This is a genomic window from Enterococcus sp. C76 (genome assembly GCF_040886985.1).
Lineage (GTDB): Bacteria > Bacillota > Bacilli > Lactobacillales > Enterococcaceae > Enterococcus_B > Enterococcus_B lactis.
This window is the reverse complement of record NZ_JBFOEY010000003.1, coordinates 115,344-173,014: the sequence shown is the minus strand read 5'-3', so window position 1 is coordinate 173,014 and position 57,671 is coordinate 115,344. Positions and strand designations below refer to the sequence as shown.

General features: G+C 37.9%; 61 protein-coding genes (1 of these 61 only partly in view). 7 read left to right on the top strand and 54 right to left on the bottom strand.

Annotation, left to right across the window (positions count from 1 at the left end; genetic code table 11):
- The 3 genes in view from AB3I00_RS05545 to AB3I00_RS05535 are tightly spaced (at most 6 nt apart) and all read right to left on the bottom strand, a layout consistent with a single transcriptional unit that may run on beyond the window.
- Positions 1 to 958, bottom strand: partial view of a LacI family DNA-binding transcriptional regulator gene (locus tag AB3I00_RS05545; protein ID WP_104764737.1) — the 5' portion only. Its footprint begins 14 nt before the window's first position; 958 of the gene's 972 nt are visible here — the first part of the coding sequence; it begins with the start codon at positions 956 to 958; the stop codon falls past the left edge of the window.
- A gap of 6 nt (positions 959 to 964) precedes the next feature.
- A complete protein-coding gene (locus tag AB3I00_RS05540) occupies positions 965 to 3,265 on the bottom strand; it encodes a glycoside hydrolase family 3 N-terminal domain-containing protein (RefSeq protein WP_368024884.1) in 2,301 nt (766 codons plus the stop codon).
- A 1-nt stretch (position 3,266) separates the two neighbouring features.
- On the bottom strand, positions 3,267 to 4,592 hold the full coding sequence (locus tag AB3I00_RS05535; protein ID WP_024636198.1) for a PTS sugar transporter subunit IIC: 1,326 nt from the start codon (positions 4,590 to 4,592) through the stop codon (positions 3,267 to 3,269).
- A 229-nt stretch (positions 4,593 to 4,821) separates the two neighbouring features.
- Between AB3I00_RS05535 and AB3I00_RS05530 the strand changes: the two genes are divergently transcribed.
- Entirely contained in the window at positions 4,822 to 5,247 is a 426-nt protein-coding gene (locus AB3I00_RS05530) for a hypothetical protein (RefSeq protein ID WP_024634946.1), read from the top strand.
- A gap of 497 nt (positions 5,248 to 5,744) precedes the next feature.
- Here the strand turns inward: AB3I00_RS05530 and AB3I00_RS05525 are convergent, their stop codons facing one another.
- The 10 genes from AB3I00_RS05525 to AB3I00_RS05480 all read right to left on the bottom strand — a co-directional run bounded on the left by AB3I00_RS05525 (position 5,745) and on the right by AB3I00_RS05480 (position 13,066).
- Positions 5,745 to 6,446, bottom strand: coding sequence for a deoxynucleoside kinase (locus tag AB3I00_RS05525; protein ID WP_002293604.1), 702 nt, complete (start codon positions 6,444 to 6,446; stop codon positions 5,745 to 5,747).
- A gap of 15 nt (positions 6,447 to 6,461) precedes the next feature.
- On the bottom strand, positions 6,462 to 6,902 hold the full coding sequence (locus tag AB3I00_RS05520) for a nucleoside 2-deoxyribosyltransferase (RefSeq protein ID WP_002308312.1): 441 nt from the start codon (positions 6,900 to 6,902) through the stop codon (positions 6,462 to 6,464).
- A complete protein-coding gene (locus tag AB3I00_RS05515; RefSeq protein WP_002293608.1) occupies positions 6,902 to 7,477 on the bottom strand; it encodes a TIGR00730 family Rossman fold protein in 576 nt (191 codons plus the stop codon). Before AB3I00_RS05515 ends, AB3I00_RS05520 begins: the two co-directional genes overlap by 1 nt.
- Before the next feature lie 410 nt (positions 7,478 to 7,887).
- Entirely contained in the window at positions 7,888 to 8,394 is a 507-nt protein-coding gene (locus AB3I00_RS05510) for a D-lyxose/D-mannose family sugar isomerase (protein ID WP_002308311.1), read from the bottom strand.
- Positions 8,395 to 8,404: 10 nt separating this feature from the next.
- Positions 8,405 to 9,502, bottom strand: a complete 1,098-nt coding sequence (locus tag AB3I00_RS05505) for a PTS fructose transporter subunit IIC (RefSeq protein ID WP_024634943.1) — start codon at positions 9,500 to 9,502, stop codon at positions 8,405 to 8,407.
- Position 9,503: 1 nt separating this feature from the next.
- The gene (locus AB3I00_RS05500) at positions 9,504 to 9,830 is read right to left on the bottom strand and encodes a PTS fructose transporter subunit IIB (protein WP_002312117.1); all 327 of its coding nucleotides are present in this window, start codon (positions 9,828 to 9,830) and stop codon (positions 9,504 to 9,506) included.
- Positions 9,831 to 9,843: 13 nt separating this feature from the next.
- Positions 9,844 to 10,713, bottom strand: coding sequence for a ketose-bisphosphate aldolase (locus AB3I00_RS05495; RefSeq protein WP_368024883.1), 870 nt, complete (start codon positions 10,711 to 10,713; stop codon positions 9,844 to 9,846).
- 15 nt (positions 10,714 to 10,728) lie between these two features.
- Positions 10,729 to 11,178 carry a PTS sugar transporter subunit IIA gene (locus AB3I00_RS05490; protein WP_024634941.1) on the bottom strand — a complete coding sequence of 150 codons (450 nt, stop codon included), beginning with the start codon at positions 11,176 to 11,178 and terminating at the stop codon, positions 10,729 to 10,731.
- 93 nt (positions 11,179 to 11,271) lie between these two features.
- Entirely contained in the window at positions 11,272 to 11,424 is a 153-nt protein-coding gene (locus tag AB3I00_RS05485; RefSeq protein WP_080263436.1) for a CAT RNA binding domain-containing protein, read from the bottom strand.
- A gap of 796 nt (positions 11,425 to 12,220) precedes the next feature.
- A complete protein-coding gene (locus AB3I00_RS05480) occupies positions 12,221 to 13,066 on the bottom strand; it encodes an acyltransferase domain-containing protein (RefSeq protein ID WP_368024881.1) in 846 nt (281 codons plus the stop codon).
- Between the two features lie 443 nt (positions 13,067 to 13,509).
- On the opposite strand from AB3I00_RS05480, the gene AB3I00_RS05475 reads away from it, so the two are divergent.
- Complete coding sequence (locus AB3I00_RS05475) at positions 13,510 to 14,250, top strand: hypothetical protein (protein WP_368024879.1); 741 nt, start codon at positions 13,510 to 13,512, stop codon at positions 14,248 to 14,250.
- 300 nt (positions 14,251 to 14,550) lie between these two features.
- On the opposite strand, the gene AB3I00_RS05470 is transcribed toward AB3I00_RS05475, so the two are convergent.
- The 4 genes from AB3I00_RS05470 to AB3I00_RS05455 all read right to left on the bottom strand — a co-directional run bounded on the left by AB3I00_RS05470 (position 14,551) and on the right by AB3I00_RS05455 (position 16,358).
- Complete coding sequence (locus AB3I00_RS05470; RefSeq protein WP_368024963.1) at positions 14,551 to 15,513, bottom strand: zinc-binding dehydrogenase; 963 nt, start codon at positions 15,511 to 15,513, stop codon at positions 14,551 to 14,553.
- Between the two features lie 269 nt (positions 15,514 to 15,782).
- The gene (locus AB3I00_RS05465; protein WP_202765045.1) at positions 15,783 to 15,944 is read right to left on the bottom strand and encodes a type II toxin-antitoxin system RelE/ParE family toxin; all 162 of its coding nucleotides are present in this window, start codon (positions 15,942 to 15,944) and stop codon (positions 15,783 to 15,785) included.
- Positions 15,945 to 16,030: 86 nt separating this feature from the next.
- The gene (locus tag AB3I00_RS05460) at positions 16,031 to 16,162 is read right to left on the bottom strand and encodes a hypothetical protein (RefSeq protein ID WP_260319876.1); all 132 of its coding nucleotides are present in this window, start codon (positions 16,160 to 16,162) and stop codon (positions 16,031 to 16,033) included.
- A gap of 16 nt (positions 16,163 to 16,178) precedes the next feature.
- Positions 16,179 to 16,358, bottom strand: coding sequence for a hypothetical protein (locus AB3I00_RS05455; RefSeq protein WP_002312114.1), 180 nt, complete (start codon positions 16,356 to 16,358; stop codon positions 16,179 to 16,181).
- Between the two features lie 314 nt (positions 16,359 to 16,672).
- Here AB3I00_RS05455 and AB3I00_RS05450 point away from each other — a divergent pair, with 314 nt between their 5' ends.
- A complete protein-coding gene (locus AB3I00_RS05450; protein ID WP_070770425.1) occupies positions 16,673 to 17,122 on the top strand; it encodes a helix-turn-helix transcriptional regulator in 450 nt (149 codons plus the stop codon).
- 55 nt (positions 17,123 to 17,177) lie between these two features.
- On the opposite strand, the gene AB3I00_RS05445 is transcribed toward AB3I00_RS05450, so the two are convergent.
- The 13 genes from AB3I00_RS05445 to AB3I00_RS05385 form a co-directional block, all read right to left on the bottom strand.
- Positions 17,178 to 18,191, bottom strand: coding sequence for a sugar kinase (locus tag AB3I00_RS05445; RefSeq protein ID WP_368024877.1), 1,014 nt, complete (start codon positions 18,189 to 18,191; stop codon positions 17,178 to 17,180).
- Positions 18,192 to 18,201: 10 nt separating this feature from the next.
- Positions 18,202 to 18,942, bottom strand: coding sequence for a KDGP aldolase family protein (locus AB3I00_RS05440; RefSeq protein WP_002323613.1), 741 nt, complete (start codon positions 18,940 to 18,942; stop codon positions 18,202 to 18,204).
- 13 nt (positions 18,943 to 18,955) lie between these two features.
- Positions 18,956 to 20,053 carry a DgaE family pyridoxal phosphate-dependent ammonia lyase gene (locus tag AB3I00_RS05435; protein ID WP_104764127.1) on the bottom strand — a complete coding sequence of 366 codons (1,098 nt, stop codon included), beginning with the start codon at positions 20,051 to 20,053 and terminating at the stop codon, positions 18,956 to 18,958.
- Positions 20,037 to 21,149 carry an amidohydrolase/deacetylase family metallohydrolase gene (locus AB3I00_RS05430; RefSeq protein ID WP_368024875.1) on the bottom strand — a complete coding sequence of 371 codons (1,113 nt, stop codon included), beginning with the start codon at positions 21,147 to 21,149 and terminating at the stop codon, positions 20,037 to 20,039. Before AB3I00_RS05430 ends, AB3I00_RS05435 begins: the two co-directional genes overlap by 17 nt.
- Positions 21,150 to 21,157: 8 nt before the next feature.
- Positions 21,158 to 22,246, bottom strand: coding sequence for a DUF871 domain-containing protein (locus AB3I00_RS05425; RefSeq protein WP_368024873.1), 1,089 nt, complete (start codon positions 22,244 to 22,246; stop codon positions 21,158 to 21,160).
- A 25-nt stretch (positions 22,247 to 22,271) separates the two neighbouring features.
- Positions 22,272 to 23,612 (bottom strand): PTS sugar transporter subunit IIC, encoded by a 1,341-nt coding sequence (locus AB3I00_RS05420; protein ID WP_002308290.1) that lies wholly within the window; start codon positions 23,610 to 23,612, stop codon positions 22,272 to 22,274.
- A gap of 295 nt (positions 23,613 to 23,907) precedes the next feature.
- The gene (locus AB3I00_RS05415; protein ID WP_104764129.1) at positions 23,908 to 24,609 is read right to left on the bottom strand and encodes a GntR family transcriptional regulator; all 702 of its coding nucleotides are present in this window, start codon (positions 24,607 to 24,609) and stop codon (positions 23,908 to 23,910) included.
- Positions 24,610 to 24,716: 107 nt separating this feature from the next.
- Entirely contained in the window at positions 24,717 to 26,159 is a 1,443-nt protein-coding gene (locus AB3I00_RS05410; protein ID WP_104764130.1) for a glycoside hydrolase family 1 protein, read from the bottom strand.
- A 13-nt stretch (positions 26,160 to 26,172) separates the two neighbouring features.
- Positions 26,173 to 28,038: a beta-glucoside-specific PTS transporter subunit IIABC gene (locus AB3I00_RS05405; RefSeq protein ID WP_024636118.1), complete on the bottom strand. Its 1,866-nt coding sequence runs from the start codon at positions 28,036 to 28,038 to the stop codon at positions 26,173 to 26,175.
- 121 nt (positions 28,039 to 28,159) lie between these two features.
- Positions 28,160 to 29,011 (bottom strand): BglG family transcription antiterminator LicT, encoded by an 852-nt coding sequence (gene licT / locus AB3I00_RS05400; RefSeq protein WP_002291144.1) that lies wholly within the window; start codon positions 29,009 to 29,011, stop codon positions 28,160 to 28,162.
- Between the two features lie 308 nt (positions 29,012 to 29,319).
- Positions 29,320 to 30,033 carry a class A sortase gene (locus AB3I00_RS05395; protein WP_038398462.1) on the bottom strand — a complete coding sequence of 238 codons (714 nt, stop codon included), beginning with the start codon at positions 30,031 to 30,033 and terminating at the stop codon, positions 29,320 to 29,322.
- A 67-nt stretch (positions 30,034 to 30,100) separates the two neighbouring features.
- Positions 30,101 to 30,427: a nucleotide pyrophosphohydrolase gene (locus AB3I00_RS05390; protein ID WP_002291148.1), complete on the bottom strand. Its 327-nt coding sequence runs from the start codon at positions 30,425 to 30,427 to the stop codon at positions 30,101 to 30,103.
- 122 nt (positions 30,428 to 30,549) lie between these two features.
- Positions 30,550 to 30,921, bottom strand: coding sequence for a helix-turn-helix domain-containing protein (locus AB3I00_RS05385; RefSeq protein WP_070770432.1), 372 nt, complete (start codon positions 30,919 to 30,921; stop codon positions 30,550 to 30,552).
- A 274-nt stretch (positions 30,922 to 31,195) separates the two neighbouring features.
- Between AB3I00_RS05385 and AB3I00_RS05380 the strand changes: the two genes are divergently transcribed.
- Complete coding sequence (locus AB3I00_RS05380) at positions 31,196 to 32,380, top strand: MFS transporter (protein WP_104764134.1); 1,185 nt, start codon at positions 31,196 to 31,198, stop codon at positions 32,378 to 32,380.
- Positions 32,381 to 32,432: 52 nt separating this feature from the next.
- Here the strand turns inward: AB3I00_RS05380 and AB3I00_RS05375 are convergent, their stop codons facing one another.
- From AB3I00_RS05375 to AB3I00_RS05355, 5 genes are all read right to left on the bottom strand, one after another.
- The gene (locus AB3I00_RS05375) at positions 32,433 to 32,795 is read right to left on the bottom strand and encodes a DUF1048 domain-containing protein (RefSeq protein WP_002339072.1); all 363 of its coding nucleotides are present in this window, start codon (positions 32,793 to 32,795) and stop codon (positions 32,433 to 32,435) included.
- A complete protein-coding gene (locus tag AB3I00_RS05370) occupies positions 32,785 to 33,120 on the bottom strand; it encodes a PadR family transcriptional regulator (RefSeq protein ID WP_002308273.1) in 336 nt (111 codons plus the stop codon). The genes AB3I00_RS05375 and AB3I00_RS05370 overlap by 11 nt, the downstream gene beginning before the upstream one ends.
- Before the next feature lie 74 nt (positions 33,121 to 33,194).
- Complete coding sequence (locus AB3I00_RS05365; RefSeq protein ID WP_104764135.1) at positions 33,195 to 33,950, bottom strand: ABC transporter permease; 756 nt, start codon at positions 33,948 to 33,950, stop codon at positions 33,195 to 33,197.
- Positions 33,947 to 34,873 carry an ATP-binding cassette domain-containing protein gene (locus tag AB3I00_RS05360; RefSeq protein WP_070770436.1) on the bottom strand — a complete coding sequence of 309 codons (927 nt, stop codon included), beginning with the start codon at positions 34,871 to 34,873 and terminating at the stop codon, positions 33,947 to 33,949. Before AB3I00_RS05360 ends, AB3I00_RS05365 begins: the two co-directional genes overlap by 4 nt.
- A gap of 228 nt (positions 34,874 to 35,101) precedes the next feature.
- Positions 35,102 to 36,355: a GHKL domain-containing protein gene (locus tag AB3I00_RS05355; RefSeq protein WP_104764136.1), complete on the bottom strand. Its 1,254-nt coding sequence runs from the start codon at positions 36,353 to 36,355 to the stop codon at positions 35,102 to 35,104.
- 60 nt (positions 36,356 to 36,415) lie between these two features.
- On the opposite strand from AB3I00_RS05355, the gene AB3I00_RS05350 reads away from it, so the two are divergent.
- On the top strand, positions 36,416 to 37,156 hold the full coding sequence (locus tag AB3I00_RS05350; protein WP_070770438.1) for a LytTR family DNA-binding domain-containing protein: 741 nt from the start codon (positions 36,416 to 36,418) through the stop codon (positions 37,154 to 37,156).
- 85 nt (positions 37,157 to 37,241) lie between these two features.
- Here AB3I00_RS05350 and AB3I00_RS05345 read toward each other — a convergent pair whose 3' ends face one another.
- From AB3I00_RS05345 to AB3I00_RS05325, 5 genes are all read right to left on the bottom strand, one after another.
- A complete protein-coding gene (locus AB3I00_RS05345) occupies positions 37,242 to 38,000 on the bottom strand; it encodes a WxL domain-containing protein (protein WP_010724408.1) in 759 nt (252 codons plus the stop codon).
- On the bottom strand, positions 37,997 to 39,025 hold the full coding sequence (locus AB3I00_RS05340; RefSeq protein ID WP_368024868.1) for a DUF916 and DUF3324 domain-containing protein: 1,029 nt from the start codon (positions 39,023 to 39,025) through the stop codon (positions 37,997 to 37,999). The genes AB3I00_RS05345 and AB3I00_RS05340 overlap by 4 nt, the downstream gene beginning before the upstream one ends.
- Positions 39,026 to 39,044: 19 nt before the next feature.
- The gene (locus tag AB3I00_RS05335; protein ID WP_368024866.1) at positions 39,045 to 42,212 is read right to left on the bottom strand and encodes an Ig-like domain-containing protein; all 3,168 of its coding nucleotides are present in this window, start codon (positions 42,210 to 42,212) and stop codon (positions 39,045 to 39,047) included.
- Between the two features lie 223 nt (positions 42,213 to 42,435).
- On the bottom strand, positions 42,436 to 43,320 hold the full coding sequence (locus AB3I00_RS05330) for a diacylglycerol kinase family protein (protein ID WP_002340946.1): 885 nt from the start codon (positions 43,318 to 43,320) through the stop codon (positions 42,436 to 42,438).
- A gap of 96 nt (positions 43,321 to 43,416) precedes the next feature.
- Positions 43,417 to 45,510, bottom strand: coding sequence for a VWA domain-containing protein (locus AB3I00_RS05325; protein WP_368024864.1), 2,094 nt, complete (start codon positions 45,508 to 45,510; stop codon positions 43,417 to 43,419).
- Between the two features lie 159 nt (positions 45,511 to 45,669).
- On the opposite strand from AB3I00_RS05325, the gene AB3I00_RS05320 reads away from it, so the two are divergent.
- Complete coding sequence (locus tag AB3I00_RS05320) at positions 45,670 to 47,184, top strand: helix-turn-helix domain-containing protein (RefSeq protein ID WP_368024863.1); 1,515 nt, start codon at positions 45,670 to 45,672, stop codon at positions 47,182 to 47,184.
- 67 nt (positions 47,185 to 47,251) lie between these two features.
- Here the strand turns inward: AB3I00_RS05320 and AB3I00_RS05315 are convergent, their stop codons facing one another.
- The 4 genes from AB3I00_RS05315 to AB3I00_RS05300 all read right to left on the bottom strand — a co-directional run bounded on the left by AB3I00_RS05315 (position 47,252) and on the right by AB3I00_RS05300 (position 51,905).
- Positions 47,252 to 47,620, bottom strand: coding sequence for a hypothetical protein (locus AB3I00_RS05315; protein ID WP_070770442.1), 369 nt, complete (start codon positions 47,618 to 47,620; stop codon positions 47,252 to 47,254).
- Between the two features lie 315 nt (positions 47,621 to 47,935).
- Positions 47,936 to 48,847, bottom strand: coding sequence for a peptidylprolyl isomerase (locus tag AB3I00_RS05310; protein WP_024634852.1), 912 nt, complete (start codon positions 48,845 to 48,847; stop codon positions 47,936 to 47,938).
- A gap of 379 nt (positions 48,848 to 49,226) precedes the next feature.
- Positions 49,227 to 49,865, bottom strand: coding sequence for an ABC transporter ATP-binding protein (locus tag AB3I00_RS05305; protein WP_368024862.1), 639 nt, complete (start codon positions 49,863 to 49,865; stop codon positions 49,227 to 49,229).
- 3 nt (positions 49,866 to 49,868) lie between these two features.
- Entirely contained in the window at positions 49,869 to 51,905 is a 2,037-nt protein-coding gene (locus AB3I00_RS05300; protein WP_368024861.1) for a DUF1430 domain-containing protein, read from the bottom strand.
- Between the two features lie 126 nt (positions 51,906 to 52,031).
- Here AB3I00_RS05300 and AB3I00_RS05295 point away from each other — a divergent pair, with 126 nt between their 5' ends.
- The gene (locus AB3I00_RS05295; RefSeq protein ID WP_368024860.1) at positions 52,032 to 52,697 is read left to right on the top strand and encodes a helix-turn-helix domain-containing protein; all 666 of its coding nucleotides are present in this window, start codon (positions 52,032 to 52,034) and stop codon (positions 52,695 to 52,697) included.
- 171 nt (positions 52,698 to 52,868) lie between these two features.
- Here AB3I00_RS05295 and AB3I00_RS05290 read toward each other — a convergent pair whose 3' ends face one another.
- The 10 genes from AB3I00_RS05290 to AB3I00_RS05245 are packed head-to-tail and all read right to left on the bottom strand — an operon-like array spanning position 52,869 to position 57,131.
- Positions 52,869 to 53,174, bottom strand: coding sequence for a hypothetical protein (locus AB3I00_RS05290; RefSeq protein ID WP_086310461.1), 306 nt, complete (start codon positions 53,172 to 53,174; stop codon positions 52,869 to 52,871).
- On the bottom strand, positions 53,167 to 53,532 hold the full coding sequence (locus tag AB3I00_RS05285) for a hypothetical protein (protein ID WP_010732001.1): 366 nt from the start codon (positions 53,530 to 53,532) through the stop codon (positions 53,167 to 53,169). The genes AB3I00_RS05290 and AB3I00_RS05285 overlap by 8 nt, the downstream gene beginning before the upstream one ends.
- 10 nt (positions 53,533 to 53,542) lie before the next feature.
- Positions 53,543 to 54,787 (bottom strand): hypothetical protein, encoded by a 1,245-nt coding sequence (locus AB3I00_RS05280; RefSeq protein WP_086285791.1) that lies wholly within the window; start codon positions 54,785 to 54,787, stop codon positions 53,543 to 53,545.
- Positions 54,784 to 55,197, bottom strand: coding sequence for a DUF1310 family protein (locus AB3I00_RS05275; RefSeq protein WP_368024859.1), 414 nt, complete (start codon positions 55,195 to 55,197; stop codon positions 54,784 to 54,786). The genes AB3I00_RS05280 and AB3I00_RS05275 overlap by 4 nt, the downstream gene beginning before the upstream one ends.
- Positions 55,198 to 55,220: 23 nt before the next feature.
- A complete protein-coding gene (locus tag AB3I00_RS05270; protein WP_123838152.1) occupies positions 55,221 to 55,430 on the bottom strand; it encodes a hypothetical protein in 210 nt (69 codons plus the stop codon).
- Positions 55,423 to 55,827: a DUF1310 family protein gene (locus AB3I00_RS05265; RefSeq protein ID WP_368024858.1), complete on the bottom strand. Its 405-nt coding sequence runs from the start codon at positions 55,825 to 55,827 to the stop codon at positions 55,423 to 55,425. Before AB3I00_RS05265 ends, AB3I00_RS05270 begins: the two co-directional genes overlap by 8 nt.
- Positions 55,828 to 55,850: 23 nt before the next feature.
- Entirely contained in the window at positions 55,851 to 56,072 is a 222-nt protein-coding gene (locus tag AB3I00_RS05260; protein ID WP_104764366.1) for a hypothetical protein, read from the bottom strand.
- Entirely contained in the window at positions 56,065 to 56,475 is a 411-nt protein-coding gene (locus tag AB3I00_RS05255) for a DUF1310 family protein (RefSeq protein ID WP_368024857.1), read from the bottom strand. Before AB3I00_RS05255 ends, AB3I00_RS05260 begins: the two co-directional genes overlap by 8 nt.
- Before the next feature lie 24 nt (positions 56,476 to 56,499).
- A complete protein-coding gene (locus AB3I00_RS05250; protein WP_368024855.1) occupies positions 56,500 to 56,721 on the bottom strand; it encodes a hypothetical protein in 222 nt (73 codons plus the stop codon).
- On the bottom strand, positions 56,718 to 57,131 hold the full coding sequence (locus AB3I00_RS05245; RefSeq protein ID WP_368024854.1) for a DUF1310 family protein: 414 nt from the start codon (positions 57,129 to 57,131) through the stop codon (positions 56,718 to 56,720). Before AB3I00_RS05245 ends, AB3I00_RS05250 begins: the two co-directional genes overlap by 4 nt.
- Between the last annotated feature and the right edge of the window lie 540 nt (positions 57,132 to 57,671).

Genomic DNA, 57,671 nt, shown 5'->3' with positions numbered 1-57,671 from the left:
GTATGATATTTTCCATCACAATCACTTTTTCATTTTCTTCCTCTTCTTTTTTGATTCGTTTCAACAGCTGTTCTGCTGCTCGTTCCCCGATTTTATCTGTTGGTGGCGTGATCGTGATTTTCGGAAGGATACTCAGATCGTTTTTATCTAAATAATCATAGTGACTGAACGCAATATCCTTCCCGATTCTGACACCTTCTTGATTGAAACATTCGATGGCACCAATCGACATATTGTAATTGCTGACAAAAATAGCAGTTGCCCCTTTTTCTAATAATGCTTTTGCCCCGTAATAGCCGCTTTTTCTAGAATAGTCTCCTGTAAAGATCTCTAAATGGATAGACGGATCCTTTTGTACCGCTTCTTTGGCTCCAGCTAAACGTTCTCTTGCTACGTAATCTGTTTGAGCGGCAGCAATAAATCCTATTGTTTTATGTCCTTGTCTGCCATGATGAGCAATCACTTTTGCTACACTTTCTCGATCATTCACTACTATTGTATCAATACCTGCTGGCGCATCCGGACAATTCAGTGCGACAACTGGGATACTCATTTTTGTCAGCATTTCAAATCCAGACCACTCTTCTTCTGATAAGAAGACGATCAACCCATCGATTGCATGCTTCATCAGGTATTCGATTTTTTGATCGATTTTTTCTGGCTGATCGGCAAACCCGCTTAATAATAAGCTATACCCATTTTCTTCAGCTACTCTTTCGATCCCTGAAACAACCTCCGAACCAAAACGGCTAGATATCCCGTTTATCAAAAGTCCAATAGAGAAACTTCGATTATTCTTCAATCCTTTAGCAATGATGTTTTCTTTATAGTCCAACGCTGAAATCGCTTCTGCTATTTTTTCCATATTCTTTTCCTTCAGCTGCTGACCGTTTAAATAGCGGGAAACTGTTCCCACTGAAACACCAGCCATCTTAGCCACGTCACGGATCGATGCCATACATTTTCACTCCTGCCAGTTACATTTGATTTCTTTTTCTTGTTGTTCGACCATGATGACCGCTTTCTTTGCATAATGCCGCTTGTCATCAATGTCCATATAACTAAAGTCTTCAGAAGTGAGTTCAAAAACAAGCAGTCTTTCCTCTTGAGACTGCAATTCATCTTTACGAAAAGCTTTCAATAATTTCGTTCTTTGGATGACAGCGCCGTCAATTAATCGGAAATAGACAAGAGTACTTGTTTTACCTGAAACACTTCCTGTATTTTTAACTTTAATTGATATTATTACTTTGTCAATATCCGTTTTGACTTCCATCTGACTGTATTCAAATGTTGTATAGCTTAGACCATGTCCAAAAGGATAAAATGGACTGCCGCTTAAATCATAATAATTCTCTTGTTTAGAAGCAGCACGCTGATAGTAATAAACAGGTAGTTGCTGACTATTTCTAGGATAAGACAAACTCAATCGTCCGCTTGGGTTATTTCTTCCAGAAATCATCTGCGCAATGGCTTTTCCACCCTCCTGTCCAGGAAACCATGCTGTTGCAATGGCATTCGTAAATGACTCGATTTTCATCAAATCGTAGGGTCTTCCTTGCACAAGTATCGTGATGATTGGCTTGCCTAGTTGATACAATTGTTCAATCAGTTGTTCTTGGTATCCACCTAAAGAAAGAGAAGCAACATCTACATTTTCTCCAGAATCCATGTTGATCCCTTTCGATGAAACTGCCCCGTTACGAAGAAATTCCATATCAAAGTTCCGCGCACTTGATCCACCTAGAACTGCAATGATTACATCTGAGTTTTGAGCAAGGGTCACCGCTTCTAATAATTTTTCTTCCTGATCCTCCTGATTTCTTACTTCACATCCTTGTGCATAAGAAACCGTTGATTGGGGAAACTCTGTTTTTATCTCTTGTACTATCGTTTTTTTCAAACGGTCTTCTGTTTGTGGTGCAGAGTAGTCTCCCAACAAGTGGTAAACATCGTGAGCATTTGGTCCTATAACAGCAATGTTTTTTACTTGTTGATCCAACGGCAATATACCGTCATTTTTTAGTAAAGTGATACTTTCTTTTGCTGTCTCTAAATTTAAGTGCTCTGATTCCTCCATGAGATGATCCCAATACTCCTTTGGATCGTTTGCAAATGGTTGTTCAAACAAACCTAATAAAAATTTGACAGATAAAACTCGGCGAACTGCTTGATCTAGTAGCTTTTCATCTACGACTTGATCATCAATGGCTTCTGCAATCTTGGTATAGGTCTCGTCCCACAAACTGAGATCGATTCCTGCCGCTAATGCATATGCTGCAGCAGTCTTTTTATCTGTAAAAACATCGGATAAACGATCCAAAGCAACACCGTCTGCCATAACGATCCCTTGATAACCGATCTCTTTTCTTAATGTTTGCTCAAAAAGCGCTCGATTGATATGACAAGGTACCCCGTCGATATCATTATAAGCAGCCATGACACCTACTGCATTTCTTGTACTCTTCAATAATGGCCCGTAAATATCGGAGAACTCTCTGCGTCCAATCGTCACTGTGCCTGAATTATGACCGCCTAAAGCTTCTCCTTGTGCGATACAGTGCTTTAACACAACACCGATCTGATCCTTCTTCTTATTGATTTCCTCTACTGTCTGATCAAGAAAAGAAACTTTTTCTGAAATAATCTCTCCTTGGAACCCTCGAACGACCGCTTCAGAAAAACGAGCTGAGAGAATCGGATCTTCCCCAAAGCACTCTTCTGTCCTTCCCCAACGAGGATCTTTTGCCAGATCCAAAGTCGACACCAGCGCTAAATGAACACCTTTAGCAGCCAGTTCTTTTGCCATCAATCGGCTCGTTTGTTCTAATAACGCTACATTGAAGGTATTTCCACGGCCGATATTCGTTGGATAAGAAATCCCATCCAAACCTTGATGACCATGTGGACATTCTTCTACAAGCAAAACTGGAATTTTCCATCGCGAATGCTTTAGTACATATTCTTGGACTAGGTTAGCCACCTTCCAGCTTTCTTTTGCAAGAATCCCATTCTTATAATCTGTTTTAGACCACGGATCAGAGCGAAACAGACCGTATAAGGCACCCAGACCGCCTCCCCATTTAACATGTTCTTTTAACTTTTCTGTTAATTCGATCTTGTCTCCGTTTTTTTCATAACATTCCCAACCATACAAATGCTGGTTTACCTGTCCTACTTTTTCAGCAATATTCATCCGCGAAAGTAAATCTTCTACTCTTTGGCGGATGGTCAACTTTGGGTTTTGATACGGGTAATCGTACACCTTAATATCCTCCTTCTGCCAATTTTGCCTTATTAGCGGCTAACACAAATGGCAGGAATAAAAATACATCTAGAACGATAAGTATTACTGTTAAGACTGCTGCTCGTATATCGCCTCCTGTAGCAATAAAAGATTGTATAACCGGCGGAGTGATCCAAGGTGCAGCAGCAACTGTTTTACTGATGATTCCAAGACTTGTGGCTGCGTAGGCAATAATCAAGTTAATAGATGGTATAATAGCGCAAGGAACCATATATATTGGATTCATGACTACTGGTAATCCAAACATAATTGGTTCCGTAATATTAAATAAACAAGTAGTCAGACCAAATTTAGCGATCGATCGCTGTTCTTGACGTTTAGAAGCCCACAAGATAGCAATAACTAACGGTAAAATACACCCGCCACCTCCGATCAATCCAAATGCATTGGTAAAGGGTTCCGTAATAATATTAGGAATTTCTTTTCCTACTGAAAAAGCATCCATGTTTTCCTGAATAGACTGTAACAAAGGTGCTTGCCGTATAGGAGCCAAAATACTCGAACCATGCATACCAAACACCCATAAGAAATCAGAGAAAAACTGTAAAAATAAGATGCCTGGGACGGATAAAACAAAAGCTTTCAATGGTGTCTGAATCGCTAATTCAATTAATTGCGGAACATTCAAACCAGTCGTATGGTTTAAAGTAAAAACGACAACTGAAAAAAATAAAATGACAACTATTTCTGGTACTAAAGAATTAAATGACGTAGCTACTGCCGGTGGAACTCCTTCTGGCATCCTGATTTTAAAACTCTTCATTTTCGCTAATTTGATAAATAATTCTGTACTGACAAGGGCAGCAATCATCGCCGTTGCTAAGCCAGACGAAGAAGTCAGACTTTGTAAGAAAACCCCTGTAGCTTCTGCTGTATTTCCGTCCATCAAAGTGACTGTACTTGATAAAGGCATCAAAATAAACATTACGGCTGTACTTAGAATTCCTGCATGAACAGGACTAAATGATGGATCATCAATCACGCCTGTTTGGATATAGTGGGTTGCCAAATTCCAGCCGATATTGTAACACACGATAATAGCTAAAATACTCATCGTACCATTATTCACGATTGAAGCAAGTTCAGCCAATGGACTTAGATCAAGTATTCTTTGGACTGTTGCATTTGAAAAAATCAGAGCATTCAGCAAAACCATGACAGAAGCAGCCATTACTAACGGCATAGTAACGATAAAACTGTCTCGAATGGCCAGCAAGTGTCGCTGGCTACTCATCTTAGATACGATTGGTAGCATTTTTTCAGATAGTCTGTCTACGACTTTCATTATTTCATCTCCTAGATTCTAAAATTGAACCGGTTCATTTTTAATATAGCACTTTTCTAAAAGATTGCAACACATTTTTTAAACCGCTTTCTAAAGGTGGTGGATTTTTTATGACTTTTGAAAATTTATTCTATTTAATGGTATTTTGTGAATTTTTTCTCTTCCATCCGTTTGAAGTTTTACTTTCCAATGGTATAATTTCTTTATCCTATCAAATGGGGGAAGTATTTTGAAGAAATTAATCGTACTATTTATTTTGTCTGCGGGACTTTTGACATTGACTGGCTGTGATTTGTTTGGCGGCTCTGACCAATCCTCGGACGAAACAACCGATTCTTCTGTCTTAAAAGCGGAAAAAGCAGATATCACCAACAGTGTATATACGCTAAAAGTACGTAAAGATATGGATTTATCCGCGGGACAGTTGACATTTACAGATAAAAAAATGGAATGGACACGCACGTATCAGACACAAGGAGCTGATTCTTCTGAATCATCTGAAGAAAAAACAGTGCTGACAGATATCAAGATCACTACCAAAGATGACGAATATATTATTTCAGGAAAAGAAAATAAAAAAGAAGCAACAGTCACATTTACCAAAATCGGTAATTACCGTTTGAAGGATGAGGATGGCAACATCTACAGTCTATAGTGCCATCTGTTGGATCTTCTTTTGTTTCTCCCCTTCTTTTCTGCTATAGTAAAGAAGCAAGATGACTGTAAAGGAGACGAAATGGATGATCGATAGTCCTGATTATTGTACATGTAATAACAACAAAAATATCCATACAGAATTTAATGATCAAGGAAGTTTGAGTATATGCGATAATTGCCACAAACTAGTCAAAGATTCTTTTAAATCGTTTGAATCTTATCCTGTCAAAAATTATGTAAAAAGCAAAAGAAAATAAGCAAAATCAAGCAAAACTCACTATGGCTGATTTTTATGAACTTCAAACTCAGCTTCTTCCTTTGATCAAGCTTCAAAAACTGGAATCAGTAAAACAAACAGTGGATCATTTCAGTTCACAAATCAAAGAGTAACGTTTTATTTATTTCACATCTTTGAATATAAAATAACCAAACGATAGAAAGATTTATTCTACATCACGTAGTAATTTTTCTTTCCCGTCGTTTGGTTTTTTATTTTTAGCCTAATTCTTGACCTTTCGCATGCTGATTATCTGTAAAATATTTTCCAGCAGGCTTTCCTTCCAATTCAGCTAATTTTTCTTGGATCTGACGAATCACCTTTTTTGCATCTTCTGGATTTTCTACAAAATCGAATGTATCCCCATCCACTTGTATTTTAGGACATACATCGAAATCTTCATACCATTGATTATAGCGGGTGTTCAATGTTTCGTAATAGGTGTATAACGTTTCATCGCTTTCTAGCTGTTCATAGTCACGCCCGCGTTTTTTGATACGTTCTAGCATCGTGTCCAAAGAAACTTTGATATGGACCATCAAATCAGGCCGTTTTTTTGGAGCAACATCATCTAACTCGTTTAGCATCGTATCTAATAAGCTATCGTACTGCTGTACTTCGATATCCGTTACCCGACCTAAATCAGCATTTAGATGGAACAACAGACTATCTTCGTAGATGGAGCGGTCTAGCACATTGTCATCGTTCACTAAAGCATTTTTCATTGCTAAAAATCGCTTATTCAAAAAGAAGATTTGCAATAAAAATGCGTACTGCTCAGGATTTGAATAAAAAAGCGGCAATACTTCGTTATCTTCGACATTTTCATAAAATGGTTTAGAATCAATCTCTTTTGCAAGCATATCCGTCAAACTGCTCTTACCTGCACCAATCGTTCCTGAAATCAAAATCACTGACATACAACCCTTCCTCTTCTATAAGTACTCGCCTACGTAAGTTTCAACAGGCAATTTTTCAAAATCATATTCGCGTACAGCTTGGTCTGATTTTAAATACGTGTGAAGACTTTGTGTAATCATCAAGTTCGTAGGTACCGTCTCTTCTTGTACGATGATCATCGGTTTTTTCAACATAGTTGCCACACCTAATTCGTAAGCCGTTCCTGGATCGATTGTTTGATGCTCAAAGTCAAGGATAGCCACAACAAATTCTGCATTTGTCAACTCTTCCATATCTTTTTCGTATACTTCTTGCGCCCAACCAGCACTGAATAGTTCATAATTGCTTTCTTGGTGATGACGTGGAGAGTAGAAACTTGTAACTGTTTTGTTTTCCTCCAACGCTTTTTCGATACGACTTACTCGATCGATTTGCTCCTCTGAAAAAAATGGTCCTGCTAAATATATTTGACTCATTATTTTGCCTCCTTCAATAATAGCTGATTTTTAATAGATACTGCTCGTAATTCATTGACCAGTTCCAATGGATTGTTGGAAAAGATCACTTGATCCAACCATTTTTTATCCATAAAATCCTCTTTTGCAAAAGTTTCTAATAATTGTTGCAAGCCGCTGTAATAACCGCCAATATTCAATATTCCGATTGGCTTATCAGGTGTCAGGCCGATCGCTATCCAAGAAAGAAGTTGCGAAAATTCCTCCAATGTACCTAGACCTCCAGGGAAAACGAGGACAGCATCTCCTTTTTCAAATAATAATACCTTTCTTTCATCGATCGTCTCTGTAGGAATAAATGTAGTAACATCTTTCCCTGGCAGCTCAGTTTCAAAAAGGCCATTTGGATAGATACCTGTGACTTTTCCGTTATTTTCCAGTACTGTTTTACTAATCACTCCCATAATCCCGGAGTATGAACCACCGTAAACCAGTTCGATTTCTTCTTGTGCCATATATTTTCCTAACGTTTGCGCAATAAATTTGTAACTTTCTTTATTGCCAAAACGGGAACCGCAAAAAACAGTAAGTTTCATAAAAAAACACTCCCTAACTCAAAAGTCTATCTTCATTCTACACGTGTTTTTTTAAAATAAAAGACTAGATTTTGTAGTTTTTTAGTGGTATATAGATCAAACACCACTATATATAGTATTTACAAAAAAAGAATTTTTCAGCTATTTTACAGTAACCAAAAAAATAAATAACTAGTAAATATGAAATTGAAACGACTTACTTATAGAAGAAATTGGGATTTCGTCCTGTATGTCAATAACACGCATTATTTAAATCGTCACACACTTATTTCTCCTATTAATGAAAAATCCATTTTATTCTCGTGTTATGTTTCACCAACGCCTGATGTTTCTCTAAATAAAAAAGCCGACGAACCAAATGATCGAAATTTGATCATTTTGGTTCATCAGCTTGTTCCCAAACCTTTGTATTAACGATAAATAGCTGGATTCGTAAAACTATCACTTGGATCATCACTGCTGGAAGAAAATTCGGTGATAACCGCGCCTGTTGCACCTGCCTGGAACCAGTGTTTGATATTTGGTTCGATCGTGTACTGATCTCCAGCGTGAAGTATGATTTCTTTTTTTGCCGTATAGTAACGTTCTTGCCCCTTTGGAATAATACAGGAAAGTTTTTTTGTTTCTTTTCCTTCGACATAAAGATATACTAAGCCTTTTCGACAACGAAAGGTTTCCTTTTTTCCTTCATTTTCATCTCGAGGTGGGTGCCGATGCTCTGGACAAGTTTGATAAGGCAATAATACCAGTTCTTTCCCGCAGTATCGCTCATTATTTTCATAAACAAATAAATTCAATCCTTCAGTCTCGATTGCTCCTAATCCAAAATCTGTATATTCTATTCTTTCTAATTCTGTTTCTTTCAATACTACTCCTGAATCTAGGAACATTTGTTGTACTCTTTTCTTGTAATCCATTCTGTTCCTCCTAACTGATTGTCAAGTCATCCCAAGATATCTCTTCTTCCTCTTTTTCTTCTTGGATGACTTCTGCATTTGGGTCAACTGGTTTTTTCAAAAATAAAATAGTTATTCCCGTAGCAAAAGAACCAGCTAATAAAGCGCCAATGAATGACCATGGTCTGGTCATCGTAGCGACTGCAAACATTCCTGATGCTGGGATACGGCTATCTGCTCCCCATAGCATGCTCAATCCACCGCCGACTGCCCCACCAACTCCTGTTGCTATGACATTACGTGCCAAGTCATTCAATACGATAGGAAAGCACCCCTCAGTGATTTGACAAATCCCCATAGGAAAAGCTGTCTTCAATGTATCGATTTCTTGACGATTGAATATATTTTTACGAATGATTTTCCCTAAGAAATAAGCAATCGTCAAGCCGAATGGGGTGACCATTGAAGCTAAGATCAATACAGTGATTGGTTCATAGATTCCTTCTGAAAACAAAGCAAACACAAACGCAAATACGACTTTATTGATAGCTCCGCCGTAATCGATTGATGACAATACCCCAATTACTGCTCCGTATAAAAATAACGAAGAAGTATCCAAATCACTTAAATAACCTGTAAGCATCTCTGTAAGCCAATTGATGGGTGTTCCTATTACATAGTACATGATCAACCCGCCGATGAAAGAACTGAGGAATGGCAGAACCAGAGTTGGCATTAGACCATCCATCCATTTAGGTACTTTGATTCCTGCCGTTAATCCAATAACGACTAATCCAGATAAATATCCGCCAACCATCCCACCTAAAAAACCCGCTCCGATCCCACTAGCAGTCATCCCGACAATCAAACCAGGTGCAATACCAGGCTTATCTGCCATTGAATAAGCTATCGCACAGGAAACGATCATCGGTAATAAACCTAAACCATATCCACCCATCGTTGTCATCGTATCTGCAAAAGAAAAACCATCTGTGAAGGATTCGATCGTTGTACCATCCAACATATTTCCAATAGCCAGCAAGAATCCAGAAGCAACGACGATAGGTAAAAAGAAAGAGATCGCCGTCATCAAATGTTTTTTGAAGCCGATTGATTTCAATTTCTCCATCTTATACTCCTTTCGTTCGTCCATCCAACATCTCTTCTAATTTTTCAATCAGTTTTCTCGGAGATTTGACAACTAGACTAGTTGGTACTTCGACTATTTTTTTTCCAAGAAACCGCTCTTTCCCATTCACCTTGATATCTGCAGCGATAAGCACAACATCTGCATCCGCGATGCACGTTTGACTCAGTAGATCTTGTGTCCCAGCAAGCCCCTGTGTCTCGATCCAGATCTCATGACCAAGACTCTCCGCTGCTTGAAGCAATTTTTCTTTTGCGATATACGTGTGTGCAATTCCCGCAGTACAAGCTGCGATCCCTACGATCTTCATTTTGCACTCCCCCTCACATATAATATTTTGCTTTATTGTCTGCTTTGAATAAATGAATTTTATCTAAGGCAACTTGTTTAACAGCTTCCATACAAGGCGGAAACAGCACATTCGGTTCACGGATCTCTAAATCTCCCGAGTTCAAGATATCTCGGAGTTTTTCTGCGAATACTATTTTGATATCACTGGAAATATTGATTTTGTTTATTCCTAATTCAACTGCCTGACGTATCTCCTCATCTGAGTTGCTCGATCCTCCATGGAGGACTAAAGGAACAGTGGTCAATGATCGTATCGTTTCCAAAATATCGAGTCGCAGCTTAGGTTTGAGTTCCTTAGGATAGATTCCATGAGCTGTTCCAATAGCGATCGCCAAGCTATCGATCCCTGTCTCCTCAATGAATGCTTGTGCTGTTGACGGATCTGTATAAATAATCTCGCTGACACCCCCTTCTATGGTATTACCTGTGTCGCCAATCGTTCCCAGTTCGGCCTCTACAGAAATACCAACAGCGTGAGCAGCTTCTACTACTTTTTTAGATAACATAACATTTGTTTCGTATGATAGGTGAGATGCATCGATCATGACCGAAGTAAAACCTAGGCGGATGGCATGAATAATTTGGTTAAAGTCAGCACCATGATCTAAATGGATACATATAGGGATATCTGTCTGCTGAGCTGCATATTTTACTTGGGCGACGAAACTATCTGTCAAAAATTTCAGTTCTTCTGGATGGATCGCAATCATGACAGGAGCTTGTGCTTCTTCGCAAGCTTCTATCACTGCATTCAATAATTGTCCAGAACCTGCATTGAAGGCAGGTACGGCAAAGCCTTTCTCATTTGCTACAGCTAGTATTTCTTTTCCTGTTACTAACATACGTTATCGTTCCTCCTAGTCATTTTGTGTCAATAATGTATACAATTCTTCGATTGAAGCAGCTTTTTTCAGTTCTTTGATAAACCTCTCTCTTGCCAAAAGTACAGCAATTTTTTGCAAAAGCTGAAGATGTCCTTTATTTTTATCTCCTTCTTGTACAGCAAATAAAATCACAATCTCTACAGGTCGTTCATCTAATGTTTCCCATGGGATCGGATCAGCTAAAGTAGCAGCCGCGATTACTGTCTGTCTGACGCTTGTTGACTTACCATGAGGGATAGCGATTCCTTGTCCGATTCCTGTTGCTCCTTCTGCTTCTCTTTGATAGACATCCTCTAAGAAACTTTCTGTATCGGATATTACGCCTTTATCCGTCATAAGTTGGGTTAATTCTTTTAAGATTTGACGTTTCGTTCGTGCACTCGAATGAATGATCAGCAACTCTTCATAAATGACTTGAGTCAATTCCAGTGATATTTCCTCCCTTCAAAAAACAGGCTTGACGCATTCCGCTTCAGCGAAATGGGTCAAGCCTGTCGAACAGTGACTCCCCGAATTTTAGATTTTTTGATAGACACTTTCCACCTCTCTTTCATTGATTGAATCCCCGATCTTTCGTTTGAATCCGATTCCTTTTTTGATCAACACCCACTCTCCTTCCTTTGATTTCGCAATGATAGCATTGTGATTCAAAACAGCGACCACTTGCATCGGTTGCTCCTCTCCTTTCAGTGATAGAAAACAGCCAAATAAAATCTGCTTTCATAATATGATACGCAAAGGCTGGTTCCTTTGACGAAAAAAGCATCTTTTTACACTGACCGTATCTGCTGACTGCATCTCTATTAAAAGTATTGAAAATCTTCGAATAGAGCAGATTTATCTTCAGGTGTATGTTCAGATAAAAAAGGTATTGAACACAATGTCCAATACCTTTTGCTCAGCAAATAAAACGCATACAATTTGTTAAATTTTCTCCTCTAAAGGGTAGATTTCTCCTTTTAGATTCGATACAATAAACAAGGTTGATGTATTTACATTGACTATGGCAAACTTGGACGGTCACGTGTGATGACTTTTCAAGGCCTCTGTTTCTAGCTGCCACTAGAAGCAGAGGTGCCTTTTTTTATTTGGCTGTTTCTATCTGCCATTTATGATACTGATAGCGCCAACAGTAGTCAAGAAAAAACGAAAAAACACGAAAATGTGTACTGTTTTTCGGTCAGGTTTTTGTAAAAGCAACATTTCTTATTCTTTTATGCCCCATTTGCGAAATACACTTTTTTCGAGTGCCCCTTCTCTTCTTCTTTCTTCTAATAGTTTCAAGATGTGAGGTGAGGCGTTTGATTCATTTAATGGTGGAATAGCTTATCGTAGCTTCAATGAATTAAAAGCTTCCTTTAATCACTAGACTTCTATGAATGAGTAGATTTCCCTCATCCATAGAAGCCTAATTTTTTGGTTAATGCAGTTATTTATATGTTTAAAATATTTTGAAGTGTTAAAGTTATAGGGAAAGAATACCTAAAGCGGAGCCAATGTGTGCACCTGCAAGTAACTGTTGTTTCGCTTGTCGTTGTAAACTCGTTTTTTCTGGATAGTCTTGTACATGAGCATCTACTCGTCCAAAGATCCATGGAACTCCGCTATCATCTTGTTCGTCCACTGACAAAAGGCGATAATCAGCTGCAAAAAGTCGGATTTTTGAATCTTGTTTCAACCATTTAGTAAGATTTGGCGACAGTAACCAAGTATCTGTGTACATCACTTGGTAATGATAATCAGGAAAATACAATTCAAAAAAACGAATGGCGCTTTCGTAACTATCTCTTATCTTATTGCGGGATAAATCTGCATCGGAAGGAATATGAAGAGAAAGACACTGCTTCCCCTCTAATTTTAGCTCTTTGTGCCCCTTTGGAAAATATGTCCTTTCGTATTCCAATTCACCAATCCGAAAGATCAATCCGCTAGTGTAACGCCAAATCCAAAAACCACGGTCAAAGCGATACTTTCCTGTTACTTGAAAATGTTCATGAATAAATCTAGTAAAAGCATTCATTGTTGCCAAATAGACAGTTCTTGGAATCTTCAATGGTTGATAAATTTTTAACCAACTTTGAGAAGCTGCATATAGATAAATTGTTAATGCTACAAACGGCTCTTCTCCATAAACTTCGTCTATTTTTTTGGCAGCTGCTTTTGCTTTATTAGCATCCAGTAATTCACGACTATATTGTTCAAGCACTTCATTAGAAATACTTTCTAATTCCATCATCATTTGTTCTATCACGGCTTCTGGGAAATCTAAGTCACCCGCTAGATTCTTGATTTTATACACTATTTCCTCCATCAAAATTTTTTCTTCATTCCCCTCTTCTTAAGTGTGTGGCTCAAATAATCAATCATCGTTTTTCGAATCTTTGATCATCTTCTTTATTGTACATCATTTGCAAGATCAGATGCCGTCACTACTTTGATTCGCCCAGCATCACGTTGTTCTTTTACATAATCACAAAGTGCCAAATAAATATATATCAAAAACAACCACTTTATGTAAAAAAAATAATACTTATGCTAAATAATTTGATTTCCATACTAAGTAAAAGAATAACTTTGCTGTATCATATGGTTATAAAAAAATTCTATTCAGATTAGCTTTTAATTTTCATCTAATTCTCTCCAAACCAGAGAGATTTCTTAACCAAATATCCTTTTCCACTTTATTATACAGGTGTACAATAAATAAAAAGAAAAACGTTATTTTATTTTCTTAGATAATTGGAGGCTAATTTCATGAAAAAAAGGATATTCATTTTACTCCCTCTCGTACTTCTGTTTGTTGGTTGTGAACAAAAAAACACTCGTCAGTCAACACCTCATTCGACTGTTATTGAAAACACTACTTCTCGTGAAGCAACAACTGACAGTAAAACGAATAACGAATCAAGCGCTACTGTCAAAAGCAGGAGCGAATCAGTTTCTCAAACCACTAGTTCTTCCATCGTTCCATCAACTACTTCGTCGTCAACTGTACCGTCAACAAATAGTAGTGAGACTTATGCTTCTGTCAGTGAATCGACAAGTCCACAAGTTAGTAATTCAACTGATTTGTTAAGTAATTATTCTGATCTAGAAATAGAATACACTAGAGTTTGGCTAGCTGTGATGGGCACACAATATAAACAATGGTTAGCTGATTCAAGTACTGGTTTTGAACTGCATGTTTCTAAGTCTCCAGCAGGAACACCAATTGACCCTTATGACCCAGGAAGTGTCGCTTTTCCAGCTGAAACAGTCACACTTAGTGGAAATATAACTTTCCAAGGTTTAGTAGTTTATTCTAGCAATCATAACGGTACAATAACTCAATATCCTGTTCCTTCTCACTGGCAACATGATGAAACTTCTGACCATCCTGAGCTAGTCAAAGAAAAGACTCAAAAAATACTAGATGAAGCTTCTACAGTCAGTATCCCTACCAACACTCCTGAAGATATCAAACAGCTTATTGATGTTATGGTAATCGACAATTGAACGAGGAGAACAAAAAACATTCATTTAACAAGTTGGCTTTTTTCGATTGAGACAGGAAGTCTACAAAAAGGCGTACCATCCTTATATGGATTCAGAAACCTTCTGTTAAGAGATAGATGCATCTAGTACTATCAAACTAACAGATCATTAAACTGTCATATACTAAGAACTATTACATGAATGCAACAACGTATTGAAGATTAAACAAAAACATACTAAGATTAGAGGGGAACATCATTGACGAATGATGTTCCCCTCTAATCTTAGTATGTTTCCTGCCAATTATAAGTATTTTCATTTTTATTTCTCTTTTGTCTTCAACAATACTTTTCCGATGTTTTTTCCCGATTCAAGATATTCGTGGGCTGTTTTTCCATCCTTTAACGAAAAAATTGTCGGTTCATGGATCACTATCTTGTTATTTATAAGATAAGAAAAGAGACGTTGACTCCTTTTTTCTCTTTCCTCAAAAGAAGAAAGATAATCCCAAAGGTCTCCTGTAAGGATACTTTTCGAATGAGCAAGCATATCTACTAGATCAATAGCTGGCGGATTGCCTCCTGCCATTCCGAAAAAGATTACTTTTCCCCTGTTATGCAATAATTCAATACTGCTTTCCAATGTTTTGCCAACTCCATCAAATACTGTGTCGAAGCGATTGTTGTTAGCTGCTTGCCAATCGGTCTCTCTTGAGGAAAATACTTCTTCTACTCCTAAAGAAAGTGCTATTTCTTGCTTTTCCTTTGTAGAAGCTGAGCCAAATACTCTGACGCCGTCTGCAATCAGAATTTGAGAAAGAAGCTGTCCGACACCACCACTGATACCAGTAATAAATACTTGATTCCCTGGTGCATTGTTTCCAAGATCATGAGCCAAAAAATCGGCCGTTAATCCTTGTAACCCAATTGTGGCTGCTTCTTTCATTCCAATCCTGTCGGGGAGAAATATTAACTTTTCAACAGGAACTGCTACAAATTCAGCATTTGCAAAAGGAACGTCTACAAAGAGAACTTTCTTGTCAACCAACGCTTTCAGTTCTGATGAACTAGCATCTACAATTGTTCCTGCACCTTCATATCCGTTGATATATGGTGAGTGTTTCTCGATATGATAAGTGCCTCTTCTACGATAGATATCTGCAAAATTTAATCCAATATACTCGGTTTGTACCAATACCTCTTGTTCACCTAACTTCGGTTTTGGAAGCTCTCCATACCTTAACACTTCACTTGAACCAAAAGTTGAAAAATATAATGCTTTCAAAAAAATACGCCAGCTTTCTTTTTCATTACACATACTAAACATACCAATGTACTTGCTTTACTATCAGCAAAAGTTCTTTCAAATCATAACACAGGAAAAAGGTATAGTGAAACATAAAAATCTAGTGATTCTTTAACTGTCCCTTTTCTTTTTGGATGGAAAAAAACTGGGACAGAATGATGTTCATCCTGACCCAGATTTGATTTTACTCAACTCATCGGTTTCTATTAACCAAAAGCTTTTTTATCTATGCACACTTCGTCTATTTTTCATACATTTCTTTTATCATGATCGATTTTACAAATCATTCGATAACGCCACTTACCATCATAAATATCTAGCAACTGTTTTCCGAATGCCTTGGGATTTTCGCAGTCTTCTAGATTTTTAAATAGCCAGTTCAAGATGTTTTTTGCAACGAATTTATCCATTTTTCGATTTGCTTCTCAAATTTTTTCGTGGTCTCTACATGATACCTTATATTACTTTTCGATACCCATTTCTTTCATCCATTCACCTAATGGCGAGAAACAGGATCGTTCAAATATTCTTTGTAAGCAATGTCTCCTACATGAGTATCATACGCATTTTCTAGAGAATCTAATGTTTTTGATTTCAATAAATCAGATAAACTTTTTCCTTCGTTCATTCACTTAAATAGCTTATTATTTTGATGTTTGCTTTTTTTCCAAACAACTCATGCGTTTTTCAAGAATCTCCATTTCTTTTTTCTGAGTAGATATCACTAAACTATTGGAAACAACTGCAATACTTAACAGTAAAATAGCTAGAATCAATCCGTTTTCAATAAAGATTATATGAAAAGCTGTGCGAATCCATTCCATTATATTCCTACTTTCAACGTTTTTTTCGTTAGTTGCGGCCGTACATGTCGTTATCAAATTCGTTCATCTCAATAGTTTGTCTATCGCTTGTTTCTGCTGAATTTTGTATCGTGAAAGCAGAGACACTTGGACTGAATGATACACCCAGCATACTTATACTAGTAAGAGTTAAAATTATTTTTTTCATTCTATTCACCTCATTCTTTTGATAATTCTATTTTGCCTATTTTGTTCTTGACTGAATAGATAAAATCTTTTTACAATGAGTTAAACGAATGTAAAAGCGCTTTTACATAATGAGAGGAAGAGTATTTATGAGGGATCTTTTTCCAAAAAAATTAAAACAACTACGAAAAGAACATGGACATACGCAAGAAGAATTAGCAAAAAAGCTCGCGATTACTAGACAGACAGTCTCAAATTGGGAAAATGGCCGCTCGTTTCCAGATCACGAAAATGTTTATCGCTTAGCTAAATTATATGGTCAAACACTCTCTATATTTCTTCCTGATCTCCCTGAAGCTCCCATGGAAGCAGAGGAAATATCTTCGGAAAGAATACAATTGATTCGATTTTTCATCTGTTTACTCGTTGTTCTGTCTTTCCTGATCCCTTTTGTTTCTGTGATTGCTCTATTTCTTTTCAACATGTGGAAAAAATACATTCATTCGCATTTTCTTCGCCTGTGTTATCCTTTCATGTACTTTTTAGCTTTATGTAATTGTCTTGGTGTACTCCTTTTATTTTACTTTCAGCTACTTTAGCAAAAACAAGGCTAGGACAACAAACAATCCTAACCTGTTTTATCCCTGAATCTTTTTACCGGATCAAGTCTGTTTCAGGATCATTCAGCAGACGTTCGACTTGTTCTCTTGTCGTTAACGGAACATCTCCTTGGATCGAATGAGCTAATCGAGCATTTCCTAAGGCAAAATAAACGGTCTTCTGTAAGGACCACTTCTCAGAGAAACCGAGTAAGATCCCTGCAGCAAATGCATCCCCTGCCCCGATTCGATCGAGTACATCCAAGGGATAAACAGTTGTTTTCTCTGCTTCTTGTTGTGTGATCAAATAACCACTTAACTGTTTTCTTCCATCTACACTTTCTCGCCTTGTCCCAGCAAACCATTGGATATCGTAGTGATTCATAAAGGACTGGATATAAGAAACAGGATCATGTTCGTTTTCTACATCGGCTGTTTCCTCCCACTGCACTAGCTCTGTCAGATCTCTGACTGAGCCAAACAAGATGTCACAATAAGGTAACATTGTATGATAACGCTTCTTCATCTGCTCTTTTTTTCCATTTTCTTGATTCAAACTAGGACGATAATTGAAATCAAAACAAACTTTTTTCCCTGCTTTATGTGCTTGTTCTGCTAATTGGATAGCCGTTTCAGCTGTCTCATCGGACAAACTTAAACTGATTCCGCAGATATGGATCAAGTCGATCTCATCAATAAACGCTACGCAGTCATAATCCTCCATCACAGATAAACCGAATGAGCTATGTTTTCGATTTTGATAAGTGACTTCTGTCGGGCGGACACCATACCCCATTTCCGCAAAATAAGTGCCGATGTGTTGATATTGATGGATCACATACTTCGTCTGGATACCTAGGCCGTTCAAATTAGTGAGTGCTGCTTTTCCTAGCCGATTGTCTGGCAGAGCCGTCAGTAAATAACTTTCAACGCCAAAATGGGCAAGATTCCCTACCAGATTTACGCCAGTCCCTGTATAAGCCATGCGTAAGGTATGGGTTTGTTCCAGCATCAAATGTTCAGGAGGAGTGAGTCGCAGCATGACTTCCCCAAATGCACCGATTTTCATTCTTCTCACCTTATTCCACGATTTTTTTCATCAATTGCAACAGTTGACGTACCTCTTCTGGGCGTGTATTCCCTGTATCCTTGTCGATAATTGCACTATATACATGAGGGATGACCTTTTTCACTCCTGCGTCTATTGCGATCCGTACGATTTCTTCCACATTATCAAGGTCGATCCCACCAGTTGGCTCTAAATAAAAATCATTGGCAGCACAAGCTTCTGCTAGTGCTTTATATTCTTTGATATGGACAAGTCCCTTCATAGGAAAATATTTGATCGAGCTGCCGCCCATATCTTTCAATAATCGAATAGCTGTTTCAAGTGTCACGACTCCTGCAGGTCCTTGTGAACTTAAAGGACCAGTCGCGATATTTACGTACCCTTCTTTACCCGTGGGAGAAACCAAACCGTTGATGACCGTTTCTGTCTGTTTCAATACTGCTCTGGAAGCTCCTACTCCTGTAAATACTTGATTGACATGCTGAGGCTGCAATACTTCGGCTAAACGAGTGACCATCTGGCTCTGGTTTGGGTCTCCCGCGCCTAGACCGATGGACAAGGCGTTATTTGTTGCTTGCTGGTATTTTTTCATTTCTGCAATAGCTGTTTCGTCGTCAGAAAAGTTCTTTGAAAGTACACCTAAAACGATATGGCCTTCTGCTGCCTCATAGCATTCTTTTGCGTTTTCTACAGAATTTGCTAACACATTTAGACAGATCTTATCTTTTAAATAATTGGGACTTAATCTCATTCCTTTTTCTCTCCTAGTTCTTCAAGATTTCTTTTAAACGATCGATGATTTTTGCCATCTCCTGTTGACTGACAGAACGGATATCGAATTCGATGATGCCGTTGTTTGCCTGGTATTCTCTTGTATAGATGGCAGGATTTTTTTCTTTCAATGCTTTAATCACTTGTTTAGCTGATTGATCTCCTGAAACTTTCACACTTGCTCGATAGATTGCTCGACCTGCGCTATCTTGAACGATCTTAGCTTCTAAATGATTGATCTGATTAAGTTGTTCGATGAATGGCTGTAGTCTTTCTTTCATTGCAGAGCCAGACTCACTGCCTTTGTTCAAATAGTCTTCCACTGCCTGGACAAAACCAAGGATATTTTCCTTTCCGATTTTCATGGAACGTCCAATTCCTTTTGATTGCATCCGGACCCATGAAACATACGTTTTTTTCCCAATCACCATTCCGGCACTTGGTCCTTCGATTGCTTTTGCCCCTGAATAAATAACCAAATCAGCGCCCATTTGCACATATTTTTTCAGATCTTCTTCTGCCGCGGCATCAACGATCAACGGAATCTGGTGCTTTTTGGCAATCTGTGCTGCCTCTGACACGTCAAGCATACTTTTTTGTACCGCGTGATGGCTTTTTATATAGAGAATCCCTGCTGTTTCTTCTGTGATCATCATTTCGATTTGTTCCGGCGTACACATATTGGCGTAACCTGCTTCGACTACCTGACCGCCTCCTTGCTGTACCATGATTTCCACAGCCGTTCCGTAATCTACATTGTGTCCTTTCGGCAAAATGATTTGTCGTTTTTTGATGGATTCTGCATAAGGGTGATAAAGGGGATACAGTTCTCCTTTGCCTATAACAGCAGCTACCGATTGAGCGATTCCTGCAGAGGCGGATGAAACGATCTGGACATCTTCTACTTCTAGCAAATCAGCTAAATATTTTCCTGTTTGAATGCTTAATTCTTCCATCTCAAAAAAATGCTGACCGCCAAAACGTTGCGCATCAATAACTGTCTCTGAAAGGGTCGAGACGCCTAGAATCGTCATTCTTCCTGAAGCATTGATGACTTTCTTCAACTGAAATTTCTCATGATTCGCATGCATAACTTTTTCCTCCGATGATTGTTTGTACTGGTTTGATTTGCTGATTTGACTGTCTTTTCTCTCCATTGGAATCGATTAGTTCCTTGGGTTGATTGATCAATTCAAAAACAGTAAAATCAGCGTCAAAGCCTTCTCTGACTTGTCCCTTTGTCTTCAAATGGAAATTCTGTGCAGGAACTTCCGTCACCTTTTCGATGATTTCTTCCCACGTATATCCGACAAGCTTCAATTTTTCCATCGTTGTAGCTAAGTCATAGACTGGACCGTTTTTGCGATTACGAATATAGATATCTGTACTGATCGTATCTGCTTTTATCCCTTGGTGATAGGCCGTTTCCGCAACTTGGAAATTAAAACTATCCGTCCCGTGTCCGATATCGAAGATGATTCCTCGTTTTTTTGCTTCTACAGCTATTTGTTTGATTGTTTTCGTTTCTTGATCCAAGATGCCGTTTGTTTTCCCATTGAAACAATGAGTCATGATATCTCCTGATTCCAGTAAAGAGAGGATATCCGGCAATTCCGGCGGAGCAGAACCGATATGGACCATCAAAGGAAGCTGATGGTTTTCTTTTTGTATCCTTTTTGCCAGTTCTAGTGGAGTGATGCCGTTTTGACCAACTACGCTCTTGCTCATCCGTGCTTTGATTCCAATAATGAAATCTGGCAGTTCCTTGATTTTTTGCTTTACCATATCAGCTTGAATCTTGTTTAGATCTGCTAGTTCATCTTGTGCAACGATTCCCCATTTTGAGATATTCAAAAGCGCATAGACATTTGTTTTTGCCTGTTTGGCATGTTCATAAAAATCAGCAATGTTTTCTGCCCCAGTTGTCCCTGCATCTATGACTGTTGTCACACCTTTATTCACACCGATCTGATCTGGATAATCATAATACAAAGTCATTTCCTCAAAACAATGAACATGATCGTCGATCCAACCAGCCGACAAATATTGCTGAGGGGTCAAGCTGATTTCCTGACGAGCTTTTTGTGTGATGAGAGGGGCGATTTCGCAGATCTTTCCTTTTTCTATCCCGATATCGAAGATCTTCCCGTTAAGCTCTCTTGCATTTTTAATGACTAAATCATACATAATCATTCCTACTTTTCTATAAATTTGAATTTAGACCATGGATGAATGAACGGTAGCAAGATCAATTCTTCTGGAGTAATATGTCCTACTTTATTCTTTCGCGGATCACTGTGTGGCTCCAATACGATCTGCAGTTCGTTTTTATATTTGCCAAAGCGGTCATTCCCAACGACAACATCTCCTACGACAAATTCAAACTCAGTATCATGTACTTTGTTTTCGTCTTTTTGGTATTTTTTTCGAACTTCCGTTGATCGGATCACTTGGTCTGTGATGTCCCCTCGACGAACATGTTGCTCTTCCAATACGATTTGCCGTTCCACCTCATTTACATTTGCAACAAATTCAATTCTAAAAACAGTCTGGTAACGATCCAAATGCCCTAATGACTTCATTTCTTCTTCACTTGCGTATGCGTTTCCAATAATTATATCATCAATTAGGTTTGTGGCAAACAAATGCTTGGCCGCTGTTTCGACAGAAAGATGGCGATGCATTTCTAAAGTAGGCAGTCCATCATTGATATCCCATGGTCCGATTGTACCTGATTGTGAGGTAATGAAGGCTGCCGTTCGAATACCGTTTTTTTTGAATCGTTCGCTACTTGACTGAAAAAAATGATACGGCAAAGCCGTTCCTTCTTGCGGGTAAAAATTATGACAGCCATATAGAAAAGATGTATTTGCCTGATGCGTCAAGATATTTTCTAGATAAGCGACATCATTACTCATATTCAACTCGATGGCCAAGTGATAAGGATTAAAAGTCAAAAGTGCTTCTTTTCGCCCATCAAATCCTAAGTCCAAACGAATGCCATCTGCGCCTAATCTATGGAAAAAACCTAAATCATCATAAGAAATATTCAATTGTTCAAAGATAGCAGGCGAAACATCTACTATCGTTTCAAATCCCCTCTCTTTTGCAAAAAAGATTAATTGCTGAAATTTTTTCTGAACAACTTCTGGATCTTCCGTGACCTCAAGCATACTCATAAAAATTCTGCTGAATCCATACTGATGGGCTGTTTCGATATACTCACGATCTTTTTGAGGATCACTGTGGTCTGGGTAAAGGGAAATGCCTAATGAACGTTTCATGGTTTGTTCTCTTCTTTCTTTTCAATTATAGTCGTTCTTCGGTGACACCATCTGTCAGAGTGAGATCTGCTTGCTCTTTCGCTTGCTCCTCTGCTTCTCTAGCCAATTGCTGTTTTTCAAATACTTTGAAGAATGGGTAATAAATAGCCAAAGTAATCAAAAAATTACCAATAACCAATAATCCTGCTGCAACGCTCCAGTTCGTGCTCATCCAAGCAGCAATCGGCGCAGGCATCGCAAACGGCAGACGCGCAACCATCATTGGCACGACACCGCTGACAGTGAGAACATAAGAAAGAGTGGTCGTCACAAGAGGGGCAAGAATAAATGGAATCCCCAAAACTGGGTTCATCACTACTGGTGCACCGAAGATCATCGGTTCATTGATATTGAACAAACCCGGTAAAATGGACAAACGTCCTAAGCTTTTTAAATACTTGGATTTAGAAAACATGAATAAGACAACCAACGCAAGAGTGGTTCCTGCTCCGCCGATCCAAACGAACCATTGTAGAAATTGTTCAGTAAAAATATTTGGCATGGCGTGAGCACTTGTCCCTGCATTAAATGCATCGATATTTTCAGCAATCGAAATATCCCAAAACGGACGAATAACCGGACCCATGATTGCCGGACCATGGATTCCTAACACCCAGAAGAAACAAATCAGAAAGACAGTCAAGAGACCGCCAAACAAGCTGTTACCCGCTAATACACCTTTCAAAGGCATAAGTAGTTGACTCAAGAATCCATTTAAATCGAATCCAAGCATATGGCGGATGATCCAAAAGAAAATCAAGATGACTGCTCCTGGTATCAATGCAACGAAAGAGTTTGTTACTTCTGGCGGCACACCATCTGGCATTCGGATAGTTATTTTTTTCTCGATAAAAAACCGGTAGATCTCTACTGAAATAATTGCCGTCACGATCGCCCCAAACAATGAGCCCGATCCTAGATTAGCGATGTTGATGTAACGTCCGGCTGTGATTTCTCCTACATCTTCTAAAATGCGTGTAGGAGGAGCTGCCACGATCAGAAAAGACATTAATGCCAAGATACCTGCCGTCAATGAATCAAGCCGATAGCTTTTCGCTAAAGAAGAAGCAATCCCGAATGTTGCATAAAGAGCAAGGATACCAACTGTATAGCGAAAAGGAATATCTAATATCTCACGGTAAGGTTCAATGACTGCCGCAACTGATTCAATCGGGATATTCAGTAAAATCGTAAAAAATGAGCCTACGATCGTCAATGGCATAGTGGCAATGATTCCTTTTCTGATGGCAGTCATATGTCGCTGAGTACCGATACGATTGGCTACGGGCATGATTTTTTGTTCGATAATTCCTATAAATTTATCCATTTTCCTTCTCCTTTTATAACATTACAATGTTTACAATTGAATAATAACATACTTTACTATAATTTGTAAACGCTTTTCAAAAGATGCATTCCTCCTTTGTTCTTTTGGTTTTACAAAGAAAAGGAGGTGCAACAAAAGTCGTGTCACACCCCTTTATTCAGAATATATGGTCATCTAGAGTCAGCCTTGTATCTACGGTAATAAGTCCGACCAATTCAAAAACATGAGGAACTATTTTTCCGTTTTTTTCTCTAATACTCAGGTCAAACCGCTGATTTCACAACCTCTTTTTTATTTATGTTTCGTAATCAATATGGTAAGGATGCAGATCCGTATGATAGATTGCTTCTGAATATTCAATCATTTTCCCTATTTGCGTAGACGATTGCCGTATCCGTTTGATGCCAATCTGTGCGTCTGTTTTCAGAATTTCTTGTTCTTCTTCTGTTAAAAATACTGCAGAGAAATCATCAGAAAATGAGTCAATGGTATACCCTTTTTTTGTCAGCAGACGATACAAAGATTCTTTGTCAAATTCTTCTCTGCTGAATTGCATCATTTCTTGTGGAAGATAGTGGACAAAATAAATATAAGGCTGATTGTTCAAATAATATAAGCGCTTAAAACAAACAGCTTGCTCACCGAAAAAGGAAAACAAAGGATCTTCCTTCTTTATATGGACCAATTGCAAATCTAGCGTTTCTTTCTGAACTTCATATTGGGAGTTCTTCAAGATCTGCGTAAAACTTGCCGCTTTGGATAATCGATTGTAGGGACGATTGCTTAGAACCGTCGTCCCACGACCACTTTTCTTTTCGACATATTCATCTGATGCCAGCAGCTCGATTGCCTTTCGGACAGTGATTTTGCTGACTTGAAACAGTTCTTCTAATTCACTTTCTGTCGGCAGCATCGAACCGACTGGATACTTTCCTGAGAAAATATCTTCTTTGATTTTATCTGCGACTTCCAAGTATAGTACACGTGTCCTTTTCATAACGTCACCCTTTGCTTTACTATTACTAAAAGAATAGCACATAAAAAATAAAAAAAGAACACAAATCACATGCGAGAAGTGTGTTCTTTTTCATTCCACTGTTTTAATTATAGATTTTCGCCATTTGAGGCAATTACTTCTTTATACCAATCAAAAGATTTTTTCTTCGACCGGTTCAATGTCCCGTTTCCTTCATCGTCTAGATCCACATAGATAAAGCCGTAACGTTTACTCATTTCTCCTGTCGATGCACTGACTAGATCGATACATCCCCAGGGGGTATAGCCCATCAAATCTACACCATCTGCAACTGCTTGGGACATTGCTTCGATATGACGACGTAGGTAATCGATCCGATAGTCATCAATGATCGAGCCATCCTCTTCCACATGATCAATAGCACCAAGACCGTTTTCAACAATGAATAATGGTTTCTGGTAACGATTGTATAATTCATTCAATGCGATTCTCAACCCTTCTGGATCGATCTGCCAGCCCCATTCACTCGCCTCAAGAAACGGATTTTTTACGCCGCCTAGCAAGTTTCCTTCTGAAGTTGCGGCTTGCGGGTCAGTCTCATTGATTGCCGTAGACATATAGTAACTAAATCCGATGTAGTCAACTGGATATTCTTTTAGCAACTGGAGATCTTCTTCTGTTTGCTCTAATTTTTCCGAATCGACTCCATATTTTTTATAGGTACGGGCTGTGTACGCAGGGTATTCTCCGCGTACTTGAACATCCGTGCAGAAAAAATTGAATTCTTGATTTTGGATCATGGTTGCTGCCTGATTGACTGGATTGGCATCGATGCTATAAGTCGTTGCATAAATAATCATGCAGCCGATTTGGATATCCGAACGCAATTCGTGACCGATTTTTACAGCTTTGCTACTTGCCACGAACTGATTATGCCATGCTTGGAAAATATTTTGGTACTCTCCTGCTCCGTTGCTTTTTACTAATCCTTGACTTAAAGCTGGAAAATGAAAGGCCGAGTTGATTTCATTGAAAGTCATCCAGTATTTGACTTTACTGCTGTATCTCTTTAATACTGTCTGAGCAAATCGTTCATAGAAGTCAATCAGTTTTCGATTTTTCCAGCCACCATATTCTTTTGCCAAATGAAGAGGCATTTCATAATGAGAAATCGTGATCACAGGTTCAATATCGTATTTTAAGCACTCATCAATCAGCTGATCGTAAAATTCTAATCCCGCTTCATTCGGCGTGCTTTCGTCTCCGTTTGGAAAAATCCGTGTCCAGGCAATTGAAAAACGATAACATTTGAACCCCATTTCCGCAAATAAAGCAAGATCTTCTTTGAAACGATCGTAATGATCGATTCCGCGATGATTCGGGTAATTATATTTTTCTTGATCGATCGTCCAGTCAAATTCTTTACGACCGATGATTGCAAAACGCTGCTTACCTCCAGGCATAGCATCTGCAACGGATAACCCTTTTCCGTCTCGATCATAAGCTCCTTCTAATTGATTGGCAGCGGTTGCGCCACCCCATAAAAATTTTTCTGAAAAACGTGATTGCATCCTGATTTCCTCCTTATTTTACAATTGCTAGAACATCTTCATTCGCAATAATCTCTTTTTGGTCTAATTCAAGTATATCGGCAAATGCATCGGTATTCGTAATGACAACCGGTGTGATCACACTATAGCCAGCTGCTTTGATTGCTTCAATGTCAAAACGGATCAATAAATCTCCTGCTTTGACGAGGTCCCCTTGTTTGACTAAGATTTCAAAACCATTCCCATTTAATTCTACCGTATCCATCCCGATATGAATCAAAATCTCCGCTCCGTCAGTCGTTGTGATCCCTACAGCATGTCCAGTTGGAAAAATAGTCGTAATCTCTCCATCTGCCGGGGCAACAAGTTCCCCTACTTCTGGATCAATAGCGATACCTTTTCCCATCGCGCCAGAAGAAAAAACTTTGTCTGGCACTTCACTCAGTGGCAGTACTTTACCCGTTAAAGGACTCTTTAAGGTATGCCGTGCTGAAGTAATCGGTTCTCCTGCATTTGCATGTTTGTTTTCTAATTGATTGTCTTGTGTTTGTTCGTCAAATCCTAAAATCAGCGTACCTACAAATGCTAGAACAAAAGCGATTCCTGTAGCTATTACTGCTACTGTCACATTTGACTCTACACCATCTACCGTACTAATGAAGGTCGGAATCGTTAATAAGCTGACCAAACTGCTGGAGAAAGCTTTTACTCCAGAAAATCCGATAATAGCTCCTCCGATCCCTCCAGAAACACACGCTGCAATGAATGGTTTCTTCAACGGTAGCGTCACACCATACACAGTTGGTTCAGTGATCCCAAATAACGAAGTCACTGTAGAAGAAATCCCTAATGCTCGAAGCTTCGTATTTTTTGTTCGTAACGCTACAGCTAAAGCAGCGCCACCTTGTGCCAAGATGGCTGGAAGAAGCATTGGCATCAATACATCAAACCCATATTGTTCGATATTCAAAAACATGATCGGTACGAAGCCCCAATGCATGCCGAACATTACGAATACTTGCCATAAACTTCCCATGATCAGACCTGCTACGATTGGACTAAATCCATAAATCGAGTTGAAGAGACCGCCTAAAGCATTACCGGCCACCGTCCCGATTGGTCCTAAAGCAAGAAATGTCAACGGAACCATCACTACTAAAACGACAAGCGGAACTAAAATCATTTGCAAAAATTGCGGAATCACTTTTTTTACGAATGGCTCTAATTTACTTTGCACCCATACTGCTAGAATGATTGGTATGACAGAAGAAGTATAACCAGATGGCGAAAGAATCACTGGGATCCCAAAGAAACTGATAGCTTCTCCCGCACCAGCAACTGCTGTGATAGCTGGGTACACAAGTGCCATAGCAATTGCTACTGCTAAAAACTGGTTGGCTTTGAACTTTTTAGCTGCTGTAAAAGCAAGCATGACAGGTAAGAAGGTAAAGACACCATCTGCTGCAGCAAACAATATTTGATAAGTACCGCTATCAGCTGTCAGCCAGCCCATCACCGTTGCCAATGACAAGAATCCTTTCAATACCCCGGCGGCTGCCATCGCCCCTAGAAAAGGTGTAAATATGCTAGAAATGATATCAATTAGACGATTCAAAATATTTTTGGACTCTTCTTTTCCATCCTCCGAAACTGCAAGACCTTCCTCATCCACGATCGATTGATAAACATCTGCTACATTACTGCCAATCACTACTTGATACTGACCGCCACTTTGGACGACTTGGATCACGTCTGGGTCTTCTTTTAACTTTTGCGTATCTGCTAAGGATTCATCTTTTAATCTGAACCGCAAACGCGTAGCACAATGTACTAAACTTTTGACATTCTTTTGTCCTCCTACCGCTTCCCATACACGACGACCAACTGCTTGATTATCCATTGTTTTTTCCTTCTTTCTTTTTTTATTTAAAAAATAAAAACCCAGATTGAAAAAAACAGTCACAAACATTCGTGAACCTATTTTTTCAATCCAGGTTTTGCCTGCCATACAGTAACAATCCTTATGATTGGATGCTTTTTTTCTCACTTACTACTCTTTGAATATGGATCGTTAAATAAATCTGCTCTGCGATTCCCATTTCCTGTTTTTGCGTTTGTCGAAGATACTCATTGATCCGTTCGACACAATGAAACGCTTTTGGATACTTTCCTTGAACTAATGCGTAGAGAAATTCATCTTGTTCGTCAGATCCTTCCCCTTTGAGATAACGCTGGGCAAAAAACTGTAGATGAGTAATGATACGCTGATAATTCAAAGATTCTTCATCGAACACGATGCCGAAGAATTTACTGATGATACTCAGTATATCTCTTACCATTGTGGTAGCGGTCATCGTCACTTGCATGTCTTCGTTTCCTTGTTGGCTATTCACAAAATGAAAGGCAATAAAACCGGCTTCATCCTCAGAAAGTTCCACACCAGTCTTTTGTTTCACGAACAAAAGAGCCTCTTTCGCTGCTTGATATTCTTTCGGATAAAATTTTTTTGTTTCAAATAATAATGGATTAGGCAGTTGGATATTTTCTTTTGCCCGTGTGATTGCATAATGAAGATGATCGGTCAATGTCAGATAAATATTAGGCGAAAATTCAACTTTTAGTTTATCTTCAGCCAGTTCGACTACTTGTTTGACCCATTCGATCTCCTCTGCCGGAATATCAGCCATCAGCTGTTGGAATTGGTTTTTAGCAAAAGAATCTCTTAACACAAATTCTTTTTGGACCGCTTCTGGCGAAATCTCGTCCCCAATCTTTTTTTGAAAAGCTAATCCTTTTCCCATACAAACGACTTCTTCCCCGAATCCATTTTTCGAAATGACGACATTGTTATTCAAAATTTTATCAATTTTCATTTTGCTTCGCCCTCTCAAGAAAAATAAAAAAACCTAGAATTCGCCTACTGTTTCTTAGCTGAATTCTGGTTTTGCCTGCCGTACAGTAACAATCCATTTCTTATTCAAAATCATCATACCATCGATTTTTTATTTATGCAAGCCTTTTCATATAAAAAATAAAGAAACTGGAACACAAGTCTATCTAGAAAACAACCAAATCAGAGATGCACCTCTTTGCGTTCCTCTTTTTTCAGCAAATCGGTTTTTCCTTATCGATTCATATCCTTTGGCTGTTTTTGATCTGTAACGACTTATGTCCCAGTATCCTAAAATGTTTTTGTCTCTAGATTGAAAGCAGTTCTCATATCATCGGTCGCATCCTTCATCGGTGTGACACTTTCCAGTTCTCCTTGTACAACGAGTCGCGTGACGGCATCCATGTCGCCACAAGTAATCAGCGTGACGATTTCTTTTCCCTCGACCTCGTTCAATAATTGTGTATCTGTAGGAGCAACTTTTTCTTTAAAAAATGTTTTATATGTATACACATTTTCTAAATCCGTCAAATAGATCTTGGCACCCATTTCCAAATTTTCCAGCGGTGTAAACAGCAATTCGGGATTTGTTGCACGATGGCTTGCTAAAGCATAGTTTCCTTTTCCCATCTCTTGATCTGGAGATAACGTTCCTGCACCGTAAAGCAGTGAAGTATTATCCAAGCCTTTGAAAATCGGTAAATTGATCGAAACAGAAGGTACTGCGATACTAGCAATCACTGGCAGATCTGTTCCGCTCATTTGTGACCTCATCACTCCTTCTGTTGTCATTGGTTCTACTGCGTCAAAGTCAAAACTGACATCTTTATCGTTATTCTTCTTCAAATCTTCTTTCGTTACATTCGCTATAGCATATCTGTCTCCTGTTAATCTGACAAGATAGTCTTTGATCTGTTCATTGAAAATCAAAGCTAGTCCTACTAATAACAAGAGGAACAAGAGGATATTGACTAGCCATCTTTTTGCTTTTCCTTTTTTCTTCATCTTCTCCCCCTCCAGTCTCATTTTACTGTTTTCCTTGTGCTCTTTCCAACAGCTGAATGACACATTTCTACAACTCTGTGTATTTTTTTCGTACACCTGCGCTTTTTTCTACAGGATATTTCAAATTATTTTTGATCAATTTTTCTTCAATGATCTCATCTAGATCCAATTGAAGATTGTCTGCCATCATGTATGAATAGATCAATACATCTGCCAGTTCTTCTTTGATTCGTTCTAATTGTGTTTCTTTTACTTCTTCCGGCGTTTTCCATTGAAAAAGTTCTAACAATTCAGATGCTTCCAAAGAAATAGAGATAGCCAAATCTTTTTCGTTATGAAACTGTCGCCAATTACGTTCATCTCTAAACTGGTTGACTTTTTCCATACTATTCATTTGCTTGCCTTCTTCCAATCATTTCTTACTTGATTAATCATACCATTTTTTTACATAAAAAATAGATGATGCTTTTTAAAAAACTCCTGTTTTCTTTTATTTAAAATAAATGTCATAGAAAATCAGTAATTTAGGTAGCCACCATGTGTATGCAGTAATGTGACTTCTTCCCCTGAGGCTTTTTGTTTTTCGATACGTTCTTCTCCCCAAACAGACATCGCTACTAGAATCTCTCTTAATGATTTTCCTTCTTCAGTGAGCGAGTATTCTACTTTAGGCGGGACTTGGTTATAGATTTTTCGATGGACAATACCATCTTGTTCTAACTCTCTTAACTGCTGGGTCAGCATTTTTTGTGTGATCGTAGGGATTTTCTTCCGTAATTCACCCGGGCGAATGGGACCATTACCTAAATGACATAAAATAATCGGTTTCCATTTTCCTCCGATGACTTCCAATGTTGCTTCGACGCCAATATGATAGATTCTTTCCATTTTTATCTCTCCTTAAAAAAGATACGCATCGTATCATAGCATGCTCCTTTCATTTTGTGAACTAACAAAGTCTCTTCCTCTGCGGTTTTTATACTTTGACCAAAAAAGGAACTATATTTTGAAAAAAACAAGAATTTTTTCAAATGCTGAAACGTTTGAAGGTTCACATTTGTTACCAAAAAGTGCCTATCATACAAAAAAGTCGGTACTTCACGAATGAAGGATGAAGGTCTATATTCTCTATTTGTCAGAAAAATTTGAGGAGGAAATAAAATTGAATAAAAAAATTTCACCAGTTTTTACGCTTATGGCTTTGGTAATCAATGCCTTTGCTATTGGATCTACAGAATTTATCAGCGTAGGGCTTATGCCTTTGATCGTTGATAGTTTTCATGTCAGTTTGGCTCAAGCAGGGCTGACGGTTTCTCTTTACGCGATTGGTGTGACAGTAGGCGCACCTTTACTCACTATTTTAACAGGAAAATGGAACCGTAAAATGCTGATGGCAGCAATCATGGTGGTTTTCATCATTGGGAATCTGCTGGCTGCTTTTTCTGGGGTATTTGTTTTATTGCTAGCTGGAAGAATCGTATCCGCACTTGCTCATGGGATTTTTATGTCTGTATCAAGTGTCATTGCCGCTGAAGTCGTCTCTCCTGACAAACGTGCAAGTGCGATTGCTGTCATGTTTACAGGACTAACGGTCGCAACCGTTACCGGTGTTCCTTTGGGGACATTCATCGGTCAGCAAACAAGCTGGCATATGACTTTTCTTTTTATTGCTTTCGTTGGAGCTATCGGTCTACTCGCCAATCTATTGCTCATCCCAAAAGATCTCCCAATACCAGGAGTTGTCGATCTGGGTGGGATTCTTCGGATAGCTAAAAATAAATTTTTAGTGGGCTCTTTTTTGATCACAGCTCTTGGGTACGGAGGAACATTTGCTGCTTATACCTATTTGACTCCGATTCTTGAAGACAAAATCGGTTATTCATCAGAAGCTGTCGTTATTTTGTTGATTATCTATGGCGTAATGGTCGCTATTGGTAATACAATCGGTGGTCATTTTTCGAACCGACGTCCATTAAAAGCTTTAGGTATCATGTTTATCTTGTTATCCTTATCTTTAGTATTTTTATTTGGAACGATTCTCAGCGGGAACTTGTTCTTTGCTACAGCAGCTACCTTTGTTCTAGGGCTATTTTCTTTTATGAATGTTCCGGGTCTACAATTATATGTTGTACAATTAGCTGAAACATATACACCGAAGGATATTACGCTTGCTTCTGCATTTAATATCTCTGCTTTCAACATTGGTATTGCATTCGGTTCTTTTGTTGGCGCACAAACGACTAAAACGATTGGTGTCACTTATGCTCCTTTATTTGGTGCTGTTATCGTTTTACTTGCTGTATTTTTAGTTTTCTGGTTACTGAATCAAGAAAAGAAAAACAAATAATCTTTCAAAATCAGTATGAAGGACTGTGACAAAAAACTTGTCACAGTTCCTTTTATAACTTTTCCATTTTTTTAGCGATCCGCTCATTCATTTTTCTTTTCAATTCATTGATTCTTGTCTTCGCCTGGATTTCATGTAACGTGTTTTCTGCAAATTGTCCTACGTCTTCTCCAACCAATTCTAAGACAGGAAGACCATTTGAAGCACCTTCTTCAAAAAAGTCAAGCAACTCATACATCGCTGACAACATATCCATCCCATCCCCTGCGGTAAATTCCCAAAGAAATTTTTGTATCTCATTGTAGACGATCTGATAGTCAGCAGGAAGTTTTTTCAGGCGAGCCATTTGTTCGCGATATTCCGCTTTGTCTTCCATCATTTTTTTGATATAGCCAACCAAATTTTTATTGCTCATTTTCTTTGTACTCCTTTAGTTTTTCGATTTGACCTGAAATAAAAGACCAGCGTTTCCAAAATAATTCTAATTCCTGCTTTCCAGCTTCATTCAAAGAATAAAATTTTCTCATGGGTCCTACAGAAGATTTTCTCTTCGTAACGGTAACTAATCCTTTCTTTTCCAATCTCAAAAGAATCGTATAGACAGTTCCTTCCACGATATCTTCAAACCCGTATTCCTGTAAATTTTTGGTGATTTCATATCCATAAGTCTCATGACGATCGATGATTTCCAGTATGATCCCTTCTAGGACTCCTTTTAACATTTCCGTAATTCCGTTCATTTTTTCACCTGTACTTTCGCTATATTCGCTTTCATCATATTTTGAAATCATTGACACGTCAATCATTTAAGCTGTTAATTTTGTTTTTTGCGATAAACGAAAACCGACAACCATTGAAAAACTACGATACTCCCAATGCTCCAAGCAAAAGCCGTCCATAAATCATCAGGTACTTTTCCAGCACTCATGAGTGAACGGAGTCCATTGATAATAGGGGTTATCGGCTGATAGTCAGCAAACCCTTGTAAAGCATGCGGCAGCGTTTCTGTAGGTACAAAGCCGGAACTGATAAATAAAAGCCCCATCAGCAAATAAGAGAAGACGCTAGCTGTTTCATTGCTTTTAGCAATGAGCCCAAAAAATACAGCAATCCATGACATAGCTAAGGTTACAAGTACTAAAAGCCCTAGTGCCAATAACCACTCGCCAATATCCGCTTTTGGCCGAAAACCAATCAAGACCCCACTGAATAAAACAAGAGCAACGGACAATAAATTAAACAGCATACTTGTGACAACATGACTGTTCAAAATAGCAGATTTAGCAATCGGCATAGAGTGGAATCGTTCAAAAATCCCAGTAGTCACATCATTATTCAAACGAAAAGCTGTATAAGCCACACCGCTCATGACTGTCATTAGCAAGATGGCTGGGAGAATGAACCCTTTATAGCTAGCCACAGATATGGTCATTGCTCCTCCTAATATATAAACAAACGCTAGCATGATCATGATTGGCATCACTACGACCGTAATAATCGTATCAGCGCTTCGCGTCATATGCTTCATCATTCTTCCTGTTAGTGTCATCGTGTCTTGGATCACGTTCATTTTTCTTCCTCCTTCGTCTGATTGATGATTGAGAAAAAGACATCATCTAATGTTGGTTGTTTTTGTGCAAATTCCAGAACTTCGATCTTGTTTTGCTGAAGTAAAGTAAGAATCTCTGTTACTTTTTGAACATCGTTGTCAGTCGGGATCGATAAAGACAATAATGCTTCGTTCTTTTCTCCGCCTACCAGTCGATATGCGGCTTGGAATGTTTCTTCTTCTGCAAAAGTCAGTTCGATCGTTCCTTGCGGTAAATATTTTTTGACCTCAGCTACACTTCCTTGAAGTGCAATCTTCCCTTGATCCAAAATAGCGATTTGATCCGCCAATTGATCTGCTTCTTCTAAATATTGTGTCGTCAAAAAGACAGTCACACCGGCTTTTCTCAAATTCCTGATCGTTTCCCATAAAGAAGCTCTTGCTTGTGGGTCCAGACCTGTTGTCGGCTCATCTAAAAACAAAACGGTCGGATCCCCCAACAAACTCATCGCTAAGTCCAGTTTTCTTCTCATCCCTCCGGAATACGTATGCACTGGGCGATCAGCTGCTTCATGTAAATCAAACGTGTGTAATAATTCATCAATCCGCTGCTTATGATCCTTCAAGTGGCGAAGCTTTCCAATAAGCACTAAATTTTCTCTACCAGTCAGCACATCATCTACTGCAGTAAATTGTCCCGTCAAACTAATCCGTTCACGGACTTGGGTTCCTTGTTTTGCCACATCGAAATGAGCAATACGGATCTGTCCTTTATCCGGTGTAAGCAAAGTAGCTAACATCTTGACGATCGTTGTTTTCCCCGCACCATTTGTACCTAGCAAAGCAAAAATGCTGCCTTCGTCAACTGTAAAACTCACACCATCTATCACTTTTTTTCCTGAGAAAGACTTGTATAAATCTGTCACAGTAATCATCTTTTCCATTGTTTTCCCTCTTTTCTTCCTATCTACTTAGTATCACGAAGTATACGAATATAGTATTACTAAGTAGCGGAAGTGTCAACTACTTTGTTTAACTATATAGCAAAACAAACAGAAGGGTGACAACGGTCACCACGCTTCTGTTTGTTTATGTTTATTTTTTGAATAAACTGTGTTGTTGAACTCCCTTTATATTTAATCTTTGTTCAAGCTGTTCTTCGCGATTTTAAGTCAGCAGACTGATTCACTGTTTCTGGTCGCCAGATACATTTCTACAAAGAAACAGTGATTCTGCTTTGAAAAATCGATTTTTAGTTCTGCATTTTCGTAAGCATCCAACATTTTTTTCGCACTGTATAGACCTAATCCGCCATTTTTTTTAGAGGTTTTACCTCTTTGGACCATTTCCGCTAGCGTCAAATTCGTCGGATTTGCCTTGTTCGCTATACTAAAACGTAATCCCTCTTTTTCTTCCAGCAGATTGATCGTAATCGGACTCTGATTGGCTACACGATGATCGAATGCGTTAGAAATAAAAATAGATAAACAGCGAATAAAAACAACCAGATCAATCGGGATGGTTTTCACTTCGACAGGAATAACTACTTGGATCGGGATTTTCTCCGATTCTGCTTTTTCTAGAAACTCTAAAAAGACGCCCCTAACAACTGGCGATAAAATCTTTGTCAGCTGTTGCTTTTGCGGTTCTTCCAAAATAGCTGCAGAATAGTTTTCTAAGATTTCTAAAAATTTCAATGTTTCTTTTTTGTTTTCCTGAATAGTACTTTTTAATGAAAACAACAAACTCTTATAATCATGTTTGAATTCTTCTAGATGATGGTAATATTCTTCGTTTATTTGATACAGTTGAAGTGATTCCTGATGCTGTCTTTCTTTTACTTGAAAGCTGATCAACATAATAGAAAAAAGCAACGAAAAAAAGCTGATCACAATCGATAAAAGGGACAAAAGCAGATAATCAGAGGAACGAAAATGTACACTTCCCAATACCAAGAAAATCACGATCCAACTTAATAAAATACACATACAGCCAAAATAATGCTCGGTTGGATAAGTAAAAAGCAAGTTGAGAAATTTCGTCCGTTTGTCTATACTTTTTACTAATAGGTAGAAAAGATATGCGACGAGCAGTGCAAGAATACTTGCTGTTCCGAGGTGTACTCTTCCTAAATAATTTAGCAAGTCAAAAACCAGAAAAAAGCTGAACCCAGTGATAGCAAAAAAAAGATTACTGATTAAACAGCTGATAAATAGGTTTTTCGTAGTAGAATAAAAGAGAAGCATTAATAATAAGCCAACTAAATAAGGAAAACTTACTTTAGGAATAGGAAGAAAAATTATCAGCGCCATCAAAGCTAAACAACCAAAGCTGATTTTTACTAGCAGCTGTTTCGAAAAGAATAAATAAATACCTAAATCTAAAATCAAAGTAAAGGTCAAATAAAGTGTCACTGTTGCGAACATCTTATTCCTCCATTGTTTTGTTTCATCATGTACACATATTTTTTTGATAGGAGCCTGCATATGAAAAAGTATTTTATCATAGAAGATAACCAGTTTCACAGCGAATGGATCATCAAAGAATTGGTCAATCATCATATCGAGAATATCGTGCAGCTCACTTCCATCTCCCAAATCAATCAGTTGATCCAGTTGGGCACTATTGATAATCACGATGTTTTCTTTATCGATATCGACTTGAAGCAATCACTCACAGGTATTGATGTTGCCGAACAAATACGTAAAAAAAATGCTCATAGCAATATCATTTTTTTCACCGCCTATACGAACTTTGCAGTAGATATCATCAACCGGAAAATCCTTCCGATTGGATATATCAGAAAAGACAGGAATTTATCTGAACAAATTCATCAAGTGCTAGAACAAATCAATTGGAAAGAACAGCAGATTGTAAATGTCGATAAAATCTTCATTGATCAAAAAGGCGGGAGTCTCGTCCTATATCCTCGGGAAATTTTATATATTGAAAGTATCAAAGGATTGAAAAATCAAGTTATGGTCAAAACAACGACAGAAGATAAACTAGTAAGTACTTCATTAAAACAGTTGAAGATAGAGTTAGAAAAATACACTTACTTTTTACTTTTAAAATCCTACTGTATCAACTTATCACAATTGCAGAAAATCGATTCTGCTCATTATGTGTTAGAATTTTTCAACGGTGATTCCTTACTCGTTGGTCGGAAAATCTTTGAAAAGACAAAGGAACGTTTCCATGATTTCCAGCAAACTGCTTCGAGCTGATGAATGAGAGCTGCGAAGTAAGCAGAGCAGATTTCAGGGAGTGGAGCCAACTAAAGGCCCACTCCCTGAAATCGTTGATATGATTTTACGCTTCCTCTTCTGTAGGCGCATCTGTTAACGACCATGTAAATGTTGAAACGTAGTTGTCTACGGCATAATTGGATACAGGAACAAATAATTCCACTGATTGTCTCCCTTGTTCCGCATTTTCCCCTAGTGAATAAATCCATGTGCCAATCCCTTCATTTGCCCCTGCAGTTACTAGATCTACTGCCTGATCTGCTGGGATCTCGATTCCTTCAGCGCCAGTTCCAGAAATGGTAGATGGGGTTCCACTGCTATTAGTTGCGCTATTTCGAATCACAGCATTTTTGAATTTCACCTTTGATCCAGTTAGTTTATTCGTATCAGATGTTGTTCCAATAAATTCTGTTCGTTTGACTGATAGTTTCCAACCGGCATAATTTCCGCTTTTATCCGTTACTTGTACGAAATTCTGTACTTGTGTTGGTGCCCCAGTACTGTCCGTTCCGCTTTGTAATGCAGCATATACTGTTTTTGCTGTGCCTAACTTGATTGTTCCGAAATCAAGATCTGGGGCTTGGTCAATCGTCAGTAATCCGGATGTTCCCTGATTTGGTTCATCAGGTGTAAATGGCGTATCGGGATCATTTGGATCAACAGGAGGAACCGGAACGACGTCTTCAGGATTTGCGGCATCTGGTTTTGTTACAGAAATCGTTCCTTCTGTAGTGGCTGAGCTCTTATTCTCAGCAAAAACACTTTGCGTATATAATAATAGACTTCCAGCTAGAACGGTACTTAATGCAATTGTTTTTTTCATTTCTTTTTCCTTCTTTCTTTTAAAATAAATAATCCAGCAAATAAGCCAATAAGAATGACTCCAACAAGTATCAGCCATCGCCAGTCAAATGTTTCTGGCTGATTTTTTAAATCAATATCCTTTTCATTCAATTGGTCCGCTGCATCATCAGTTATTTCAAAATCAGTATGAAGATTCCAGCGTTTTTCTTTCCAAGCACCCTTCACAACCGCTTGATAATGTCCCGGAGCTAATTTTTTTCCTTTTAATGGGACAAGTAAATCAAAATTTGTATTGGGTGCTACATCTATTTTTTCTTTTTTTATTGAAAGGTAAGGTTCTTTTGATTCTTTTTTGTAGATTTCAACCGATGTAGTCAAGCTGAACATATATGAAGCATTTGGATTTTGAAGATTCACCTTAATCACATTTCTTCCATCGCTTTGATCCGCATAAGCTTTTTTTAATTTCAAATCTGGGGAAGACTCTTTTTCGCTATTTCGAATCAAGATTGCTTTCACTTGAGAAAACTGATTGACGACACCAACTGTACTTTTGTTAGAAACGTTCTCTTTTTTTTCTTGAAACGTGATCCCTCCTGCGACCACACCAGCCAGCTCTTTTTCTGGAGCTTTCAGTGAAAGTGTCTCAGTGACCGCACTTTGAGGAGGAACAGTTATTTCTCCCACTGTTTTTGCTAAGTTTTTCATATCATAACTTAATGTTTCATCTAATTTACTTTTTGATTCTCCATATTCGATCACACCGTTTGAATTCGTCGTAGCAGAGTGGATCAATGTCTCAACTGTTACTGGTTTATCTGTTCGGTTAAAGACCGTGTAGGGGATTTCCTGTGTTTTCCCAGGCTCCATCCTTACATTTATATATGTTTTGTTCTTATCAATCTGATTAGCCGGCAATTCAAAATCTACCGCAAAATTGAATTCGGAGGCATGGACAGGTGTCTGCCAAAGGATGAATCCAAGGAGAAGGATCAGAAGTAAAGAGCAGTTGTTTCGATGACTTTTATTCCATATTCGATTCATCAATCATCCTCCTTGATCTTTATTCTGTCGGCGCATCTGCTAATGTCCATGTCATCTCTGCTGAGTAATCACCAGCTATCTGATTTTCTTTGGTTAAGACAAGTTTAAACGCCCGACCGTTATTTAAATATTCTGAATAATCTGCTTGCGCATTCGTAGAATTTTGTCCTTCGACAATTTCCAGTTCTTCTTCATTCACTAATTGATACTCCTCGCCTTTCTCGAAATAAAGGACATCCTGCATAGAAAATCCTGAATCGTTTGTAAAGGGCTGAGATAGTTTTATTGTTAAGCTCCATGGACTTTTTGTTTCTCGTTGGTCATAAATCCATAATTTTTCCTGCCCATCCATTTGGCCAAATGCTTCTTGCGTCAACCCAGTTGCTTTGATCTGTCCAAAATCGAGTTTGGAAGGGGCAAGAAATGAGAGACCACCTTCTACTACGATCTTCGCAGCAGGCGCAAAAGGCGGAGCATCATGATAGTCAACTGGCGTATCACTTGGATTGTGATTCCCGATTTCATCGTTGGTACTTGGCTTGTTCTGCACACCCTTAGCAGCAGCTTCTCCTGCTTGGTCGTTTAATACGATTTCTAATACGTCTCCTGCAAAAAGCTGATTTTCTGGGATAGAAAGAACAAATTTACCTGTATCATCAATAATGGTTTCTGACAAAACAGCTTGATTTTTTTTCAATGAAACTAAGGATCCTGCTTCGCCTGTACCTGTGATTGAGCGAGAAGCTGCATTGATCAATGTGGTACTTAATTTAGCAGGCTCAGGAGGAATGACATCGACTGTCGTTTTGGCAGAGTCCAGTTCTGTCACTTCTTGGCCGCCTCTTACTTTTTTAGCAGCAACAACTTGCACTTGATCCCCCGTTTTTAATCTCTCATCATTGGGTACTTGAACTTCGAACAAGCCGCCTTGTTCGCCTTCTCCCCATGGGTTATATCCTGCCCCTTCATTTTCATCTGTTTGTCCTTGCGTGAGAGCAGTAATTTCTACAGGTGATTTCGTCGTATCTGCGTAAGTAATACGTAAAGTCACTTCTACTTCGCCTGTCCAAGCATCTCTTGGCTTTGCCTCGACACCTTCGGGAACAACGACATGCCCATAGATTTTTTTATCTGCATTCGTTGGCACTCTTAAGGATTCAATCATCGGGAGCTGATTATTGGCACTGATTCGATTATAATTTTTCATTCCGGCACCTGTCTGAGCAAATTCATTTGTTAAACCTGCACTAGGGCTTGATACGAAATTGCCTAAGTCGGTCCCATTGATTGATAAGTCTGTCATATCAGAAAAATAATCCGGGTCTTTTTCAAAGTTATCGAATGTTGCGCCTGTTTTTCGCCATAAAGCGATTTCTGAATGGGCGATCTTTAAAGAAGAATCTCCATTTCCTTGGAATACCCAGCCGCCTATGCCATTGGTCTCGCTTCCAATCCGTTTGTTTTGGAAATCAAAATAGGTAGGAGATTCTAAGTCCACATTCAACACATCCCCACTGATGATGCCGGTCTTATCTTCCCCTGTTTTCCCAACCATGACTAAATAAGTTTTTTCACCTGCCGTAAAATTTAAATCAATATCTCCAGTTGTATCTACAGTTGCTCCGGAATCTGCGCGTATATCGATATTTGATTTTTCTCCAGTGACTGTAAAATCAGCTGAACCTGGACTTTCTAGAAAACCAGAAGCGTCATAAAATTGGATTGCTTGGTTTCCTTGATTGAGTCTGTTCACGTAAGATTTGCCATCCCCTGCATTTCTCACCCTCAATGAACCTCCATTGGTTACTGTCAGCTTTTGCGTACCGTTCTCAAAACGAACTGCGCTGGAACGTCCACTCTGCTTATCGATGTCGATAACTGATCCGGCTCCTTCTACGATCAAAGAAAGGCCTTTTCCTACAAAACGCATCCCATTGTTCCCGGGTTGATCGTCATCTCCAGCCATTTTGACCGAGATTTGACCACCACTTGATACATGGATTTGACTAGAATCTCCTTGCAAACGAAATCCGCCAGTAGTTGCTGTATTGATGGTGATTTTTCCACCATTCGATACAGCGACTTTCGATCCTGAACCCCTCATTTGGATGATTCCGCGATTGTTGTCGTTGGTAATATTGATCTTTGTATTTACCGAAAATTCGCTTCCCGAACCACTGACTTCAAACGTGACATTACCAGGTAGCGTATCGACTGCCTCTCCTTCATCGCTAACGCCATCTGCCCGATCATAATCAAGAGAGACCTTTGAACCGCTTAAGATATGGATTCCTGGCGCTGTTTTTCCACTACCAGTCTCATCTCCTGAATCTAGAAAACCGTAGAATTTCCCTAGATACGGTCCATAAAGTTGACTACCATTGATCACATTCAATTGATAGCTTCTACAAAAATAGGCTTTACCCGGAGCGGCATTCAGTCCTTCCTTCACTGGTTGGACATCCAACACACCGGAAACACCATCTAATGTGACAGTTGCACGAGGAGCGTAAATCAGTCCTAATTTGGACCCATCATACAAATCAAGTGTCCCGGTAAATTTTATTTCTCCCGTAAAATGATATCTACTTCCCCAAAAATCGGTCATATAAGCAATGATAATGGCATTTCCATCGATATTTGGTGTCAATCCACCTGGATGTGCAGCTGTTCCTTTAAAATTCTGGAACTCGATCGACTGAGGTATCTCATTGATATAAATATGGTGTGTGCCGAAATTGTGAGCGAATCCACCAAAATCAATAACGATATCTCGTTTGATCTCTAATTCCCTGTCTAAAGTCAAAGGCTGAGTCAGTCGGATCTTAGTTACTGATTCGTCTGCGAGAAGCTGCGCCAGTTCTTCTGTTGTGGCAGCTTCGCTGTACCCATCCGCTGAAACAGCTCTTGCCAGTGCCGCTTCACTGCTATCAGACGTTTGTTCAGCTACTTCTGAGGTCTCACTTGTCTTATTTTCTTCTTGCCTTTTATTAGTAGAAGCCTCACTTTGAGATTCTGTAGTTTCAGAAGTAATCGATTCTTCTGAAAAAGTAGTCTTGTCAAAACTTTGATTCTCTGATTGCGTTGATTCGTTTGTTTTCTCTACATCGGCAAAAACGGATGTCACCATCAAGAGAGGGAAGACAAACAAAATCGACGCAATCAGCTTTTTTACACATTGATTCATTCTCCACCATCCTCTCTGACGTTTTGACAATTTTATTTTATCGTTTTAATCTATTTCCAATTGTACTTTCATATTTAAAATATGTATTTTTATGGAAAAATTTTTCTATTAGGTGTAAATTTCTTTTTTGTACAAAAAAAAGGCTGTGACAAAAGTCTTGTCACAGTCCCTTATCCCGAACAAGCGGTGTTCTCCCGCCAACTCCTCGGTCACAACCTCCATTTTAACAATAAACCTGTAAATGTGAGGGCAATACTTTGATATTTACAGGTAATTTGTCCCCTTCATCACCATCAACATTCGTCGTCAATTCTTCCTCATCAGCTAATGACACAACTAATTGCTCACAAGTAAGGTAGGCTAGATTTTTCGTTGATTCATCTACTCCTTTTAATAGGTCTGGCAATGTTTTAAGCGTATCGATCAAAGAAGAATCTTTTAAATAAACTAAATGGAGCTTACCATCATCCACTTTTGCATTTGGAAGCAATGTCTCAAATCCGCCAACTGAGTTAGTTAGTCCTATCAGTAGGGTACTACTCTCAATCTCTTCCTTCTTTCCATCAACTTCTACGTGAAACGAGTAGGATTGTGTGGAAGCTAACTGTTTGATTCCTGACATGAAATAAGCTAGTTTTCCGAATTTCGTCTTCTTCTCCGCATCTACATCATTGATTGCTTCAGGAATAGAGCCAATTGCAACGACATTCATAAAATAGTCATCATTTATTTTTCCAATATCCAATGGTTTGACTGATTCAATCGAAAAATGATTGATCGCTTCCTCAGGTTCTAGCGGTATCCCTAATGCTCGAGCCAAATCATTCACCGTACCTAATGGGAAAAAGCCGAAATTTGGCCGATGTTCTTGTTCAGCGATTCCACTGATTCCTTCGTTGACTGTTCCGTCTCCGCCCATGACAAATACACTATGATACCCTTCCACAGCCGCCTCGCGAGTAAAGTTTTTTGCATCTCCTGCTTTTTTTGTATGCAAGACGACCACTTCATCAAACACCGACTCCAATTTTGCTATCGCTAATTGCTCAAATTCCTTTGCTTGTTCACCGCCTGAGCTGGGGTTTACCACTAATAAAACTTTTTTCATCACTTTCTTTCCCTTCTCATTGATTTCTTTAATATAACGATAGCATAAAGAAAAAAATTAGGCTGTGATGAAGTATCGCTTTAATGTTTCTTATGATTAGTTTCTACGCTTGATAAGTACATATCCACTAGTGACTACTGCCAACAGACCAATAATTGTGAGTATAACAGAGCTCTTCTTATTTTCATTAGTTTTAGGCAATTGCTTATCAGGACCGTTAGACGAGTCTTGAGATGCAATAATTATTTGCTTATCTGTTGTGCTTGGTTCTGTCATACTTGGCTCTGCCGTACTTGGCTCTGTCGTACTTGACTCTGTCGTACTTGGCTCTGTCGTACTTGGCTCTGTCGTACTTGGCTCTGTCGTACTTGGCTCTGTCGTACTTGGCTCTGTCGTACTTGGCTCTGTCGTACTTGGCTCTGTCGTACTTGGCTCTGTCGTACTTGGCTCTGTTTCTTCTAATGTATTGATAATCGTGAAACTGTTTCTATCACTTATCACCTCATACGTGAATCCATCCGGCACGTCTATCTCATCTACACTATAAATAAAATTCTCACCGTTATTATTGTAAAGAGGCAAACTAGAGGAAATACTTGCAATGGGTACCTGATAGACTGAAGTTGCATAATCCTCTTCTTTAGATAACGTCAGTGGGTCTGAGGTGATCCAGCTTTCATTATTGGTAACAGTTTGTCGTTTGATGACATATTGGATAGAAGTTGGTATATGATTAGTTTCTATATTCTTCCACTGTTTCTTGATATTCAATTTTACAGTAGGTGCCTTGATTGATGGTATAGGAAAATCGAGAAGTTCTCCATTGTTCAAAGGATCAAGAGTCGTCCGTCCATTACACAAATACCATGTTTCACCTTTGAAGGCTTCTGCTTCCGTAGCTAATCGTATTTGATACGTAAAAGTGATTTTTTCATTTTTTCCCAATGTAAGATGATTTAGTTTGATGATCTGCCCGTTCTCAGTCACTTCAGTCTTCCCTAGAACAGTTTCATCCGCTTGCCATTCTCCGTTTTCTTCTTTACTCCAACCTTGCAGCTGATAATATGAAGGACCAAATGCCCCAGTTCCCTGCAGCAAGATATCTTTCCCCATTGGATCAGTAACTGTACCATTAACAATTGTTTTATCCATTCCATTCGCAATTTCCTTCAATGCATTTCCAAGGCCAGTCAGATTCTCATCAATCGATAAATAATTATTTGGGGAAGAAGCTAGATTTCTGCCTATATATTCGCCTCGCGATGAAGGAGCTGTTGCTACAGAATAACATTTGATTCCTGCATTTTTTATCGAAATGATTGTTCCTAATGTCGCATCATTGATAAGAGAACTGCTTACAGAAACCGCATTTGGATCTGTCGAACTACCGCTTGTTTGATATTTTTCTGAGTCCGTTTGGAATTCTGTGACATATTGATCCGTATGGTACCCGTTATAATCCACAATTTCTCCTGAATTATGAAATACTTGTGCAGTTTCTTTAGGGAGATAACTTCGATTAGCACTGTCATCTCCGATATGCACCAACATTTTTTCTGCTTCTGGTCTGCTCTTTTCTTCTAAAAGTGATTGGCCTTCCAGCAATCCTTTTTGCATGAATGTTCCCGTATGACTTTCAGCTGTATTTCTCAAAAAATACTCCAGTTGATTGATATCTGTCAAAAAATCATCTGTTGAATAAACAAAGCGATTATATGCCACGATTCCAATACGGATGTTCCCACTTTCTAAGGAATCATCAAGTTCTTCACCAAATTCTTGTAAGCCTTTTAGTGCGTTTGATAATTTTTCGCCCGTCATCGAAGAAGAATAGTCAATGACCATTACTAGGTCAATTGGTTTTTTTAATTGATTTCCCTTGATAGCTAATGTTACATCGAATAATCCTTGTATTCCTTCTGCCTTTTTTACAGATTTTTTTACAAATGCGCTGTTTTCATAATTTATATAATCTTCTTCATCAAAATTTGCTTCAGGTGCATTCCCATAGTCATAGTTATACGTATCGCCTTCTTTTACCCCATTTGTCAAAAATTCCCCTTCTGCGTTGTTTTGATAATGAAAAGCATTTGTTTCGGCAAATGTGTCTCCCCCAAAAAACACTGCAACTAAACTAAACACTATCATCAACATGCTAGCCAGGTTCGTTTTAGTTATTCTATTACACATCTTTATTCAATCTCCTCCCTTTTATTCACTATTAGAAGTCAGTATAGAGGATTTCTAGTACTTTAACAGACAATAAATCGTACAATTAAAGTACAAAATGGTACAAAACATATGCTATGATTTACAATAATAGAATATATGTAGCGAGGAGTCTAAATAATGGAGGTATTTCATTCTTTTTTTGGCAATGAAACAAAGAAAGAACTAGAACTGTTAAAGCTTTTATACAAGAACAAACGATTCATGGGAACAGAAGAAATCAGTGAATGTCTAAAAATGGATCGACGCTCAGTCTATAAATATTATGATTTGTTGTTGAACAAACCCTATATGACAAAGAAAGAACATATGGCAGTTTTATCAGTTAAGCATGGACAAGGCTATAAATTCAATGGCTCGAAAAAAGACTATAAGATCCTATCAAGACAAGTCCTTCAATCGAATCCTTTTTTTGAATTGCTTGAGACTCTCTTACTTGATAATGAGATCATCATCGCAAAATTCGCCTATGATAATTTTGTTTCTGAATCAAGTGTTCGGAAAAGAATGCATGAGTTAGCATCTCTGCTTGAACCCATGGACTTTTCCTTGAAGAAATCAAAAGGTACCGTTCACTTAATCGGTAAAGAGATGCGTATACGCTTCTTTATGGTGGCTTTTTTTTGGCGGGTCTTTTCTGGCTTGCATTGGCCTTTTACGGGTATATCTCAAAGAAAATGTGAAAAGATCGTCACGGAAATCTACCATGAATGTCAGATTACTGTTAACACAATCGAATTAAAACTTTCCTGTTATGTATTGGCTGTGACGATTCTAAGAACACGCAAAGGTTTGAAGATCGATGAGGAAATACATTCTGTCGTTGATCGATTCCCTTTTGTCAAACAGCCAGTATCACCATCAGATATGAAGAATATGCAATCTATTAAAAATATATTAGCGGAAAAATTAAGTGCCCATTACCATTTAGATAGATCAAATATCGAATTTATTTTTTTATGGCTGTATTCACGTGCTGATTTCCATCAAAAAAACATAAATACTGACTGTTTGGCTGATATCGATACTCATAGAAATGATAGCACTCTAATAGAAAAAATCATGTCACTTTATCCGCAATTAATAAAAAAAACCGATACTGGATTGGTTGATGAAGAAAAGAAAAGAATGATTTTTGTGACATTATATACAGGTATCCTCTCTGTAGAAATGTTTGGAAAAATGGACTATTCCTTAACTGGTTATAATCTAAAAGAATATTTATCTCTCAAATTCACCGGTTTGTTACAACAATCGGAAGAATTAGTGAAGAGAAACAAGATCTATTCGAAAGAACCAGATAAACAAGATGGATTATCCTTACATGTAGCGGTTGCTTGGTCTATGGTCGCCAGACCTATCAGTTTCTCAAACAAAATAAAAATAAAAGTTGAAACCGACTTACCTTTTACGATTGAGCAAGGGATCATTGAACGAATCCAGACTACTTTCCAAAGCTATTATCCAATTGAGGTCAGCCATTCCCTGAAAGAAGAGAATTATGATTTTTGTTTGAGTACCACGCCAATCACAGAATTAGAAGGATCTACCGAAACTTTATTGATCAACGCACAAGTTACTTTATCAGATTTACTGGCTATACAGAAAAAACTAGATACACTTATCCCATCATAAAAGTTGTTTTGCTTACAAAAATTCAATTCATACTATCGATTCACTCAAAAAATCCTGACCCACTCATCTAAACTTTGCTAGGTGGGTCAGAATTCTTAAAACGATAAAACATAAAAACAACCAAAATGAGAACACTCAATACAGCAAAATAAGAACGAAAAGGTAATATTATTTGATAGACACCTAACAAACTGAAAATTTTAGGTGGCAGATAAAAGCACAAAAATAGCAGGAGAATGTAATAGCGTCTCTTCCAATTTTTGTTGTCAAACCTCATAGCGATAAGAGGAATACCAAATGCATAACTGAAAAACTCTTGATGTATCGTTAACGTTTCATGGCCTTGAATAATAAATGCTACAATCCCTGCTATAATCAGGGTGCCTAACACCAAAACGGAAAATCGATGAATATATTTTATATACAAATGATTCATTGTACTTCCTGCCTTTTTATTTGTGTGAAAAACCAATCCTTATACGTGAATAACTTCTAGAAATAAAAGAAATTTGCAAAATCACTCCATTTATCTACTTATACGTATATTTTTTGATATCGTTTTCTTTATTTAAGATTATACAGAGAAATATCTAGGGTGGCTATCTTGAATTCCAACTAAAACAAAGAATTGTTTAAATAAAAAAAACTAAATCAAGTAGTAATGAAACTACTGTTGATTTAGTTCTAATAAAAAGATTTAGATGAACAGTTTTATTGGTTTAAATAGTTCATACTTTTTTATTTATTCTGCTTATTTACTACTTGCTGTACTGGAATCTGAAGTGAATGTACTCAAAACATTTTCAAAGTCTTTGTCTTTGATTTTTACATTAGCGTCTTTCAATACTTCGCCAATCACTTTATTCTGGAAGGTACTGTCACTTAATTTTGTGTCTGTCGCGATTTCTTTCAATTCTTTTTTGTATTTATCCATGTCGTTGCCTTTATTTTGGTTTTTCACCATTTTGACCACGTAGTATTCTGTCGCGTAAGTTGAGGTATTAGTAGAAGTGATCACATCAGAAACTTGACCGTCTTTCAACTTGAAAGCTGCTTCTTTGACTTCTGTTGGAACCGTTGTAGTAGTGGAATCAAATTTTACTTTTCCGCCATCTTCTTTTGTCGTAGTATCAGTTGACTTGTCTTTAGCTAATTTAGAGAAATCGTCTCCCTTATCAGCAGCTTTCTTCACATCTTTTGCATCGTTTTCACTTGCTACTTGGATGATTTGAGCTTCTACTTCTGGATGGAAAGTTTTCCAAGCCGTTTTTAGATCTTCATCAGTCAATTTGATATGCTTCTTTAGACCTTCTTGGAAGGCTAAGCTTTGTTTGATACTGTCTTTGAATGTTTCTTCAGTGTAACCTGCAGTTTTCAATTGTGAATCAAATGAATCACCCAATTGTTTCTTTGTTTGATCATATTGGGAATCGACTTCTTTAGTTGATACGTCATCTCCGTATTTGTCTTCAAATACTTGATAAACGATCAACTGTTGCACAGTGGAATCTGCTCCTTGCATTTTTTTCAAGCTATCCATTACTTCTTGTTCGCTGATTGTGCCGCCTTTATAACTAACGGCTGTTTTTTCACCAGCATTCGTACAGCCTGACAATAAACCAGCGCCTAGTACGATGGCAAGTGCTAAAAATCTTTTCTTCATTTATTTGTTCTCCTACTTTCGTTTTTTGCGAATTGCTAAAAACAAAGGTGCTCAAGATGAGAAACATCTAGAACACCTCTACTAATCTGCTTGATACGGCCTGAATAGATAGAAGTCTATACCATCCAGAAAGTTCGCTCAGCAGAATAAATGTCAAGTAGCATATCACACCTTAATATACTACTTCTTTTGTTATCGTTTTTCAAGTCTATCTTGCGTTATGCTTTTGGCAAAACTGTGAATCCTTAGAACAAGTGCTATCATTTTTGTTCTTTCTTTACCGCTGTTGTCATCTTAAAAATAGACTCTTTTATGTCCGATTTTTCAGACATTTTTTTGTTGTTTTTATTGGAAAAAAGGTTGTTTTTTCATTTGTTTCCTAAAGCATGATCTTCTTGTTTCGTATTTTGGACAGATATGGATCATGCGTGACCACGATAACTAACGTACCTTGGGAAGCCTGTTGCGATAAGATTTCAACGACTTGCTCCTTATGTCGTTTATCTAATGATCCAGTTGGTTCATCGGCTAAAATGATTTTGCTATTCTTCAATAAGACTCTCGCACAGGCGATTCTTTGCTTCTCACCACCAGATAATGTGTAGACAGGCGTACTTAGCTTCTTGTTTATATTTACTTTTTTCAATGCCTCATATTTTGCTGTTCGTTTATCCGAAGCATTTAAATTCGAAAACTTCAATCCAATATCTAAATTAAAATCGATCGTTTCATATTCAATCAACCCAAAATCTTGAAAAAGAAAAGATATGGTATTTCTTTTTATCAAGCGCTTCTCTCTTCCAGTTAATTGTTTCGTCTCTTGATCGAACAAATAGAATTGTCCTGAACTGAACCGATCATTCAATCCTAATATATTCAATAACGTACTTTTACCTGCTCCGCTCTCTCCAACTACAGTCACAAGATCCCCAGCATCCGCAGTAAAATGATCCAAATGAAGAATCGTTTTGTTTCGAATGATTTTTTTCGCACCTTTTATCACTATCAACGGCTCCAATTGTTAACCTCCATTCATCAACAATAACTGACTTTTCTTTTCTGTAGACAAAATAAAAACAACTGAAAGAATAGAATCAATGAAACTAAAGAAAATAATATTAAAAAGATATTTAGGCTCTCTTTCTATAAGAAAAAGGAAGATTACACTTGTCGTTCCCCATTTGATGAGGTTCATCATGAAGAAATTTTTATACGTTTCAAAGAGCGCATAACCACTTGAACGAAAGATAGCGATTTTCCGACAATTGTAGACAAAATATATGCATAACATGACATAGCTCAACAAGAAGAAAGAAAAGAAAGTGAGTAAAAATATCTGTATCAAGTAATGAAATGATCTGCTTAACACTTTGACAGCTATCTCTTCAGTCTGAGGATACGGAAATGATAACTGCAAGTTATCACGTAACTGACTTTCTTCAATCAGCTCAAATAACCTTTCTTTCGACAAAGAGCCTATCTTGATCTTTAACGGTGGATAGATTTCTCCGCTGAGAATATTCCTTTCCCAATACGTACTGTTTTTCAATGTCAGTATTTCAACAACCGGATAATGTTCGATCCATGGGATAGAAGGAATAAATGTATAAATGGGTTGATTGTTTTTTATAAATAGAAATTTCGGTTCTTTTTCACTGATTTCTTGATAATATTCTGTTATTTTAGCTAGGTCATCTTTTAAATCTGTATATCTATATCGTTCAGGGATCAATATAACAGGGTGTGTTTCTTCTTCGGTTATTTGGATCAACCTTCCAGAGACATCAACCAAAGGAAATTTCTTAAGATAATTTAGATTTATTTTTATCCCTCTGCCAAACTGTTCGTTTTCTTCATTCAAGTAATCTGATACATTGACTAATATACTTCCGTTTTTATTCAAAGTTTCATATAATTCCTGATCTGCTGCTGATGCAAAACGATTGGAATAAATAAAATCCACATGGTTTTTCCCGATCGTTACTGGATAAAACACATGATAGTCTTCATCAGCGATTTCTTTTGGCGGTTCATGGGAAACAGCTAACTGTGAAGAAGAAAAAACGATAGTTGCTAATTCGACATTGGCAACGGTCAAAAGAAGAGAAAACAACAATCCAAATGTAAAAAGAATGTATTGGATATAGTTGAACGCTTCTCTTAACGAAGCGATTTTTTCAACTAATAAAAGAGAAAACAAAGAGATACCATATATTCCGCTGAACAAGAAAACGTACATCTGGAACAAATAAAGAAATTGCTCCTTATAATACATAAAAATAAAACCACCAATAATTCCTGCAATTATGAATGTAGTAATGATTTTCTTTTTCCCCAATAAACACCACAATACTTGATGTAATGAAAAGCCATTATTCAACAATAAACTGATTTCTTTATTCATCAATAAGAAAAAGGATGGTAACAAAAGGAATAAAAGAATCAACCCAATAGTTAAATACACTCGATAATTATATACGTCTGTACTTGAAATAACCGAATACAGATAGCTATTTTCAAAATCTTCAAAAACATCAGTCGCATAACCAGTGTGAAATGCTTGATTGAATCGTTCCACAAATAGTGAAATGAACCGTTCATAGTCTTCTTTTTCTCTCGTCATCAAGAAAAATTCACCTTCAAAATCTTTTATTTTGATCGATTCTTCAATGGACATTACGTGAAAGGAGGTATTAGAATAGGGTACCTTCTCGTGAGAAGATTTGACATTCCCTTGATAATACAATGTCATTTCAAGCTTTGGCTGTATCTTGAAGTTCCAAGATGTATCTACTTCATTGGATTCATTTACTGTTTTTTTCATATAAGAAAGCTCAGTTTCTGAAGATACATTTTCAAATACCATGATTAACTGCTCATATTCTTCTCGCTCAATAAAATGTTGTGGCAATCGAATCGGAGTATAAGCATCTGTTTGGTGGAAAAATTCATTTGTCCGATAGAGTACCTGTTTATTTATACTAACTAAGGCAAAACCAATCATGATACCGGTCACTATGATTGTGAGTAAAACTGTGAACTTTTTTTTGATTATCACCACTCTCCTTTCCTTAAAACTATTCTTTGATAAAATCATACCGTTTTTCATCAAAAAAACGTATCTATCAAGTGTATAGGTCATGTAGAATAAATCTATATACTGTAGAATCGAAAGGAGAAGAAGATGAACATCGGAGAAAAAATACGAACTTACCGCAGAAATTGTAACCTTACGCAAAAAGAATTAGGCGAAAAAATCGGTGTTTCCGATAAAACGATTTCTAGTTGGGAAAATTCTCGTACAATGCCAGATCTTGAAATGCTGTCACTTTTACATCAGACTTTAGATCTGCCGATTGATTTTCCTTCTATTGAGCCAACTGCCGAATCAATAGAACCAACATTGTCGGATGAACCTCTTGTTATCAAGAAATCTTATTCATCAAAACAATCCTTATCACTCAAAAAGACACTATCTTTCTTTCTGCTCGTCTTATGTTTGGTCTATCTTTTTCTTATCAATTATCAATACAAAAATGAAACGGTTGATCGATTCAACCCTTTTTTGAAACCACAAATCGGCTATACCACACTCCCTGTAGGATACGTAGACAATTCCATCGAACATTGGGTATGTAATGATATCTTTGGTCATGGTACGTGGCTGTCTTTTCACGCTGGCGAGGTAGAAAATGGTAAGAATCATGCTGTAATCAAACACAAAGGAAAACACGTCATGAACGTTCGCCTGCTCTCTTGGGAAGCCATTCCCTCAGATTATCAAGAGATTCTCAGCCAAAACTATGACGACGCCTTAAAAAGAACCCCTCAGGAGCCAGATAGGCATTAAGTAGGAGATGAACGTAGAGATAGCAAAATCAATGCACATGATCTTATCCAAAAAACATGGGTCAAGTTAATTGAAAAAGCTTTGAGATGAAAGTCGTCAAATAAATAAAAATCTCTGCCTAATCGAAAAATTTGATTAGACAGAGATTTTTATTCTGGAGAAGCACTGCTCTCACAACCTCATTAACCGATCCGAGACGCTTTGAACGTTGTCTAATGCCGCATCTACCCATTGGCCTTTGGCGGCAACAGAAACATTGTTTTTATAGGTATCACTGGCATTCTTCAGTTTAGTTGCTCCTTGGCTTTTTCTTTCTCGTGTGAGGGATTTTCTAGTTTGGGATGTAGCTTTGCTGGGACTTGCTACAAGTAAACGGATGAGTTGTTTTTCCAGATTCTTTCGTTGCTGGATTAATTCATTATTTGCTCCTTCAAGTAAAGCATCTACACCATTCATGATCCAATCGAATTCAAACATAGGATTCTCCCTCTCTTTTTGATTTTCTGTATTCTTCTTCATACTGACGGATCTTTTTGTTATATATAGATTGATTTTCATGTAGTCGTTCTTCCAGATTCCGTTGGGTTGCTCGTGTTCGTTGCCGTGACTCTTCACTTGCTTGTTCTAAGAGACGATAGACTGCCCTTTTATTTTCGGGAGGGTTGGTCTCATAATGTTTAGCGGTGGCATTGATTTGCACAGAGATATTTTCTAAATAGCGTTGAAATTTTCTTTGCTCATTCGACAGATAATCCAGATGATTTTCTAATGCTACACGATTTTTACGATAAATTTCTTCGGTTTCTTCTATTTTCCTTCTGATTTCTTGTTCCATTTATTCACCTCTAAAATAAGTAATGGCTGAGCTCATGATCAGAATCTACTTGCCTATTGATCGTTTGTTCAATGTTTCTTAACAGCCTTTCAAGCTCTTCTTCTGATTTTCTAAGCGTTGCTACTGTTCGTTCATATTCATTTACTGGGTCTATCCGTATACTCCGTTCCGTTACTCCCCAAGAATCAAGTGCTTCCAGTTCTTCATAATGTGTCAAACTTGCTCCCCAATAGCGGGCGTCTAATTTTGTCGTTTGCCATAATTCATTGGCATTTTTGATTTCTGTTTGGAACCATTTCTTTAATTCACTAATTTCTGTCTCCACTGTTTTTTTGTACCCACTAGTAATCGCTTTGGCTTGTGATGCATCCAAAAATATTTTTTGAGCAGAAGATAGACTGCCTTTTGCTAGAAAGTGTCTCTTCACGTTTTCGATGCCGGCAAGACGCTGCTGGGTTTCCAACCCGATCACATCAGGTTCTCCTTTCGTATCAAGCAAGACATTCCCGAATTGGTCATACTGATATCCACCCCACATGTGCTGGTCGACCCACCCGACTTTTTTAGACAACACTGGGCGCATTCGGCCGACCATTGGCTTGTCTTTGCTATAGCCGATTGGTACCAAGTCTTTCTCATCGACATAATTATGCAGTTTTCCTGACCTCGTCAGAAGATCAGCGGTCACGCGCTGACTTGGCGTCAATACCGTATAAATATTGGGTCCTTGGAAAAAATATCCTCCACTAAGACGCCTGCTTTCCTCCAATGACAAATCAGCGACAGCATATTGTCCATTCATGGAGCCTAAAGAATGACCATAGACGAAAAACTGGGCATTGGGATAATGGCGCATCGCTTCCTTCAAGGTCTCCGCAGACGATCTTAACTGCGGGGGCGGTGCGCCTTGTTCAGCCGCGAGGATCTTACGTGCCATATCCACATTGTTGACGACCCAGTCTTGCCACACATCGCCAGTTTGTTCCTTGACTTTATCTAAGCCTGTCGAACCGCGATAAAGCACCGTTACTTCTTTAACCGCCAATCTTTCCGGCAATGGCGCAACCGGGGAAACGAAGCGGTCCGTATGGGTGATGACAAAAGACTGTTCGCCGGAGAGGTTGTTGATGACTTGGGAGACGTAGCCTAAAAACGTTCCATCTTTAAGGCGTACCTCTTCTTTTACTTTCCAATTTTTATACTCTTTATTCGCAATTTCCACACGTTCCGCATCAGTATAATAAATTTGTCTCATTCTACTCTCTCCTTACGCAAATTAGTACCCAACTTGCTCGAGTTTCCTGCAATTACATATTCACTAGAAAAAATTCCATTACTATTTTTATTCAGGTGAAAGTAAATATATAATTCTTTATCGTTATTCACAACTATCGTTCCATCTATCCCACCCATCGGATTGTGTTCTATACTGTTGTAATCGATTTCATAAGATTGGATCACTCCTTCTGGGGTCAGTGCTTTAGGGTCCAAGTTCTTCAAACCTTCTTCAAATACCTGTTTCGCCTCTTCGCTCTTCACGACTTCGATCATTTCTTTTTGTAACTTTTCTGCTTTATTTTGCTTGTCTATCACTAATTTTCCTCCTATTCCTAAAAGTATGAGTATACCGATCAGTGGAATCAGCCATCGTTTTTTCTTTTTCATTTAGGCTCCTTTTTTAGTTTTATTTATCTCACCAGTCTTTCCGGCAATGGCACAACTGGGGAAACGAAGCGGTCCGTATGGGTGATGACAAAAGACTGTTCGCCAGAGGGGTTGTTGATGACTTGGGAGACGTATCCGATTGATATGTTTCCTTTGTCTATATCTATTTTATTTTTTATTTTTAAATTATCGTACTCTTTATTAGCTAACTCGACTTTTTGTTTATCATTCATTATGATCTTCCTCCAGTAGCTCAGCTAATTTTCCAGAGTAATTAATTCCGCCAGCCTCCAGTTTTCCATTGTTTTTATTGAGGGTATATTCTATGGTTAATTCTTCATCGTTATTAATTATTAGAACTACGTTAATTCCGCCCATTGGATTATGCCTCATAGTAGTATAATCAATTTTATAAGTTTGGATTAATCCACCAGAGGTGAATGCTCTTGAATCTAAATTTTTACATACCTCCTGAAACTCCTGTTTCGCCTCTTCGCTTTTTACGACTTCGATCATTTCTTTTTGTAACTTTTCTGCTTTATTTTGCTTGTCTATCACTAATTTTCCTCCTATTCCTAAAAGTATGAGTACGCCGATCAGTGGGACCAACCACCATTTATTCTTTTTCATTTAGGCTCCTTTTTTAGTTTTATTTATCTCACCAATCTTTCCGGCAATGGCGCAACCGGGGAAACGAAGCGGTCCGTATGGGTGATGACAAAAGACTGTTCGCCAGAGAGGTTGTTGATGACTTGGGAGACGTAGCCGATTGTCTTAGTTTTATCTTTTATTTTTAGCTCTTGTCCTATACTTAGTTTACTGTATTCTAACTGGGCAATTTCTACATGTTCTTTATCACTATAATAACTAGTCATTATTTGTACTCTCTTTCAATAATTCGCTAAGTTTAGGGGAAAGTGCGCTTCCTCCACCTTCTAACTCTTCATTTCTATATTTATTCAAAGAATCATGGAGATACAATTCCTTATCATTATTTAAATATGCTGTAAACATAATCCCACCCATCGGATTGTGTTCTATACTGTCGTAATCGATTTCATAAGATTGGATCACTCCTTCTGGGGTCAGCGCTTTAGGGTCCAAATTCTTCAATCCTTCTTCAACTACCTGTTTTGCCTCCTCGCTTTTCACGATTTCGATCATTTCTTTTTGTAACTTTTCTGCTTTATTTTGCTTGTCTATCACTAGTTTTCCTCCTATTCCTAAAAGTATGAGTACGCCGATCAGTGGGACCAACCACCATTTTTTCTTTTTCACGCTAGACTCCTTGTTTAGTTTTATTTATCTCACCAGTCTTTCAGGCAATGGCGCAACTGGGGAAACGAAGCGGTCCGTATGGGTGATGACAAAAGACTGTTCGCCGGAGGGGTTGTTGATGACTTGGGATATAATCCCTAAAAATTTACCATTTTCAAGATATACGTCGTATCCTAATTTCCAGTCTTCATACTCTTTCGCCGCAATCTCTACATGTTCTTTATCACTATAATAACGTAGACTCATTTTTTCTTCTCCTTGTGTAACATTTTGCCTAACTCTCCAGAATTACCTGAAATTACATACTTACTAGAAAACTTACCATTACTATCTTTATCTAAACGGAAAAGAACGATTAGGTTTTTATCCTTATTTACGATAAATTCCCCATCTATCCCACCCATCGGATTATGTTCTATACTGTCGTAATCGATTTCATAAGATTGGATCACTCCTTCTGGGGTCAGTGCTTTAGGGTCCAAGTTCTTCAAACCTTCTTCAAATACCTGTTTTGCCTCTTCACTTTTCACGACTTCAATCATTTCTTTCTGTAACTTTTCTGCTTTATTTTGCTTGTCTATCACTAATTTTCCTCCTATTCCTAAAAGTATGAGTAATCCGATCAGTGGAATCAGCCATCGTTTTTTCTTTTTCACGCTAGACTCCTTTTTTAGTTAGTAAAGTGATTCGGGATTTATAAATTCATCACAAAGTTTATAATTTTAATGGTTTATTTATCTTCTCTATACAAAATCCCAACTATATAAAAGCGCATTCATTTAAATGTTAACATAAAAGCCTTTATACAGGATTCCAAATTTTTACTATAAAAATAAAAAAAGTTTATAAAATAATAGTTAGACAATGAAAAAATATCATACTCTTGCGTAATTTAAACAAAGAGAATGATATCTTATATATTTAAGTCTTTTCTGTTCATTTTTGGGTTATCTTCAAAATTGTTTAATCATTAGAACGAGTTCTATCAATCTTGTCCTTTCTTTACCCCTGTTACCATCTCAAAAACAAACACTTTTATGTCCGATTTTTCAGACATTTTTTTGTTGTTTTTATTAGAAAAAGTTTGTTTTTTCATTATGATAGTTAGAAAAAAATACCCTTCTCTTGCATAAATGAAATGAAGCAAAGAAAATGATCAATTAAGAAAAAAATGATTAACTATTCTATTATTAGGC

Coding starts and splice junctions, on each gene's coding strand:
- AB3I00_RS05250 (WP_368024855.1), bottom strand. CDS start 56,721: ATGAGTCTACGTTATTATAGTGATAAAGAACATGTAGAGATTGCGGCG.
- AB3I00_RS05335 (WP_368024866.1), bottom strand. CDS start 42,212: ATGAATCAATGTGTAAAAAAGCTGATTGCGTCGATTTTGTTTGTCTTC.
- AB3I00_RS05390 (WP_002291148.1), bottom strand. CDS start 30,427: ATGAATAGTATGGAAAAAGTCAACCAGTTTAGAGATGAACGTAATTGG.
- AB3I00_RS05480 (WP_368024881.1), bottom strand. CDS start 13,066: ATGGAGGAAATAGTGTATAAAATCAAGAATCTAGCGGGTGACTTAGAT.
- AB3I00_RS05435 (WP_104764127.1), bottom strand. CDS start 20,053: ATGCATGCGAATCATGAGAAATTTCAGTTGAAGAAAGTCATCAATGCT.
- AB3I00_RS05280 (WP_086285791.1), bottom strand. CDS start 54,787: ATGAGACAAATTTATTATACTGATGCGGAACGTGTGGAAATTGCGAAT.
- AB3I00_RS05455 (WP_002312114.1), bottom strand. CDS start 16,358: ATGGAATGGATTCGCACAGCTTTTCATATAATCTTTATTGAAAACGGA.
- AB3I00_RS05510 (WP_002308311.1), bottom strand. CDS start 8,394: ATGGATTACAAGAAAAGAGTACAACAAATGTTCCTAGATTCAGGAGTA.
- AB3I00_RS05535 (WP_024636198.1), bottom strand. CDS start 4,592: ATGAAAGTCGTAGACAGACTATCTGAAAAAATGCTACCAATCGTATCT.
- AB3I00_RS05350 (WP_070770438.1), top strand. CDS start 36,416: ATGAAAAAGTATTTTATCATAGAAGATAACCAGTTTCACAGCGAATGG.
- AB3I00_RS05325 (WP_368024864.1), bottom strand. CDS start 45,510: ATGTGTAATAGAATAACTAAAACGAACCTGGCTAGCATGTTGATGATA.
- AB3I00_RS05465 (WP_202765045.1), bottom strand. CDS start 15,944: ATGGATAAATTCGTTGCAAAAAACATCTTGAACTGGCTATTTAAAAAT.
- AB3I00_RS05260 (WP_104764366.1), bottom strand. CDS start 56,072: ATGACTAGTTATTATAGTGATAAAGAACATGTAGAAATTGCCCAGTTA.
- AB3I00_RS05275 (WP_368024859.1), bottom strand. CDS start 55,197: ATGAAAAAGAAAAAACGATGGCTGATTCCACTGATCGGTATACTCATA.
- AB3I00_RS05500 (WP_002312117.1), bottom strand. CDS start 9,830: ATGAAGATCGTAGGGATCGCAGCTTGTACTGCGGGAATTGCACACACG.
- AB3I00_RS05525 (WP_002293604.1), bottom strand. CDS start 6,446: ATGTCAGTGATTTTGATTTCAGGAACGATTGGTGCAGGTAAGAGCAGT.
- AB3I00_RS05475 (WP_368024879.1), top strand. CDS start 13,510: ATGAAAAAAAGGATATTCATTTTACTCCCTCTCGTACTTCTGTTTGTT.
- AB3I00_RS05450 (WP_070770425.1), top strand. CDS start 16,673: ATGAGGGATCTTTTTCCAAAAAAATTAAAACAACTACGAAAAGAACAT.
- AB3I00_RS05360 (WP_070770436.1), bottom strand. CDS start 34,873: ATGGAAAAGATGATTACTGTGACAGATTTATACAAGTCTTTCTCAGGA.
- AB3I00_RS05320 (WP_368024863.1), top strand. CDS start 45,670: ATGGAGGTATTTCATTCTTTTTTTGGCAATGAAACAAAGAAAGAACTA.
- AB3I00_RS05410 (WP_104764130.1), bottom strand. CDS start 26,159: ATGCAATCACGTTTTTCAGAAAAATTTTTATGGGGTGGCGCAACCGCT.
- AB3I00_RS05355 (WP_104764136.1), bottom strand. CDS start 36,355: ATGTTCGCAACAGTGACACTTTATTTGACCTTTACTTTGATTTTAGAT.
- AB3I00_RS05515 (WP_002293608.1), bottom strand. CDS start 7,477: ATGAAACTTACTGTTTTTTGCGGTTCCCGTTTTGGCAATAAAGAAAGT.
- AB3I00_RS05290 (WP_086310461.1), bottom strand. CDS start 53,174: ATGTTTGAATTCGATTGGATCATGAATGGTGTAGATGCTTTACTTGAA.
- AB3I00_RS05495 (WP_368024883.1), bottom strand. CDS start 10,713: ATGTTAGTAACAGGAAAAGAAATACTAGCTGTAGCAAATGAGAAAGGC.
- AB3I00_RS05370 (WP_002308273.1), bottom strand. CDS start 33,120: ATGAACGGAATTACGGAAATGTTAAAAGGAGTCCTAGAAGGGATCATA.
- AB3I00_RS05415 (WP_104764129.1), bottom strand. CDS start 24,609: ATGAAAAGGACACGTGTACTATACTTGGAAGTCGCAGATAAAATCAAA.
- AB3I00_RS05520 (WP_002308312.1), bottom strand. CDS start 6,902: ATGAGTCAAATATATTTAGCAGGACCATTTTTTTCAGAGGAGCAAATC.
- AB3I00_RS05485 (WP_080263436.1), bottom strand. CDS start 11,424: ATGCAAGTGGTCGCTGTTTTGAATCACAATGCTATCATTGCGAAATCA.
- AB3I00_RS05265 (WP_368024858.1), bottom strand. CDS start 55,827: ATGAAAAAGAATAAATGGTGGTTGGTCCCACTGATCGGCGTACTCATA.
- AB3I00_RS05345 (WP_010724408.1), bottom strand. CDS start 38,000: ATGAAAAAAACAATTGCATTAAGTACCGTTCTAGCTGGAAGTCTATTA.
- AB3I00_RS05445 (WP_368024877.1), bottom strand. CDS start 18,191: ATGAAAATCGGTGCATTTGGGGAAGTCATGCTGCGACTCACTCCTCCT.
- AB3I00_RS05365 (WP_104764135.1), bottom strand. CDS start 33,950: ATGAACGTGATCCAAGACACGATGACACTAACAGGAAGAATGATGAAG.
- AB3I00_RS05440 (WP_002323613.1), bottom strand. CDS start 18,942: ATGAGATTAAGTCCCAATTATTTAAAAGATAAGATCTGTCTAAATGTG.
- AB3I00_RS05405 (WP_024636118.1), bottom strand. CDS start 28,038: ATGGATAATCAAGCAGTTGGTCGTCGTGTATGGGAAGCGGTAGGAGGA.
- AB3I00_RS05330 (WP_002340946.1), bottom strand. CDS start 43,320: ATGAAAAAAGTTTTATTAGTGGTAAACCCCAGCTCAGGCGGTGAACAA.
- AB3I00_RS05285 (WP_010732001.1), bottom strand. CDS start 53,532: ATGGAACAAGAAATCAGAAGGAAAATAGAAGAAACCGAAGAAATTTAT.
- AB3I00_RS05340 (WP_368024868.1), bottom strand. CDS start 39,025: ATGAATCGAATATGGAATAAAAGTCATCGAAACAACTGCTCTTTACTT.
- AB3I00_RS05420 (WP_002308290.1), bottom strand. CDS start 23,612: ATGGATAAATTTATAGGAATTATCGAACAAAAAATCATGCCCGTAGCC.
- AB3I00_RS05315 (WP_070770442.1), bottom strand. CDS start 47,620: ATGAATCATTTGTATATAAAATATATTCATCGATTTTCCGTTTTGGTG.
- AB3I00_RS05460 (WP_260319876.1), bottom strand. CDS start 16,162: ATGAACGAAGGAAAAAGTTTATCTGATTTATTGAAATCAAAAACATTA.
- AB3I00_RS05430 (WP_368024875.1), bottom strand. CDS start 21,149: ATGTATGATTTAGTCATTAAAAATGCAAGAGAGCTTAACGGGAAGATC.
- AB3I00_RS05375 (WP_002339072.1), bottom strand. CDS start 32,795: ATGAGCAATAAAAATTTGGTTGGCTATATCAAAAAAATGATGGAAGAC.
- AB3I00_RS05425 (WP_368024873.1), bottom strand. CDS start 22,246: ATGAAACGTTCATTAGGCATTTCCCTTTACCCAGACCACAGTGATCCT.
- AB3I00_RS05295 (WP_368024860.1), top strand. CDS start 52,032: ATGAACATCGGAGAAAAAATACGAACTTACCGCAGAAATTGTAACCTT.
- AB3I00_RS05270 (WP_123838152.1), bottom strand. CDS start 55,430: ATGAATGATAAACAAAAAGTCGAGTTAGCTAATAAAGAGTACGATAAT.
- AB3I00_RS05395 (WP_038398462.1), bottom strand. CDS start 30,033: ATGAAGAAAAAAGGAAAAGCAAAAAGATGGCTAGTCAATATCCTCTTG.
- AB3I00_RS05310 (WP_024634852.1), bottom strand. CDS start 48,847: ATGAAGAAAAGATTTTTAGCACTTGCCATCGTACTAGGCGCTGGTTTA.
- AB3I00_RS05505 (WP_024634943.1), bottom strand. CDS start 9,502: ATGGAGAAATTGAAATCAATCGGCTTCAAAAAACATTTGATGACGGCG.
- AB3I00_RS05385 (WP_070770432.1), bottom strand. CDS start 30,921: ATGGAAAGAATCTATCATATTGGCGTCGAAGCAACATTGGAAGTCATC.
- licT (WP_002291144.1), bottom strand. CDS start 29,011: ATGAAAATTGATAAAATTTTGAATAACAATGTCGTCATTTCGAAAAAT.